General features: G+C 33.3%; 38 protein-coding genes (2 of these 38 cut by a window edge). 13 read left to right on the top strand and 25 right to left on the bottom strand.

Annotated features, from left to right (window positions below; translation table 11 throughout):
- On the bottom strand, positions 1 to 157 hold the 5' portion of the coding sequence (locus tag B6A10_RS06300; RefSeq protein WP_188220175.1) for a DUF4134 domain-containing protein. Its footprint begins 149 nt before the window's first position; only the first 157 of its 306 coding nucleotides appear in the window; the start codon lies at positions 155 to 157; the stop codon falls past the left edge of the window.
- Positions 158 to 440: 283 nt separating this feature from the next.
- Here B6A10_RS06300 and B6A10_RS06295 point away from each other — a divergent pair, with 283 nt between their 5' ends.
- From B6A10_RS06295 to B6A10_RS06280, 4 genes are all read left to right on the top strand, one after another.
- Positions 441 to 1538, top strand: a complete 1098-nt coding sequence (locus B6A10_RS06295; protein ID WP_188220174.1) for a Fic family protein — start codon at positions 441 to 443, stop codon at positions 1536 to 1538.
- A 527-nt stretch (positions 1539 to 2065) separates the two neighbouring features.
- Positions 2066 to 4744: a hypothetical protein gene (locus tag B6A10_RS06290; protein ID WP_188220173.1), complete on the top strand. Its 2679-nt coding sequence runs from the start codon at positions 2066 to 2068 to the stop codon at positions 4742 to 4744.
- A complete protein-coding gene (locus tag B6A10_RS06285; protein WP_188220172.1) occupies positions 4744 to 5784 on the top strand; it encodes a nucleoid-associated protein in 1041 nt (346 codons plus the stop codon). The genes B6A10_RS06290 and B6A10_RS06285 overlap by 1 nt, the downstream gene beginning before the upstream one ends.
- Positions 5785 to 5789: 5 nt before the next feature.
- Positions 5790 to 6590, top strand: coding sequence for a TIGR02391 family protein (locus B6A10_RS06280; protein ID WP_188220171.1), 801 nt, complete (start codon positions 5790 to 5792; stop codon positions 6588 to 6590).
- A 13-nt stretch (positions 6591 to 6603) separates the two neighbouring features.
- Here the strand turns inward: B6A10_RS06280 and B6A10_RS06275 are convergent, their stop codons facing one another.
- Genes B6A10_RS06275 through B6A10_RS06265 form a run of 3 tightly spaced genes read right to left on the bottom strand, consistent with a single transcriptional unit; the run spans position 6604 to position 8448 of the window.
- Entirely contained in the window at positions 6604 to 7236 is a 633-nt protein-coding gene (locus B6A10_RS06275; protein ID WP_188220170.1) for a conjugal transfer protein TraD, read from the bottom strand.
- A gap of 3 nt (positions 7237 to 7239) precedes the next feature.
- On the bottom strand, positions 7240 to 7677 hold the full coding sequence (locus B6A10_RS06270) for a DUF3408 domain-containing protein (protein WP_188220169.1): 438 nt from the start codon (positions 7675 to 7677) through the stop codon (positions 7240 to 7242).
- A gap of 3 nt (positions 7678 to 7680) precedes the next feature.
- Positions 7681 to 8448, bottom strand: a complete 768-nt coding sequence (locus tag B6A10_RS06265) for a ParA family protein (RefSeq protein WP_188220168.1) — start codon at positions 8446 to 8448, stop codon at positions 7681 to 7683.
- Positions 8449 to 9121: 673 nt separating this feature from the next.
- On the opposite strand from B6A10_RS06265, the gene mobA reads away from it, so the two are divergent.
- The 3 genes from mobA to mobC all read left to right on the top strand — a co-directional run bounded on the left by mobA (position 9122) and on the right by mobC (position 12990).
- Positions 9122 to 9565: a conjugal transfer protein MobA gene (mobA, locus tag B6A10_RS06260; protein ID WP_188220167.1), complete on the top strand. Its 444-nt coding sequence runs from the start codon at positions 9122 to 9124 to the stop codon at positions 9563 to 9565.
- Entirely contained in the window at positions 9562 to 10872 is a 1311-nt protein-coding gene (gene mobB / locus B6A10_RS06255) for a conjugal transfer protein MobB (RefSeq protein WP_188220166.1), read from the top strand. The genes mobA and mobB overlap by 4 nt, the downstream gene beginning before the upstream one ends.
- 117 nt (positions 10873 to 10989) lie before the next feature.
- Positions 10990 to 12990 carry a conjugal transfer protein MobC gene (mobC, locus tag B6A10_RS06250; protein WP_188220165.1) on the top strand — a complete coding sequence of 667 codons (2001 nt, stop codon included), beginning with the start codon at positions 10990 to 10992 and terminating at the stop codon, positions 12988 to 12990.
- 359 nt (positions 12991 to 13349) lie between these two features.
- Here mobC and B6A10_RS06245 read toward each other — a convergent pair whose 3' ends face one another.
- Together B6A10_RS06245 and B6A10_RS06240 are read right to left on the bottom strand one after the other, a co-directional pair.
- Positions 13350 to 18755, bottom strand: a complete 5406-nt coding sequence (locus tag B6A10_RS06245; RefSeq protein ID WP_188220164.1) for an N-6 DNA methylase — start codon at positions 18753 to 18755, stop codon at positions 13350 to 13352.
- On the bottom strand, positions 18742 to 19179 hold the full coding sequence (locus tag B6A10_RS06240) for a DUF1896 domain-containing protein (RefSeq protein WP_188220211.1): 438 nt from the start codon (positions 19177 to 19179) through the stop codon (positions 18742 to 18744). Before B6A10_RS06240 ends, B6A10_RS06245 begins: the two co-directional genes overlap by 14 nt.
- A 169-nt stretch (positions 19180 to 19348) precedes the next feature.
- On the opposite strand from B6A10_RS06240, the gene B6A10_RS06235 reads away from it, so the two are divergent.
- On the top strand, positions 19349 to 19525 hold the full coding sequence (locus B6A10_RS06235; RefSeq protein ID WP_188220163.1) for a histone H1: 177 nt from the start codon (positions 19349 to 19351) through the stop codon (positions 19523 to 19525).
- Positions 19526 to 19585: 60 nt separating this feature from the next.
- Here B6A10_RS06235 and B6A10_RS06230 read toward each other — a convergent pair whose 3' ends face one another.
- The 6 genes from B6A10_RS06230 to B6A10_RS06205 all read right to left on the bottom strand — a co-directional run bounded on the left by B6A10_RS06230 (position 19586) and on the right by B6A10_RS06205 (position 25409).
- A complete protein-coding gene (locus tag B6A10_RS06230; RefSeq protein ID WP_188220162.1) occupies positions 19586 to 21667 on the bottom strand; it encodes a type IA DNA topoisomerase in 2082 nt (693 codons plus the stop codon).
- 20 nt (positions 21668 to 21687) lie between these two features.
- Positions 21688 to 23112 (bottom strand): DUF3945 domain-containing protein, encoded by a 1425-nt coding sequence (locus tag B6A10_RS06225; RefSeq protein ID WP_188220161.1) that lies wholly within the window; start codon positions 23110 to 23112, stop codon positions 21688 to 21690.
- A 99-nt stretch (positions 23113 to 23211) separates the two neighbouring features.
- Positions 23212 to 23505 (bottom strand): helix-turn-helix domain-containing protein, encoded by a 294-nt coding sequence (locus B6A10_RS06220; protein ID WP_188220160.1) that lies wholly within the window; start codon positions 23503 to 23505, stop codon positions 23212 to 23214.
- A 354-nt stretch (positions 23506 to 23859) separates the two neighbouring features.
- Positions 23860 to 24600, bottom strand: coding sequence for a hypothetical protein (locus tag B6A10_RS06215; protein WP_188220159.1), 741 nt, complete (start codon positions 24598 to 24600; stop codon positions 23860 to 23862).
- On the bottom strand, positions 24590 to 24835 hold the full coding sequence (locus B6A10_RS06210) for a hypothetical protein (RefSeq protein ID WP_188220158.1): 246 nt from the start codon (positions 24833 to 24835) through the stop codon (positions 24590 to 24592). The genes B6A10_RS06215 and B6A10_RS06210 overlap by 11 nt, the downstream gene beginning before the upstream one ends.
- A gap of 331 nt (positions 24836 to 25166) precedes the next feature.
- A complete protein-coding gene (locus tag B6A10_RS06205; RefSeq protein WP_188220157.1) occupies positions 25167 to 25409 on the bottom strand; it encodes a hypothetical protein in 243 nt (80 codons plus the stop codon).
- Between the two features lie 556 nt (positions 25410 to 25965).
- Between B6A10_RS06205 and B6A10_RS06200 the strand changes: the two genes are divergently transcribed.
- Genes B6A10_RS06200 through B6A10_RS06190 form a run of 3 tightly spaced genes read left to right on the top strand, consistent with a single transcriptional unit; the run spans position 25966 to position 32933 of the window.
- Positions 25966 to 28968 (top strand): SusC/RagA family TonB-linked outer membrane protein, encoded by a 3003-nt coding sequence (locus B6A10_RS06200; protein WP_188220156.1) that lies wholly within the window; start codon positions 25966 to 25968, stop codon positions 28966 to 28968.
- A 16-nt stretch (positions 28969 to 28984) separates the two neighbouring features.
- Positions 28985 to 30367, top strand: coding sequence for a RagB/SusD family nutrient uptake outer membrane protein (locus tag B6A10_RS06195; protein WP_188220155.1), 1383 nt, complete (start codon positions 28985 to 28987; stop codon positions 30365 to 30367).
- Position 30368: 1 nt separating this feature from the next.
- Complete coding sequence (locus B6A10_RS06190; RefSeq protein WP_188220154.1) at positions 30369 to 32933, top strand: S9 family peptidase; 2565 nt, start codon at positions 30369 to 30371, stop codon at positions 32931 to 32933.
- An 87-nt stretch (positions 32934 to 33020) separates the two neighbouring features.
- Here the strand turns inward: B6A10_RS06190 and B6A10_RS06185 are convergent, their stop codons facing one another.
- The 3 genes from B6A10_RS06185 to B6A10_RS06175 all read right to left on the bottom strand — a co-directional run bounded on the left by B6A10_RS06185 (position 33021) and on the right by B6A10_RS06175 (position 35910).
- Entirely contained in the window at positions 33021 to 33275 is a 255-nt protein-coding gene (locus tag B6A10_RS06185; RefSeq protein WP_188220153.1) for a DUF6520 family protein, read from the bottom strand.
- Between the two features lie 82 nt (positions 33276 to 33357).
- Complete coding sequence (locus tag B6A10_RS06180; RefSeq protein WP_188220152.1) at positions 33358 to 34872, bottom strand: DoxX family protein; 1515 nt, start codon at positions 34870 to 34872, stop codon at positions 33358 to 33360.
- A gap of 123 nt (positions 34873 to 34995) precedes the next feature.
- Positions 34996 to 35910 (bottom strand): helix-turn-helix domain-containing protein, encoded by a 915-nt coding sequence (locus B6A10_RS06175; protein ID WP_188220151.1) that lies wholly within the window; start codon positions 35908 to 35910, stop codon positions 34996 to 34998.
- A gap of 342 nt (positions 35911 to 36252) precedes the next feature.
- Here B6A10_RS06175 and B6A10_RS06170 point away from each other — a divergent pair, with 342 nt between their 5' ends.
- Positions 36253 to 38676, top strand: a complete 2424-nt coding sequence (locus B6A10_RS06170; RefSeq protein WP_188220150.1) for a bifunctional aminotransferase class I/II-fold pyridoxal phosphate-dependent enzyme/GNAT family N-acetyltransferase — start codon at positions 36253 to 36255, stop codon at positions 38674 to 38676.
- 104 nt (positions 38677 to 38780) lie between these two features.
- Here B6A10_RS06170 and B6A10_RS06165 read toward each other — a convergent pair whose 3' ends face one another.
- The gene (locus B6A10_RS06165; RefSeq protein ID WP_188220149.1) at positions 38781 to 39164 is read right to left on the bottom strand and encodes a DUF7793 family protein; all 384 of its coding nucleotides are present in this window, start codon (positions 39162 to 39164) and stop codon (positions 38781 to 38783) included.
- 348 nt (positions 39165 to 39512) lie between these two features.
- On the opposite strand from B6A10_RS06165, the gene B6A10_RS06160 reads away from it, so the two are divergent.
- The gene (locus B6A10_RS06160) at positions 39513 to 40712 is read left to right on the top strand and encodes a hypothetical protein (RefSeq protein ID WP_188220148.1); all 1200 of its coding nucleotides are present in this window, start codon (positions 39513 to 39515) and stop codon (positions 40710 to 40712) included.
- Between the two features lie 466 nt (positions 40713 to 41178).
- Here B6A10_RS06160 and B6A10_RS06155 read toward each other — a convergent pair whose 3' ends face one another.
- The 9 genes from B6A10_RS06155 to B6A10_RS06115 all read right to left on the bottom strand — a co-directional run.
- Positions 41179 to 42306, bottom strand: coding sequence for a formylglycine-generating enzyme family protein (locus B6A10_RS06155; protein WP_188220147.1), 1128 nt, complete (start codon positions 42304 to 42306; stop codon positions 41179 to 41181).
- Between the two features lie 13 nt (positions 42307 to 42319).
- Positions 42320 to 44800, bottom strand: a complete 2481-nt coding sequence (locus tag B6A10_RS06150; RefSeq protein ID WP_188220146.1) for an outer membrane beta-barrel protein — start codon at positions 44798 to 44800, stop codon at positions 42320 to 42322.
- 140 nt (positions 44801 to 44940) lie between these two features.
- Positions 44941 to 45987, bottom strand: a complete 1047-nt coding sequence (locus tag B6A10_RS06145) for a GntR family transcriptional regulator (RefSeq protein WP_188220145.1) — start codon at positions 45985 to 45987, stop codon at positions 44941 to 44943.
- A 227-nt stretch (positions 45988 to 46214) separates the two neighbouring features.
- Positions 46215 to 49010, bottom strand: coding sequence for a sugar-binding domain-containing protein (locus B6A10_RS06140; protein ID WP_188220144.1), 2796 nt, complete (start codon positions 49008 to 49010; stop codon positions 46215 to 46217).
- 27 nt (positions 49011 to 49037) lie between these two features.
- Complete coding sequence (locus tag B6A10_RS06135) at positions 49038 to 50915, bottom strand: sulfatase family protein (protein ID WP_188220143.1); 1878 nt, start codon at positions 50913 to 50915, stop codon at positions 49038 to 49040.
- 11 nt (positions 50916 to 50926) lie between these two features.
- On the bottom strand, positions 50927 to 52408 hold the full coding sequence (locus B6A10_RS06130) for a sulfatase-like hydrolase/transferase (RefSeq protein ID WP_202986203.1): 1482 nt from the start codon (positions 52406 to 52408) through the stop codon (positions 50927 to 50929).
- A gap of 84 nt (positions 52409 to 52492) precedes the next feature.
- The gene (locus B6A10_RS06125; RefSeq protein WP_188220141.1) at positions 52493 to 55798 is read right to left on the bottom strand and encodes a DUF5107 domain-containing protein; all 3306 of its coding nucleotides are present in this window, start codon (positions 55796 to 55798) and stop codon (positions 52493 to 52495) included.
- Positions 55799 to 55897: 99 nt separating this feature from the next.
- Positions 55898 to 56623, bottom strand: coding sequence for an SGNH/GDSL hydrolase family protein (locus B6A10_RS06120; protein ID WP_202986202.1), 726 nt, complete (start codon positions 56621 to 56623; stop codon positions 55898 to 55900).
- A gap of 1 nt (position 56624) precedes the next feature.
- Positions 56625 to 57671, bottom strand: partial view of a sugar porter family MFS transporter gene (locus B6A10_RS06115; RefSeq protein WP_188220140.1) — the 3' portion only. The gene runs 360 nt beyond the window's last position; 1047 of the gene's 1407 nt are visible here — the last part of the coding sequence; its start codon lies off the right edge, out of view; the stop codon is at positions 56625 to 56627.

Raw genomic sequence — 57671 nt, 5'->3', positions numbered from 1 at the left:
CGATGGCATAGATAAGCTTTGTTGCGGGATCAAAATAAGAAGTGACCATTTGGGTAGCTTCGTTAATACCTGCCGAACCATTTCCCTGTGCGAATGCGCCAATTCCTGACAGCATAAACATAGCCGTCAGCAAAACTTTTTTTCTTTGTTTTTCCATGATTTCAAACATTTAATTGTTACTAATTCCTGACTATTTCAGGCTTACAAAACAAATATCTAATTGAATATCAAGCTGTATAAAAAGGTGGCAGTAAGGGGAATTGTTTGACCGTGGGTAGCCTTTTAAAAGAAGAAGAAGTAGATTATTTTACGGATTTAGAAACAAAAAACAAACGAGAGTAAATTTTACCCTTAACAACAAAACAAGAGTAAATTTTTACTATATTTACACTCGTTACAAAAACAGCAGTACTATTTGCCCCTATCAAATTTAAGTCACAATGAGTAATAAAGCTAACTACAATCCTGCAATCCCATACAATGATTTGCCTTTGTTGCCTCCTACTACGGAGATCGAAAACACTGTAATTCTAAAAAAAACAATTACGGCGAGTAGAGCATTATCAGAATTAAAAGGTGCTATTACCAATTTGCCTAATCCTACGTTATTTATAGACACCATAAACTTGCAAGAAGCACAAGCCAGTTCGGCTATAGAGAACATCATCACAACTCAGGATGAATTATTCAAAGCTTCTATAGCTGAAAAGAAAAACGAAAATCCAGCTACCAAAGAAGTAATGCATTATAAAGATGCCTTATGGTATGGAATTGAGCAAATTAACAAACGCCCAATATTAACCACAAATTTATTTGTGGCATTGGTACAAATAATAAAAGAAAATCAAGCAAGCATTAGAAATGCACCTGGAACACAATTAAAAAATCCGGTTACAAATACAGTAGTCTATACACCCCCTGAAGGAGAAAATATCATTCGTGAAAAACTGAAAAACCTGGAGGATTTTATTCACGCCGAAGACAATATAGATCCATTAATAAAAATGGCAATCATACATTACCAATTTGAAGCAATACATCCTTTTTTTGACGGAAACGGACGTACAGGAAGAATTATTCTGTTACTCTACCTCAAAATGACCGAATTATTAGATTGGCCAGCCTTATATTTAAGTAATTATATCATTCAACATAAAGACAAATACTACACCAACCTGCGAAAAGTAACCGAAGAAGGAAACTGGCAAGACTGGATTATGTATATGCTCGATATGGTAGAACAAACCGCATTAAAAGGAAGAATGCAAATAGCAGAAATAGAACAGCTAATGAATGAAATGGGTAAAAATATGCAACAGCAATTACCCAAAATATATTCAAAAGATTTAATGGGAGAATTATTCAGACTTCCTTACACCAAAAGAACCCAATTAGAAAAAGCAGGTTTAGGAAACCTAAAAACAGTAGGGAATTATTTAAAAGAATTGGAGAATCATGGCTTCTTAAAAAGCGAACAAGTGGGTAAAGAAAAATTATATCTGAATTTCAAATTATTAGAAGTTTTGAGAGTAAAATAATTCAACTTCTTAAAATATAACGAGTGAAAATGACTTGAAACAATACATCAAACAAGAATTGACAGCTATTAAAAATCTCCCACAAGCGAACGAATTTTAGCCATGCACATTCATCCGTTAATTAGAGAAGAAAGATTTCAAATGTTGATGGAGAAAATAGAACAAATAATAAATATAGAAACGAAAACTATTACTATTCGTTTAATGCTTTAAAAATATAAGAATTGATTTCAGCAGAATCGTTTCTCTAAGCAAGCGCACCAAAAGCTGACAGTATAGAAAACGTGCTGTTAGCTTTTTTTTTTGCATAATTTACATGAATTAACTTGTTTTAGAAATCCCTCTATTTACAGTTTTTCATAGCAAATTTATAATCAAAATTGTAATGTTATAAAAGTGGAAGTCATAGTTTTTTTTGTCTTTATACAACAATAAAGCAAAGAAATATATTACATTAGCTTTCTTTTTAAATTGCTAAGAAAAAGATAAATCAAATTCTCAATAAAAAGTAATACATAATTTAAAATATGGGAGGTAATGCTGGAATAAGAGGTTATCTAATACAAACAATTATTTGTGTATTAGATGCATTAGATTCAGATAATCAATGGACTAAAGTTACTTTAGAGCCATTGGATGAATCTGAAAAAGTTGATATCAAATGGACATATCCTGACAAAGTAAAAGTTTGTCAAGTAAAATCTTCACAAAATATAATCAGGCTCAACGATGCTAAAAAATGGAGTAATGATCTAATTACCAAATCTCCAAATATAGAAGAGTATGAATTAATTGTTGTTGGGCATCCAGAAGAAAAGCTTCTAAAAAGTGATTCGATTGGTGATGTGAAAATTTCAAAAGTACAATCTTTAGATACTGATAATCTTATTGATATAGCCTCAACAAAAATTGATGCTTATTATGAAAAACATGGTAGATCAAAGATGTCATTTAAAGTAAGAGAAATTCTAGTTAAAACCCTGACTATGCATTTTGGTACAAATTCAATTACAGGTAAAGAAGTCACAAGATATGATTTCGATAAACAACTATTAGATTGGATTTCTGCTATTGAAAGACAAATAGAGACTAATCCGTTTGCGGTATTGGCTAGTCCAGCTCCTAATGAAAGTAAAACTTTTAATTTTAGAATTGCTAAGAAAATTTTAGATTTGATAGGATGGACTAATTTCAATGAGGACGTTTCCTTAAAAATATACAATGATAAAACAGAAGAGGATGACGAATTTAAAGTTGATTTTTTTGGAGATTTTGAAAGTAAGTTAAAGTCAGATACAGATGATGCCATTTTAGTGACATCCATTCATGATCTAATCTATCCGTCATCATCAAAAAAAGAAATTCAGAATTATATATACAGTTCTGAAAAGATTTTTGATGATTTGCAAACACAGAAAAAGATCCCAATTAAAAGAAATTCTTCAACAGAATATCATAATATCCTTTTTTGGCTCACAACTGAAAATTCGGAAGTAAACCAAGATTTTATTCACCATGCAAAAGATAACTATAAGAAAGATTGGCTCAATGAAGAAATGTACTATTATCTTGTAGATAATAACAAAGCTATATTTCTAATAAGTTCGATTGTAACCGCAAAAAATTATCGAGATGATCTTACAGTAAAGTTTCTATATCCAATCACCGAAGCAAATCAAAGTCCTGGGCAAATAGGTAAAAGAGGTACAAAATTACCAGCTCAATATATTAACAGTTCCATACTTCCAATAATTAAGGAAAGTAGCAATAAGATTAGTATTCTTATTTTCTGCTCCGATTCTTTTTCGGAAGACACATTGAAGAAACTCATTTGGTTAACAATTAGACTTACAAGTGGATTGGGAAATGAGTATATTCTATATTTTCCAGATTATAATGAAATGGAAAACAAGAACATCGTAGCTGAAGCTATACGCTCGTTCGATGATGAAATTCTGGAGGAGAAGATTCAGGTAAAAAAATATGATAGAATAGATACAGAGGCATTAGATGGAGTGTTGTCCACATCAAATTCTCTGGCAAAAAATGAAACATTTGACGAGTTACAAACTCAAACTCAACTAAAATCAAAACACTTAAATGAAGCCTTCATAAACATTCTTCCGTATGGAGATATTATCAAGCCTTTTCTAAAAACTGATGCTATTACAGCCAATGATATGAAAATTTTCCTTGGAAAAAAGGGGATTTTTGTAAAAAGTGCTGATAGAAGCAAACTAATAGGCTTAATGTCAGTCCTTTTGTTTAGTCCTAAAGAATTGGAAGATTTTAAGACCCTTATAGATGTAAAAGATAGACCTGTTAATACAACGAATGAGATCTTTCAAATAAAACAAAACGAAAGTTTAGAAAGTATATTCAAACGAATACGTCCAAATTTTGATAATGTAACGGAAAATCTCAATACGAAATTACTGGATACTCCGATTTTTAAACCAAACCCTTCTAATCCAAATGAATATATACTTGATATACGTACAGAGAGAAAAGATCCAACTAGTCAGGTATCAGTTAATACATTATGGGGAAGAATTGAGATTATTTGCACAAAAGAAAATGATACTTTGGTAGTAAATCGAATAAATACCGTATCACGTGAAGACAAGGTTATAGCTAAGAGAGTAATGAAGAGTGTAGAAAGCGAATTCAAACAAGCTGATTTTATTAAAGATGACACTATCAAAATTATGTTCAAGAGTTTTACAAACAATATCGCTCGTGTCAATTTTTTACTAAGTTTTACAAATATCACATCCACAATATTTAAAGACCCAGAAATCAAATCTATCAAATTTAAGTTTGATGATGTTGAAGATATACCTGAAGCATTTAAAGATAAAAAAGATAAAGATTTGATTACTTATTTCTCAGGTAGAAATTTGTCTGGAATTAATGAAATTTCAGATGAAGATTTTAAGAAAGTTCTTTTATTGGAGGAAATTTATATTACTTATAAATATGACCATTATAATTTAAAAAACGGCTTTTACAGTGTAAAATATAACTTCTCGGATGCTCTTAAAAATAGACTTGAAAAAGACGGCGTTTTCAAATCTGAACCCAATTTGTATATGTCATCTCAAGTAAAAAAGCTGGCAAATATTGACCTTTTTAAGAGAGAACTTTCAAAAGAGATAGAAAGAATAAAATTGGAAAAACTTAGACAATTCAATATAATAGAATAATGATAGATTTTACAGGCGTTAAATTACAAAATATAGCTACTCATTTTGTTGGAAACAAATTGAGAGATGAAAAAATAAAAATTTCATCAGGTGAAGTAAACACCTTTGAGGATGATACGGAAAAGTATTTATTAAAATATTTTCTTTCTTCCTTTCAGGATAACGAGAAATTCAATTTCACTAATCCAACGGAACTGTCTTTAAATGCGGTTTACACATTAATAAGCAGAATATTTTCCAATACTGATTCCTTTCATGAGAATAGTGTTGAGCTATCAAAGCATTTATATGAAAGTTCTACTCATCCTAAAGTTAACGGAGGAGAGTTTTCAATTTGTTTATTTGAAAATATATTTTTGGATGGAATTGAAACAACTGCAATTGGGTTATTTAAAACAGAAATAAAAGACGTATTTCTAAAATTTAATCAAACAAAAGATAATTACACAATCAATTATGAGAGCGGAGTAAATATTGGGAAACTAGATAAAGGCTGCATCATATTCGACCTTCGGGCAGAAGATGGTTATATTGTTTGTATTGTTGATTCTAATAAATCAAATGATACACAATATTGGAAAGATGATTTTTTGAGTATTCGACCAACTGCTGATAATTACCATTTTACAAAAAATTTTCTATCTATTACAAAAGACTTCGTTACAAAACAACTTTCCGAAGAATTTGAAGTAAGTAAAGCAGATAAAATAGATTTATTAAATCGTTCTGTTGAGTATTTTAAAATCCATGATAGATTTGAAAAAGAAAGTTTCGTAGAAGAGGTTTTCGATAATCCTGAAATAATCAAATCATTCAGGAGTTTTGATGAACAATATAGAGAGGATAAGAATGTTGATATTTCAGACAACTTTCAAATATCTTCTCAAGCTGTAAAAAAACAATCTCGTGTTTTTAAAAGTGTATTAAAACTCGATCGAAATTTCGACATCTATATTCATGGAAATAAAAATCTTATTGAAAAAGGAATTGAGAAAGATGGAAGAAAGTATTATAAAATCTATTATGAAGAAGAAAAGTAGAAAATATGGCTAGTACTAAACGACCAATGTTTGAAGCGCACATATTAGAAGGGCTTTGTAGAACTATTGGAGACACCACAGATGGATTGACAGGTACGGAGATAGGCCAAATCCTATTGAATTCTAAGATTCCAGATATTGACGCTCAAAATACAAAATGGAAAAGACTATATTTTGCATTTGCTGATTGGCAAAATAAGAATCAATGCTCAAATAATATTCTAAGATTTGTTCAGGACGCTTTACAACCCGTTAGATACATTGGAAAAGAAGACATTTTTCATAATCGTAGGTTGGAGGTTAATAAACGTTTGTATTTTATAGGTACAGAGCTTACAGAACAAGGCAAATTCAGGTTAGTTGAAAAAGCTACAACAATCGCAGAAGCTGAACAGCGTGCAAGCCGTTTAAAACATAAGTTGGAAAACAGAAACGTTCATTCTGCTGTATTTGAATATTGTAAATCTGAATTATTGGTTGAAAATTACTTTCATTCAGTCTTTGAAGCTACCAAAAGTATTGCAGATCGCTTAAGAACTATGACCGGACTATACGCAGATGGTAATGCTTTAGCTGAAACTTCATTTTCTACTAGTAATCCATTGATTAAAATCAATCATCTAAAAACAGATACAGACAGAAGCGAACATTTAGGATTATGTAATCTAATTAAAGGTATTTTTGGCTTAATTAGAAACTCTACAGCACATGAACCTAAAATTAAGTTTGAAATCACTGAAGATGAAGCTCTTGATATTTTAAATACAATATCATTCATTCATAAAAAACTTGATAAAGCTATTTAATATTTTCGAAAGTTCACACAAACTCTCCAATATCAAAATCCTCGAAATCATTTTTCCGCAAAGTGGAAGAACCGATTTCTGTTTCAGAAGAAAGGCTACTGTCTAATAACTCGGCTATTTTACGGGAAGCACTTTCCATAGAATTTTCCAGTAGGTCAAATAATTCGGTTCCTTGTATTTTCTGAACTATAGCTATTGCTTTTTCCTTCTGAGAAGGCTCCAAATTTTCTTTTTGCAGCAGCATCCCCACGGAGCTTAGTTCTTCAAAGGTAACGCCTTGGGCAAAACCGTTATCACCATCGGATATTCCATAACTATTCCATTCTTCTGCCTCGTCCTCAAAATCAGGTATAATTCTGAAAACTTCGTCCAGCTCTTCCTGCGGAATTTGTCTATCGATATCTTGATCTTCAATTTCAATATCAAAATTATCCGTTTCCTGTTCCTGCTTTTTATTTTGACTTTCGTCAGCATTGTTTGGCACTGAAAGACTTCTTAGCGTTTTGGGTTGTCCCATAATATCGGGAAGCTTTGAATTTATTTTATCCTGCTTTGCCTTTCTCTCCATCCCTATTTTGATTACAATCTTGTCCTGCAAAAGCAGAGCAATTACAATCAGTAAACATATTACAATTACTATTTCCATGACTTATAAAATAGGTTTGTATTTATCATTAAAACTCTTGGTTATCTGCTCCCCAAATTCCTGAAAATGGTAGTTCAACAAATTATCTAAATAAGCATAAATAGTGATCTTATCCTCTCCTATTACCTGGACAATTCGGGATAGTTTTTCGTGAAAATCGGGTCGGATATACACCGTTTTTCCATCGCGGGCATTGGTATCCGATCTTTTAAAAAAAATACTTTCATAATCCGGTTCACTTGTCTTTTTGGCTCTGGTCTTTTCTTTAATTTCTGATTTCCGCGGAGACAATTCTTTAGGCTTAATATCCTCTTTTTGTAATTCTTCACTCAATTCTGATGGAAATTGTAAGCCTTCTTTTTTTATCCCATCAACCATCAGGTTCATCATCAACTCCTCATTAATTTCAGGAGTATTTTTTTTCTTACTATCTTTCTCCATAAACTATAATTGAATGATTTTTAAAAATTCGTTTACAAATAAATCTAACTGACAAGCTTTCATTAAACGTTCATCTGGAGGCATAACCGTAGAGCGAAATACAGTTTTGCTATTCTCTTCGCTTTCTTTACGAAAGCGAGTGCTATTCTTGATTTGGCTTTGCATCAGGCTTAATCCCAATTGCGCAATAAGCTGATTATAAATATCATATAAGGGAGTGCTTTCCCTGCCATCAACCTGATTCCAAAACAGATTAATGGTTTCTATGGAAGTTGCACCTTTTTTCATAATAACATCCTGTAAAAGCTGGGTAAAAACGAGCGTACTCTCCATTACCAAACGATCTGCTGTAATAGGTGTGAAAATGTGATGCATTCCTGCCAATGCTTTGAGTATTCCGGGAGTGTTCACCGTTCCTGGAAGATCAAAAAATATGACATCAATAGGTACTGAAGAGGAATTCAAAAATTTATGAGCCGCATCCAATACGTTTTCCGCTTTGTGCTGCATAATAGGATAGGCTTTTTTGTTAATGGTGGTAAATTGTTTGTACGCCAATTTTTTCAAATACTCGTTTTCCATTACCATAGCCAGATCACGAGATTTCATTTTCATCAAACTATGTTGTGGAAAATCGGCATCCAATACGGCAACGTTGTAGCCTAATCGATAATGCATTATACTGGCAATAAGTGTTGTAAATGTACTTTTTCCGACACCTCCTTTTTGAGAAGAAAAGGCGATAAATACTGTTTTGTGTTTTGTATCCATAATTTCAAATGATTTAATTATTTATATATCCAATTAATTACTTATGTATTTCCATAATTATCTATACACTTCTGCATATAGGTTTGCCACACTGTACCACATTATATATTTAAACAGGTACTTACCAAACTGTTTATCTACCCAAATATGTCTTTATAACCGTGTGTAAATAAGTGGGCATTTATCAACTTACTTATACAGTTATCTAAATTTTCACACCTGTACTTTTCTACATTTCTATTTGTGTAAGTACGTTATTACCTATATAGATAACTATGTCCTTATATCTACTTATAAGCACAAAGAAATGTAGATAAGTAAGTCCCTTTATTATCATGGTAGTAATTGGCATTTACTGGCAATTCTTGGCTACTCATCACACTATAATGATTCTATATTCAATCATTTACTTTGTATAAAACAGTAATCAGTTCAATCAATGGAAAGACTAAATCAATATTGGGATAACAACTGGAACGGCGTTAAGCCGTTTTTCCCTGCTTTATTAAATCCGTCCTGCCGACAGGCGGACGGATTATCTGTTCGCCAGAACAGAGCAAGTTGTGTTTTGAGGCACTCGAAATGAATTCCGTGCCTCAAAACAACTTGCCCTTGCAGGGGCTAAAAACATCCTCCGAAGTCGGTGTTTTGTAAAATTTAAAATGGATTAGTGATGAATGGACAAGAAAATGACAAACAGCATAAAGGTGGCAGGAATCCTAAAAAGAATCCCAGCATTCATCGTTATGTTTTTCGTTTGACAGATGAAGAAAATGCCAAATTTCTTTCCCTATATGAAGCTTCCGAAGCTGATAATAAAGCTCATTTTATCACTTCTGTTCTGTTTGAAAGGCAAATAAAAACCGTGAAAATTGATATGGCATCAATGGATTATTACATGCGATTAACCACATTATATGGTCAGTTTCGTGCTGTTGGTGTTAATTACAATCAGATTGTGAAGATATTGTACCGTAATTTTTCCGAAAAGAAAGCAGCAGCTTATCTGTTTAAATTGGAAAAACAAACAGCCGAATTAGCCAAATTATGCCGCGCCATAATACAATTAACCGAGGAATTTGAAGCAAAACATTTGATTAAAAATGAGAAAAAATGATAGCTAAAATTGGTCGAGGAGCAAATATTATTGGAGCACTTTCTTATAATCAACTCAAAGTTGACCAGAAAAACGGAGAAGTTTTAGCTACCCACAGAATAAGAGAAACAGTGAACGGAAATTATACCATTGCTCAATTCTATCACTCATTTGAGCCTTATCTGATTGTGAATAAACGAACGGAAAAACCCGTGTTACATATATCCCTCAACCCTGATCCAAGAGACAACGTAAGTGATGAAGATTTCAAACAAATAGCAAAAGATTATATGGAACGTATGGGGTATGGAAATCAGCCTTATGTAGTTTTCAAACATACCGATATTGAACGAACTCACATTCATATTGTATCGACCTGTGTAGATCGTAACGGTAAAAAAATAGCTGATAATTATGAAAAATTGCGTTCCATGGATGCCTGTCGTATATTGGAACAAGAATACAAACTAATAGCTGCAACTGAAAAAAATCGTAATCCGAAAGAAGAACTATTCAGACCGATTGACTACAAGGCAGCTAATGTAAAAAGCCAAATAGCCTCGGTAGTTAGGTATTTACCAAAATATTACCAATATCAAAGTCTAGGAACTTACAATGCTTTACTTTCCCTTTTTAATATTACCGCAGAGGAAGTAAAAGGCGAATTACATGGTCAACCTAAACAAGGATTGGTTTATTTCGCGTTGAATGAAAAAAGAGAAAAAGCTAGCAATCCATTCAAAGCATCTCTTTTTGGTAAACAGGCAGGACTGGATGTTTTACAAAAACATTTCGAGCTATCGAAAGAAAAAACGAAAACAGAAGCAACAAAAGACATTCTAAAAAAGACAATCGAAATTGCAATCCATACCACTTCCAATGAAACCGATTTTAAGAAACAATTGCTGGAGCAAGGCATCAATACAGTTGTTCGCAGAAATAACGAAGGACGTATTTACGGAATCACATTTATTGACCATGAATCCCGCAGTGTTTGGAACGGATCACAATTGGGTAAAAACCTTTCTGCTAATATTTTTAACGATTGTTGGAACGAAAAAACCACTCAAAAACGCCAAGATGGAATACATGACAATATAAAGATTACATCTCCCGAAAGCACTAACACTACAAAACCAGAAACTGAAAAACCACATACGCTTTTTGATTTTCTTAATAAAGATCAGTCAACCGAAACTCAATCTGATTTTGGTTTTATGGAAAGTCTTGGTAGTTTATTACCAGAAGCACAAGCAGAGGATTATGAAGAACAGCAATTTGCTAATAAAATGAAGAAAAAACGCAGAAGAAACGGTAATAAGAAATAGGATTCCAATTTAAATTTTATAGAGACAAATAATACCAATAAAAGCCATTTGAAGCTCGTTCGTTTTAAAGATTTTACTTAACTCCTAAATTCTACCACGCTTTTAATTATTCAAAAAATGCAAGGAGAAGACGATTTAAGAGGACTAGCCAAAATAATGGCTTTCATGCGTGCAGTAAGCATCTTGCTGGTATTGATGCACTTTTACTGGTTTTGCTATAGCTTTTTTTTAGAACGAGGTTGGTCACTACAAGTCATCAATAAGATACTCGGTAATTTCCAGCGAACAGCAAACCTATTCTCCCATACATTTCACACCAAGATCTTTTCTTTGGTCTTATTGGCATTAAGTTGTTTAGGAACAAAAGGAGTAAAAAACGAAAAATTTACCTGGACCAAAATCTACTTCGCCTTAATCATAGGTTTTATTTTTTTCTTTCTAAATACTCCCTTACTGCGATTGTCTGTAGAAATGGCAACTTCATTATATATACTGACTACTTTAATAGGTTACATTTCTTTAATGATGGCTGGAGTATGGATTAGCCGTTTGCTCCGTACAAATCTCATGGATGATGTTTTTAATAACGAGAACGAAAGTTTCATGCAGGAAACTAAATTGATGGAAAATGAATATTCTGTTAATCTTCCCACCAAGTTTTATTATAAAGGCAAATGGAATGAGGGATGGATCAACGTAGTAAATCCGTTCAGAGCATCCATAGTGTTGGGTACACCTGGTTCCGGTAAGAGTTATGCTATTATAAATAATTACATCAAGCAGCATATCGAAAAGGGATTTTCGATGTACATCTATGATTTCAAATTTGATGATCTTTCGACCATTGCTTACAATCATTTGTTGAAGCATACCGATAAATATACGGTTAAACCGAAATTCTATATTATCAATTTTGATGATCCACGCAGGAGTCATCGTTGTAATCCCATCAATCCGGATTTCATGACAGACATCTCCGATGCTTATGAATCAGCATATACCATTATGCTTAACCTCAACAGAAGTTGGATACAAAAGCAGGGTGATTTCTTTGTGGAATCTCCGATAATCCTGTTAGCGGCTATCATTTGGTTTCTAAAAATCTATGATAACGGAAAGTACTGTACATTTCCTCATGCCATTGAATTGCTCAACAAGAAATATATAGATGTTTTTACTATCCTTACTTCCTATCCAGATCTCGAAAACTACCTATCCCCTTTTATGGATGCCTGGCAAGGTGGCGCACAGGATCAATTGCAAGGACAAATAGCTTCGGCTAAAATTCCTTTGTCCAGAATGATTTCACCTCAACTTTATTGGGTAATGACCGGTGATGATTTTTCATTGGACATCAATAATCCGAACGAACCTAAAATACTTTGCGTTGGAAATAATCCGGATAGACAAAACATTTATTCAGCCGCACTAGGTTTATACAACTCCAGAATTATAAAACTAATCAATAAGAAAGGAAAATTAAAAAGTTCGGTTATTATTGATGAATTGCCAACCATTTATTTTAGAGGATTAGATAATCTGATAGCTACTGCTAGAAGTAATAAGGTGGCTGTTTGTTTGGGTTTTCAGGACTATTCCCAATTAACTCGTGATTATGGTGACAAAGAAAGTAAGGTTATCCAAAATACCGTGGGTAATATCTTTAGCGGTCAGGTTGTTGGAGAAACTGCCAAAAGCTTATCAGAACGCTTTGGAAAAGTATTACAGAAAAGACAAAGTATGACTATCAATAGAAACGATAAATCTACCTCTATATCTACACAACTAGACAGCTTAATCCCTGCTTCCAAAATTTCCACATTGACACAAGGAATGTTTGTGGGAGCTGTTTCAGACAATTTTGATGAACGTATTGAACAAAAGATATTTCATTCCGAAATTGTCGTCGATAATGAAAATGTAGCCGCAGAAACCAAAGCTTATAAAAAGATACCAGAGATTTTATCTTTCGTTGATGAAAATGGTGAAGATAAAATGAAAGCTCAGATTGAAGCCAATTATAGGCAGGTTAAACAGGATATCGTTCTGATTATCGAAAGTGAATTAGAGCGCATCAAAAATGATCCAGACTTACAGCATTTGGTGCAGAAGGAATAAAAGCCACTTCTATTATGAAATGGCTATATTTCTTGTAAACAGGATAAATTTCTCCATTTATACTTTAAAAATAATATTCAAGATTACTTTTTTCCTGAACTTTTAGAAGGCTTAAGAGAAGGCGTATTTCCTGGCGTACTTTTATTATCACGCTGACGTCGATCTGGTTTTCCTGTTGAATCTGCTATTCTTTTGGGTCCTGGTTTAAGTGCCATAATTTAAAGCATTAATTGGTTGATATCTCATCAAAGATAAATAATAAAATAAGAAAAAACATACTCATTCAATCTCTTTATTAAAATCTAACTCTTTCTATAATCCGTTTATAAAATTATTCAATATTCGATATTAAATCATAACTAAATTGCTCTTAATCTAATAGGAGTCACCACATTCTTAACAGCTACTTTATCACTATCTGATAGTCCAACCTCTTTTAGATTTTCAGAAGGAGCTATTGATAATTTTATTTTTCTCTCCATGGTAGCCAATTCATTCTTCAATTCTTGTAATTTATCTTCTTTAGACCAATTACTATTAACCACTTCTTGAAGTACTGGAAGATCTTTTTTGAGATTAGCTATTTTATTTTGTTCCTGCTCCACTAAACTCGGAATTTTCTTTAGTGCATTAATAAAATTCATTGCAGCAGTTTTAGGTTCAGATGCCATATATTCATTGTTATAAGTATATTTAATTCCTCCTTCGCCTTGAACAAAAAATCGATTATCTCTTTCAAGTATATCTATTTTTTTCTCTGAAAGTTCTGTTTTTACTAATAATGTAAAACCGTATAAACTTCCTATCTCTTCAAATTCACCACCCGTTCGGGCTTTCTCTGCATATTCGTTGAGTTTTGCCCCAACTTGTTTGACATCGGCATAAGCAGGCAGACCGTTTAGCTGAACGGGGTTTAATAAAGTTCCATCGGAACCTTTTTGCATTCTTTGTTGTAAATTATTCCAATCCACTATTATTCGATTCAAACGAGACTGGGTACTTTCCAAGGTTGTAGTAACATCTTCCAGTTTGTACTTAGAACTAAACTTGGAACGATTAAATGCCTGTCGTTCACTTTCCAGTCCAGCAATTTGTTTTTCAAGTTTTGCTTTGTCTAACAGATCTGTATTACCTGAAAGTATGGCAACATATTCAGAGAAGTTCATACCTGATTTTTCATCCATTCCTCCTTCATCTATAGTACGCTTTCCTAAATTATTGCTTTTTAACTGATCAATAAAAAGCTGTTTATTATACAATAGATTGAACTTATAACTATCTAATGATTTTTCAACAGCATAGATAATCACATCTACTTTATTATTAGCAAAATATTTAGCAATCTCATTTCCTTTTCGAATCGCCCTTCCATCACGCTGGGTAAGATCGCTCGGTCTCCAAGGAGTATCCAAATGATGAACTGCTACTGCTCTCTTTTGAGCATTCACACCTGTACCCAACATATCGGTAGAACCAAATAGCACTCTAATTTTTCCTTCATTCATTGCGCTAATCAATTCTTTACGCTGTTTATCGGTTTTTGCTTCCTGTATAAATCGTATTTCATGAGACGGAATATTATGGTTCTGAACTAACTTTCGTTTGATTTCTGCGTAAACATTCCATTCAGTAGGTTTATAGGTCCCTAGATCTGAAAAAACAAACTGAGTTCCTTTTTGACTGTTAAAGCGATTGTAATAACTTGCAATTGTTGCAGCGCAATGAGAAGCTTTATTGTCTGGATGATCTTCATATTTCTGGTTTACCATCCTCATATCCAATGACATCTTTCGGGCATAATCGGTAGCGATTAGCATTTTTGCTTTTTCTTCTCGGTCTGTTAATGGAGGTCTTCCCAGCAAAGTAGCATTACCTGATTTAGCAAAATCCATCAGATTTTTAATAAATACTTCTTGTTCCGGTGTGGGTGGAATATTATGAAGTATTTCATTCTTTTCAGGACGGTCAATACCAATGTCTTTTGCTGTTCTATAATCTGTAATTTCAGAATAAAATTGAGCTAATTCTGGTACTTTAATAAAGTATCGAAATCGCTCTTTTTGCACAATATTATTTGCAACTGAAAATTCATAATCAGTAGTCTTTCGAGTATATATAGCTGCCCAAGCATCAAAACAATTAATCCCTTGTTTTTCCAATGCCTGTGGGCGGAGAAATTTGAAGAGCAAGTAAAGCTCTGTCAACGAATTACTAATTGTAGTACCTGAAAGGAAAGTTGCCCCAAGGTCTTTACCAGTACGATCTTGTATCGTTCGTAAGGCAAAAAGCAAGTTTAGTGCCTTTTGACTTCCCTGCATATTACCCAATCCCGCAACTCGATCATGACGAGTATTGAACATTAAGTTTTTAAAACGGTGGCTTTCATCAACTAGTAAGTGATCAATACCCATCATCTTAAAATCAACAATATCATCCTTTCTATTTTCTATATCGTACTCTATTGTTTTAAGCTTGACTTCTAAATTTTGTTTACGAACTATAACTCCTTTGAGCATGGCTCGTGAAATATCTTTTCCTTGCGTTTCCAAAGCAGTTAGATTCTCTTCTACACTGTTTAACTCCATTTGTAAAATTTCTTTTTGCAACTCAGGAGATTGTGGTATCATACCAAATTGATCGTGTGTAAGTATAATACAATCCCAATCATTGTTCTTTATATCCCCGAAAATGCGTTGGCGTTTCTGTGCTGTAAAATCCTCTTTTCCTGGATACAATATCTTAGCATGAGGATAAGCAGTTCTATAGGTTTCCGCTATCTCGTGTACATTCGCTTTTAGCCCAATAATCATTGGTTTATGCACCATCGCTAATCGTTTCATTTCCTGAGCAGCTGTACACATGATAAGAGTTTTTCCTGCTCCTACCTCATGGTCGCAGATTGCTCCTCCATTGAGTTTTATCATCCATACTGCATCTTTCTGACTTGGATAAAGATCTTCAATCCCTAATGCTTTTCTATCTAGTCCCGGAAATTCCTGATGACTTCCATTATATTGGGGACGGACAAAACAATTGAAAGTGTTATTATACTGATCAGTCAACCTTTTTTTAAACTCATCGTTTTGGGCATGTAGCCAATCCGAAAAAGCAGTTCGAATTTCATCTATTTTAGTATTGGCTACCTGTATCGCTTCTATATCCCTCACCTTAACCTCCTTGTCGTCAATGATGATTCTTTTAGTAATGTCAGGTGTCGTATTTACAAGCGCATGCTTCAGCAAAGCAATACCATCATAGGTTCGACTTTCTGACTTTACGGAATACTTATCCCGTATATGAACATTTTTTTGCTCACAATTAATTGCAAAATCATCTGTGTTTTCTGTATAGAAAATGCGAACTTCAGTTTGAAACAGTTGGGAAGCAAAACAGGCATATATTTCTGTAGGAATCCAACGCTCGCCAAGATTGAAATCTAGTTCTTCAAATTCAATTCTTCTTGGTCTAGCTTCTTCCAAAGCGGTTAAACTTTCTTTAGCTACGTTGTCATCAGGATTATTTTTTAGATATTCGATGAGTTGATTTGATTTCTCCACCACATTCCCCGAAACCCATTTTTCTGATATTTCATACTCTCTTTCCAAAGGATTGTAAAAAATCTTCCCCCGAAGCGCTTCTTGAATATCATCGGATGCCATACCACTTAGCTTCGACATATAGTCGAAATTAACTTTTCCGTACTGATTCAAAGAAGCTGCCAACGCTTCATCTGGATTATCTGTAGCTAGTGAGCTAGTAGAAAAACTAACTGGATGTTGAAAAATATCTGCTTTGCGTACAACTCCTCCAATCACACGTTCCAAATAGGGAATTTCTTTACCCGCAGCATCTGTTTTAATAAGTTTGATATTATCTGCACTGTTCAAATTCCCATACCTTTTTACAAAGTCATCGTATTGTTTATTTAATATTTCTCTGTCTTTTGTTTGTTCCTCTTTTAACACGGCCTCATTATTATAAAGTCGATGGTAAACGTCCCTCAAATCAATATAGGCAGAAGCTCTCATTTTTTGTCCTGCTGAAAGCAAAAGTGGATGAAACATTGCTTTTCCTGACTTAATATCCACTTCTTTCAGATAGCCTATCAATTCATTATCTTTTACAAGACATTCCTCTCGATGAAAAACATGTATTTCTCCTGTATAAGGCGTAGGATTGGGTGATGTTTCCGTCTGAATTGGAGTTGTTATATTTCCTACTTCGCTACTCTGCTTATTCGTGTTTAGTTGAGAAAACAAATCTCCATCAATTTCACTTCGAATAATTGTTTGAGGTTGTTCCGAGACACTCGGTTTTTGATCTGTTAGTTGGGGTTTAATAGTATCAAACAAACTAGGTTGTTCTCTATAAATCCTTTGCTTTACTGTTTTTGTTTTATTATTGAATCTAGGCTTTGTTACATTTATTTTTGCTGGTATAGCAGTTTCAAACAAATCAAATAAATTCAATTGCTCTTGAAATCCATTTTCCTTTTTGAGTTGACGAGAAAGTTCTACTTCAGATTTTGGTATTTCGATAGCTTTCTTTTGAATAATTGGTTCATTAGCTAAAGGAATCTTTGGTTGTATTACTGTCTTTTCAGATAAAAACCCATTATAAAAATCGATATCGAGATGAATAGAAAAATCATCTTTCAATATTCTTTTAAGATCAGTAGCAATTCCTTCAACACCTCCTTCATGTTCAAATATTATTGTTGGTTTACCGTATGGGTCGGTTCCCGAATATGACTTTGTATGAACTACATAATCAGGATTAGTTAATAGGACATTATTAGAAACATTTTCAGAATTGATATTAGTTTCACAAAACTGCTTTTCTCTCAATGACAAACCATCTTTAGCAGTATGCTTTTGTAGCACAATCAAATCGCTGCCTACATCTGTACCTGCATGTTCTGTAAAAAGATTATTTGGCAATCGTATAGCAGAAACTAATTTGTGGTCTTTCATCAACGCTTCTCGTATAGCAGCATTACTAGGACTATTCAAGACCCCTTGTGAGGTAATAAAAGCTAGAATCCCACCTTCACGAAGCATATCGCCTCCTTTTAGAAAGAAATAATTATGAATACTTCGAGCAGCCTGAACTCTTGCCGAATCTTTGCTACGAGAATACGAAAGATCAAATATAGAAACATCCCCAAAAGGAATATTGCTTGTAACTAAATCATAGCTTTTCTGTTCTTTTTCAGGAATAGTTTCAAAACCTTCAATGCGAGTTTTAATGTTTGGATAAATATGTTGCAAAATTTTGCCTGTCAACAATTCCTTCTCATAAGCGCAAGTTTCGCTAATAGTTTCAAAAGTTTTATTAAAGACTTCAACAAAAGAACCTGAACCTGCAGATGGTTCTAGCATGCGGTTAATCACCAATCCATTTTCTTTCAGAGTATCCGAAAGTGCTGAAATAACCGCAGGAGGAGTATAAAAAGCCGTCAAAACTGAATTTCGCATACTATCAACATAGTGACGGTATTCTCTGTCATCTATAGCATTTTCTTTAAGTAATTGGTGTAATTCTTGAGTAAGAGAGAATAGATGGTGATCCGTTTTTCTCCAATGCTTACTATCTATAGCATTTTCGACAGGGTTAAGTACAAACTTTAGACCACCAAATCCGCTATATTGTTTCATTAGTAGTCTTTCCTCTTCTGTAGCTTGTCTATTCTCTTTTTCTAGTTTAAAAGCAATTTTGAGGACATCAATATTCGTTTGGAGATGTTGTCTTTTATTGAAGCCCATTTTCTTCTATCCAAATTGCAATGGTTCCCGTAAGTTCTGTGTAAAGAAGATTATAATCAGTACTATCAACGAATTCTTGACTTACCTTATATCGTTGGAAAACCGATTCACAAATAGCTAGCATCTTCAGAGCGAATGGGCGTAATTCCTCATCTGCCATAATAGTATCAAACTCATTTATTACTATTTTGAATACCGTATCGAATTTAGAGAAATGCAATCCTTCAAATAGAATATAATTAGCAATGGCATTACATTGAACAATTGAATTACCCGCATGAAAAGCTGCTTCATAAGCATTTGCAGCCCATTGTGAACGCTGCTCTATAAACTTGGTATTCCAAACTTTTTCTGGAAAACTCGCATTAAGTAATTCTATTAATCTTAAATTGAAATATGAAAGGTCTTTTGGTAGCATATCTATTTTATTTTATCAATGAATAAATATAGAATGCTGTTAATAGTATTCAGAATATCTGGTACTATTTGGCTTATAAAGGTTTAGATTGTCTATAAAGAAGAATATTCATTATTCTGTGTGAATTTCGATTGTAATTATTATTTTTACCTCTTTGCTAAATAAAAAATCTCTTATGAAAGAATTAATCGAAAAAATCGCTACAGAATTTGAAACATTCAAATCTGATGCTGAATTACAAACAGAAAAAGGAAATAAAGCTGCTGGAACCAGAGCCCGTAAATCTTCTCTAGAATTAGAAAAGCTTTTAAAAGAATTTAGAAAATCTTCTATTGAAGAGTCTAAAAAATAAGCATAAAAAATGCCCCAAATAGTGTCTAACTTTTTGGGGCATTTCTACAATGGGAGTTTTTTATTTACTTCTTTTCTTTTCAGGGAAAACAAAAGTAGTCTCCCCTTTCTCATTCATAGCTATAAAAGCATCGAATTTTTTCCCTGATTTACTGGTCATACCTTTTAGAAGGCTCGTTCTACCTTTAGTTATCAAAGTTTCCAAATCCATAAGATTTAATTGAATACCACATATATTTCGGAACTGTACCCAATTACAGCTTTCACCTGAACATTTTATCAATTTATCCCGAATTACTAATTTCTGATTTTTACATTTTGGACAAATTAGTTCCGGTTGTTTTTCGGCTTCAATAGGTAATGCAAGTATTTCTTGTGTGATAGTCATTGTAAAATCTTCCATTTCTTTTTGAAACTTCATGAAATCATCTTCATTATTTTCAATCTTTTGCAAGGCTAATTCCCATTCAGCTGTTAAAGCTACGTTGGCTATCTTTTTGTCTTTTATCAATTCGTAAACCTTTAATCCTTTTTCTGTAGGCACTAAAAATTTCTTATCTCGTTTGATATACTCTCTTTTAAAAAGTGTTTCGATAATAGCAGCCCTTGTTGCTGGAGTTCCAATGCCTATTTCTTTCAATACTTTTCGTTCTTGTTCATTTTGAATTTGATTGCCCGCATTTTCCATTGCTCCCAGTAAACTAGCCTCGGTATAAAGAACTGGTGGCTTGGTTTGTTTATCTAAAATTTTTGCTCCTTTTATTTTTAGCTCATCTCCTATCTTTAGTTCCGGTAAATTCTGAACTGGATTATTATCCTCATCGATAAAATCTCCCTTAATGAATCTCCAGCCAGGATCAATAATTTTACATCCTTTTAGTGAAAAATCATAATGTGCCACTTGCAAGACAACTTCCGTTATTTTTTTAAAACAAACAGAAGACACGGCCTCTAATAAACGATAGGCAATCATTTCATATATAGCCTTTTCCTTTGCTAATAAGGCTGAAGGTATCTTATCTGTTATCAATAAACCATGATGATCGGTTACTTTTAGGTCGTTAACGATACGTTTATTCAAACGCCCTCTTTTCATTTTAGGCACTATTTCTCTAAACTTATCCATTTCTTCTAATATTCCTATTAACTTAGGGATTTCTCCCCAAATATATTCAAGAATATATTTACTCCCGGTACGTGGATAGCTAATAAATTTCTTTTCATAAAGACTTTGGGCAATAGTAAGCGTCTCCTCAGCAGATAGATTCAACTTAATATTAGCCTCCTTCTGTAAAGCAGTAAGATCAAACAATAAGGGAGGTTGCTCGTTAACCATCTTTGTTTCGACAGATATAACCGTTGCTACACCATGTCGCTCGATAAATTTCAATGTGTCTTCAACCTTTTTCTTGTCATCCCATTTGATTAAAGAAAGACTTTTAAAATCAATAAATTCTTTACGATGCTCTAACTCAATTTGCCAAAATTGCTTAATCGTAAACGCTTTATTTTCTAAAAATCTTCTACAAATAAGTGCCAAAGTAGGAGTTTGAACCCTTCCTAGGGAATAAATACCACTTCCAGCAGCTACTGTCAAGGCTTGTGAGGCATTGATACCTACTAGCCAGTCTGCACGGCTTCTCTCTTGAGCAGCGAAATATAAACCATCAAACTCCTTTCCTGATTTCAGATTATCAAATCCTTTGAGAATCGCTTTTTCTGTCAATGAACTTATCCATAAACGCTGAAATGGTTTATCGCATTTTAAGTATTGATAAATATAACGGAATATCAATTCTCCTTCACGCCCGGCATCTGTAGCGACAATAATACTTTCGCAGTTTTTCACAAGCTGCTCAATGATTTTTAATTGTTTCAATGCTGCTGCATCTGGAACATAACCATTATCTCTCTTTATTTTACGCACAGTTAGTAAGAATGGATTAGGTAATATCGGTAAGCCATTTTTTTGAAACCCTATAATTCCATAATCTTCAGGCATAGCTAAAGTTACTAAATGTCCAAATGCCCAGGTTACCTGATAGCCATTCCCTATCAGGTAACCTTCTTTCTTCTCAGTAGCTCCCAACAGCAAGGCTATTTCCCTGGCCACACTTGGTTTTTCTGCAATTACTACTTTCATCGATTGAGCCTTTAGAATAGTTATATTTTTCGTCCTTTGGATTTAGCAGCTTTAGGCTTATCTTGCTGTTCTTGTTGTTGTTTTTTACTATCTGGAATATTCTGTTCTGTTTTCAAAGGCTCTTTGATCTTCTTAGTAGCCTCATTCGTTTTACCTTCAGAATTTACAGCAACCTGTGTCTTGCTTTCCTCTTTTGGTTGGGATTGACTTTTCATCTTATTCGGATTATCAAAAGAAAAATCTGTTTTTGCAGTTTCATTATTGAATGTGATATATCCTTGGTATTCTTTTCCTTTCTTATCAACCAAACCACTTACATATACTGTTTGCCCTTCTTTGAACTTTTGATATTGCTGCTCATCCAGTTCTTTTCCTCTAAATACGCGGGGTACTTCCTGTTGTTGACTTTGAAACTGTTTATTATTAGTTCTGTCAAAAAGAAATTCTACGTAACATTTATCAGCATTGAATTGAACTGAAGCACTGAAAGGTTCTCCTTTTTTAGAAATCATCCCTTCTAGGTACAAAGGTTTACCTTCCATCAAAGTCTGCTTTTGCTGTTCATCTAACTTCACTCCTTTTATCTCATCCGGAATTTTAATACGATCTGTACGAAGAGCAATCAATTCTTTAGTCAATCTGTCCACACTAATAATGGAAGGTATTATTTCTCCATTTTTAGGATTAGTTAAATCAACCACTCGTCCCATATTACCTGTCTTGAGTAAGTTTTCTTTGTCTTCTTTGGTGAACTCATGCCCAAAAAATGGAAAATGGAACTGTGGTTCTTTACGAATTCCATGAATTGCTACAACAACCTGTCCATCATCTCTAGTCTGCAAAGAAAGTCTGGCGTCCATTCGTGTGATAGAAGTACCTAAATCAAGACTAATAGGTACCAATTCATTCGTTTTATAACCTTTTAACAAGGGATCAAGTAGATTCATTTTTTCAAGACGTTCCTTACTTAATCCAAGATTAGACATAGCATTCCAATCGATTTGTTCTAATTTGAAGCGGTATTCGCTAATTTCCGTTGTTGACTGTGTAGTTTCCATAATATTCTTATTTTTTTGTTTATAATCATTTTTTATCTCGTGTTGGATAAATAGTTTTTCTGCTGATTTAGTAGGATTATCAACTTCCTTTTGCATTTTATTTGCTACATTAATTGCATCATCTGCAGCTACTCTAAAAAAATTAAAATGTGTAGGATTATTTAATTGCTGGAGAAAATTGGAGAAAAAATTAGAAAACAAATCTCCATGCTTATCAACACGCATAAACTGGCTTTCATTTTTCTTGTTTGCAGCCACTGTTTGCAGTTCACCATTCTTCTCTATTCCTTTAACTGCCTCTATTTTCTTTTTTTTCTTGTCGAAGACCAACAAAATATCAGAAAACTGATCTGTAGCTCTTGGAGTATCTATAACTTCCTCGCTCATCACAATACTATTTTTAATTTGCATATCCGAAAATAATAAGATGAAATAGCAGCTTATACTAAATGACTTTAAATGGCTTTTCTTGACAGATTTTGTCTGTCACTTTTTGAAAGGAGCATTAAAACTATCACGTATAAATTGATGAACGTCTGATAATTTATAATAAAGCTTCCCGCTAATAGTATAATAGGGTAATTTACCTGATGAACGGTAACGCTGAAGTGAACGGCTGCTAATTTTCAACATCTGAAGGAGATCCTGATTGTCTAATAATTCCTCTCCATCAATGTTATTCCGTTGCTTTTGAACATCATTGATGTGTTCATTAAGGATATCGAAGCGATCCATAATACGCTCCATCCAAGCTATAAATTCCATTCTGTCGATATTCATACGCTCCTGTTTTATAGTTACTTATTAGAAATACAAATCTCATTCAGTGTGTAACAAAAGAACAATTAGAATCTCCGCTGTACAAGTACAACTAAATAGTTGTACCCCTGTACCTCATAATGAATTTGAGAAAATATGTTGATTTTAGAGGAAAATAGATAATATTAAAAACAAGCCAAGGTACTACTTCCTTACGGAAAAAGTACCTCGGTCGTCGAGCGACAAGCTTGTTTAGCTTGTAATATGTAAAAAAAATTAATTAACTTTTAATTACCCTTGATTTGTTAATCAAGCGTAATAAATTACTAAAAATAAAATCAAATTTTAAATAACAGATTCCTTAAAGAAACTAATCTATCTTGTATAATAAGGCAAAACATATTTAAGAAACCAATTAGGTAATTTATTGGTTTTAATTTCCATGTTTCCTTTAAATAATTCAGCGATTAAAACCTGTTGTTTTCCTGAATTATCAAATAAATAAGCTCTATAACAATGAGGTAATACCAAATGGAGATTTTCCAATGTTCTATAATATCGATCTTCTATTTTATCCTCCGGAACGTCATGTCCTCCTTTTTCTACCCTATTATTTACCCTGGAAATATTTACCTCAGGACTATCTATACATACAAAATATAAATAGGCAGCATATCCTAAATCTACAACCTTTGAAATTTCGTCTATTTTCGAGGAATGACTCATTACGGTTTCAAAACTAAAAGACTTGTTTTGACTAATGAGTAAGTGCCTTAGAAAAGATGCTATAAATGCACCTTCATAGCTATGTGTTTCTTTTAAAGTATCTACGATAAAATTTTCTTTAACTGAAACATCAATTACATGACCACTTTCATTTGCTTTTTGGAAAAGGGACTTAGATGCTTCGGATGCTTTAAAAATTTCTAAATCTTCTTGAGTAGCTGTAAGACCAATTTCTTTTAAATCAATAAGTCCTGATACAGCCAATTTCTTTTCAATCTCGTCAGCATTTATAAAAAAACCTGTATCGTAATTTTTACTAAACTCACTAAATAAAGTACTTTTACCGGAACCATTGGGACCGGCAAAAACTCTTACTCTTTTATTTTGCATGAAGTATTAATCCTTTCTTAATTTCAAATGGAGCTACTACATCATCCTCTATTTGTTTTTTTGTAGTGATTACGCCTTCAGAAGTCTCTTCATATATCACTCCATCTTTGATATAGGTAACAGATATTCCTAATGCTCTGGAAGCTCTATTAGCTGTATCAGAAGCAATTTTTCCTGCTTTAACCAAGGCTTTTGTTTGCAAGATATCTTTTCTAAAAACTGCTTTTGTTTTCATAAAATATACTATAAATAGATTTTTTGTACTACAAATATACTTAAAATATAATGTTTCTTAGTACTAAAATACAAATTACCCGTCCAAACATTTTTAAATCAATCTAAGTGTTTAATTAAAAAATTATCTTTATCCAACATGAAAGTGAAATCTTCACTCCAATGATTCAATAATGCCACATAACTATTATATAGCTCTCGCAATATTCAGTTTTATTTTTACCAATTATAAAAATAATTCCTACATTACAACCATTAATTAACAACTAATATTCTAAAACAGAAAAAGATGCCCAAGCATCTTTTTAATAATAATTTGAATATATTTTAATTTACTCAATCTCTAAATCAAATTCGAAATCAAATAATTCTTTAGGTTCAATTTCTAATCCCTTTGCTAATGAAATAATAGTACCTAATGAAGCTCCATGTTCACCATTCAAAACTCTATAAACACCTTTCGGTTCAATCTTTCCAATAGAAGCAACAGTCATAACATCTTTGTCATACTTATCCATTAGCTTCTGCAAATTTTGACCAAAGGCTATATAATATTTCTTTCTAATCTCTTTCACAATGTGAAATTGAGATAATCACTACAAAAAAAATTGTCAAATTTGACAATTTTGTGATTTTTTTCATATATTTGACTTTAATAAAAAACCTTTAAAGAGGATTTTATTAATTTTGCGACTCTTCAAATTAAAAATATTGAAGCATTCGCTTTGATTCTCGTATCAGAAAACTGGTAATTTTATAGGAACGAGAAGATAAGTACGATGCTCACGTCTTATGGCGTGGGCTCACTTATTGTTCCCCGGTATACCAGTACCTCTGATACAGTAAGCTGAGTTCCATGCCATTTTAATTTTAAATAGCTTACTCACTTCAATCTAAGCATTGCTCCTCTAAAGGATCTCGCATAATCAATATAACAACAAAATGGGAAAGCACTGTTGGCACTAGGCTGTAACTAGTAAAAACAGTGCTCATCCCTCTTTTAATCCTTTAAATTATATGCCTATGTAACATTGCGATTCTGACATAAAAAAAAGCCCTCTACCCTGTCGCCAAACGTGTATAGAGGACTAAGCTAACAAAACTAACGTTTCATTAAACCAAAACAAAAGTATGAATAATTATTCAATCTTTAAGTCTTGGTCAGTCCTTGAACTGTCCAAACGCTACTATCTTTTTTTGCTGTGCTTCTGCTCAGCTACTTATGCCCAAAACCATTTAATTTCAGGGACTGTATCTGATAAATCTGGTATTTTACCCGGTGTTACCATTCAGGTCAAAAACAAAGCGGTTGCTATACTCACTGATTCAAAAGGGCATTATCTAATTGATGCCGCTCCCAACGATTTCTTAGTATTCTCCTTTATAGGTTATAAAACCATTGAAATCCCTGTACAAAGCAATACAACTATTAATGTGCTCTTACAGGAGGATGCCACTACACTAAAAGAGGTAATTATCAATGCTGGCTATTATTCTACCAAAGACAGTGAACGTACTGGTAGTATTGCCAAGGTTACTTCCAAAGATATCGACAAACTACCTGTCAGTAATCCTTTAGCAGCCATGCAAGGTCGTATGTCAGGCGTAAATATCACCCAATCCACTTCCATGCCGGGCGGGAATTTTAGTATCCAAATCCGTGGGATCAATTCCATTCGCTCAGAAGCTAATGAGCCGCTTTATATAGTCGATGGTGTTCCTTTTTCATCCCAATCTTTGGGTAGTAATGCTCTCGTAGGTGGAATTCTGCCCGCTAATTCCAGTCCGCTCAATAGTATTAACCCCACTGATATAGAAAGTATCGAAGTCCTTAAAGATGCGGATGCTACTGCCATATACGGTTCGCGTGGTGCTAATGGTGTGGTATTAATTACGACTAAAAAAGGTCGAACTTCTGAAACCAAATTCTCTATTCAATCGGCAGCTACCATTGGACAAGTAGCTCAAAAAATGAAGTTACTCAATACCTCCCAATACCTGGCCATGCGAAAAGAAGCCTTTGCCAACGATGGTATAACCACCTATCCAACCAATGCCTATGACCTCAACGGAACCTGGGATCAAAACCATTATACCGACTGGCAAAAAGTGCTTATTGGTGGAACGGCTCATATCAATACCCTGCAGGCTTCTGTTTCCGGAGGTGGAGCCAATACTCAATTTTTACTGAGTGGAAACTACCGCAAAGAAACTACTGTCTTTCCCGATGAGGCTAATTTTCAAAGAGGGGCTTTCCACAACACCCTTTCGCATCATTCTACAGATAATAAGTTCAATTTGTCCCTAACTACCAATTACATATCTGACAAAAGTACCCTGCCGGGACAAGATCTCACTGGCGCAGCCTATACACTTGCGCCAAATGCCCCTGCTCTTTATGATTCACAAGGTAATCTCAACTGGCAAAACGGAACTTTTAGTAATCCTTTGGCTTTTCTTAATGGTTCGTATTTAACACAGACCAACAACCTTATTGCCAATGCACAGCTCTCCTATAAAATCGGGACTGATTTTGAATTAAAAACAAGTTTGGGCTACAACAGCCTTAACCTCTCAGAAACCCGTACCCTCCCTTCTACAATCTACAATCCTTCATATAACATTGGCCCCGATTCCTCAACACTCTACCTAAACGATTCAAAGACCAATTCATGGATTGTAGAGCCGCAATTGAGTTGGAATAAAAGAACCACTAACTGGCAGTTTAATGTACTTCTGGGGACAACCTTCCAAAATCAGAAATCCCAACAATTGGTACAATCAGGAACAGGCTTTGCAGGAAACAACCTGATGAATAATCTGGGAGCGGCAACCTACAAGGAAGTAATCAATCATGATTTTACTACCTACAATTACACTGCTGTATTTGGACGTTTAAATACGATTTGGAAAGACAGATACATCCTTAACCTTACAGCTCGCCGTGATGGTTCGAGTCGTTTTGGACCAGGAAATCGCTTTGCCAATTTTGGAGCTGTAGGGGCTGCCTGGTTGTTTTCTAAAGAAGCAATATTTAATGACAGCTTACTGAGTTTTGGAAAACTTCGTGCCAGCTACGGAACTTCAGGAAATGATCAAATTGGAGATTATCAGTTTCTAGATACCTATAGCATAACGGGTGCACTATACAATGGTGTTGTAGGAATCAGCCCAACCCGCCTGTACAACCCTGATTTTGCATGGGAAACCAACAGAAAATTAGAAACAGCACTCGAATTAGGTTTCTTTAAAAACAGAATCAACCTAACTGCTGCCTACTATCGAAATCGCTCTTCCAATCAGTTGGTAGGAATTCCATTCCCGGGCACTACAGGCTTCACTACCTTAAATACCAATTTGAATGCCACGGTTCAGAATACCGGTTTTGAACTGGAGTTAAGCACACAGAACTTTAAAACAAAAGATTTTAATTGGACTACCAATTTTAACCTGAGTCGGGCTAAAAACAAATTAATTGCCTTTCCTGATTTAGAAAGCTCCACCTACAGCAATTCATTAGTAATCGGCCAACCCTTACAAATAAAAAAAGCCTATGAGTTCACAGGTATTGATCCTCAAACCGGAGCTTACACCTACAGAGATTTTAATAATGATGGTCTAATCACTGCTACTGACGACAGAAAAGTGGTAAAAGACTTAACGCCTGAATATTTCGGTGGGCTTTCTAATCAATTGAGCTATAAAAACTGGTCTATGGATATTCTTTTTCAGTTTGTCAAACAACAGGCCTACAATTACCTCCTTACTACTACCATGGCAGGAACCATGTCCAACCAGCCTGTTGATGTGCTGAACCATTTCCCTGATAATGGGACAACGGCCGAAATCCAGCAATATACTACAGGAGCAAATGCCACACTTACCCAGGCCTATTACAAATACTATGATAGTAATGCAGCTATTAGTGATGCTTCCTTCATACGTTTAAAATCAGCCAATATCAGCTATAGTATTCCTACTGCATGGGCCAAGTATTGCAAGGCTAAAATTTACCTTCAGGGGCAAAATTTGCTCACCTTTACCCACTACAAAGGAGCGGATCCTGAAAACCATTCGGCTTATTTCCTCCCGCCTTTACGACAATTTACACTCGGAGTGCAATTAAGCTTTTAACCTAATACTCAAAAAAATGAAAACGATAAATAAAATTAAAATAGCCATCCTAATTACAGGACTCCTGCTCAACTTTGCCTCCTGTGAATCCTTCATTGAGGTAGATCCTCCCAAATCACAACTAATTGGAGCCAATACCTATGAAGAAGTGGCTACGGCTACAGCCGTCTTGTCCAATATCTATGTACAAATAAGAGAAAATGGAATGCTCAGTGGAGTGAGCGCCGGAGGAACTAATCTTTTAGGAAACTATGCCGATGAACTTGATTTTTATGGCACCACCACATCACTGATGGAGTTTAACAATCATACCTTGATTGCTTCCAACACCATGTTATCTGGATTGTGGAATAATAGTTATAATCAAATCTACTCAGCCAATGCCCTGCTGGAAGGCGTAACAAAATCAGAAACAATCACCGGAGAGAACAGAAACCGTCTCCTTGGTGAAGCCTTATTCATCAGAGCCTATCTGCATTTCTATTTGACAAATACTTTTGGAGCGATTCCCTATATTACCACTACCGATTATAATGTAAATAAGAGTATTGGAAAACTAAGCCCAGACCAAATCTATCAACATATCATCACTGACCTTACCGAGGCTGAAAATCTAATTCCTGATACTTATCCTACTGCGGAAAGAGTACGCCCTAATAAAGCTACAGTAAAAGCTTTACTATCCAGAGTATATCTCTATGCTGAGAATTGGGAAAAAGCAGAAAGCTATGCCACGGCAGTTATTGAAAATCCTTTATATGTCTGGATAAATGATATTTCTACTGTATTCCTAAAAGACAGCCCTTCGATTATCTGGTCTTTACATCCCGGCATTGCAGGACTCAATTCCAAAGAAGCCAGAACTTTTATTTTTACTTCGGGACCTCCCACCCGTCCTGCTCTTTCTGTAAGCCTGATGAATAGCTTTGAAACCGCTGATCTTAGAAAAACAAATTGGACTAAAACCGTTACTAAATCAGGTGTTTCCTGGGCTTGTGCTTATAAATACAAGAAAAATACCAACACTGGTACATCGGTAGAATACTCTATACTATTTCGATTGGCAGAGCAATACCTGATAAGAGCGGAAGCCAGAGTATATAACGAAAATTTAACTGGGGCTCAGAATGATATTAACAAAATCCGTAATCGTGCCGGATTAGCCAATACCTCTGCCACCACCGCCGCTGCATTACTAGATGCCATCCTTAAGGAAAGGAAAATCGAATTATTCTTAGAACAAGGGCACAGATGGTATGATATCAAAAGAACCGGCAAAGCCGATGCAATACTGAGCAACTTGAAACCACAATGGAAAAGCACCCAGATTCTTTTGCCTTTACCCGAAAAAGAACTACTGCTAAACAAAAATCTATTACCCCAAAACACCGGATATTAAAATGAAAAAAATAAAATTATATACATACCTTCTCATAGGTTTCCTATTGCAATTGACAAATGCTTATGCTCAGGAAAAAAAATTGAAACTCACCCCGGAAGAATTTCAAAAATGGAGCATAATACAAAAAGAAGATATAGCTCCTGATGGTCAATGGATTAGTTACATGCTGGATTATGAATCAGAGAACGATACATTATTTATTCAAAATACAGAGAATCTCAAGAGATTGTCCTTTCCCAAAGCCACTAAAATGGAATTTAGTCCTGATGGAAAATGGTCTGTTGTAATGGAAAAACAAGCCTTCTATTTGGTTGATTTAAAAAACAATCAGCAACAAAAAATAGAAAATGTAATTACTACTGAATTTTCAGCCGATTCACGTTATCTCTATCTCTTACTAAAGGAAAAAAAATTGCAGATTCTAGATTTAAAGACAGCTTTAAGTAAGCAATTTTCAGGAATTAATTCTTTTTTACTTGCTTCAAATAATACGCTGGCTGTACTGGATTCCTCAGGTATATCTGTCATTATATCAAAAGATAATTATAGTCGAAAACAGATTTTCCAAAAAGAAAATGCCACAATTACAAACATGCTTTGGAACCATACAGCAACGGCATTAGCTTTTACAGAAAAACTTCCTGCTAATAATGTTGTTGATTCAAAATACAACTTGTATTATTACGATATAACGGAATCCCGTCTAAGTATTTTTGACCCAAATAATAAACCGGAATTAAACAACCTTTTTGTAATGAACCCGGGAGTACTAACCCGTATGCGGTTTGCAGCAGATGATCAAAAGTTATTCTTTTATATGGCACCTCCTAATGTAAAGGAGAGTGCCGCCAATCAACCGGAAATTTGGGATACTGCACTCCCTTTAGAATTTCCAACACAAAAATATATAGGAGATACTAAAAAAATCCCAAAACTACTGTCTTGGAATCCAAAATCGGATAAAATACAACTGATAGGAACTAACGAACGCCCCGATGTTAAATTAAGCATGAGTAGAAAACTGGCAATTACCTACAACAATATCCAATACGAACCACAATTCACAGCAGAAAAACCGGTAGATCTATATTTAATGGATTTAGAAAGCGGAAAAGAACAACTTTTTCTCAAAAAACAAGAATTAACCACTCCTCAACTTGCTACCTCTGCTGATGAAAGATACATAAGCTACTTTAGAGATGAAAACTGGTGGATTTTCGATACAAAAACCAATACCCACAAAAATCTTACTGCAGCATTAAGCGTTCCTTTTTACGATATTGATTTTGACCGTCCAGGTACTGCACCTCCATTTGATAATGCCTATTGGACCGATAATAATAAGTTACTGCTAACGGATCAATATGATATCTGGATGCTGTCTCCCGATGGTAGTGCGAATAGAATCACTAATGGTCGAGAAAACAAAATCTCCTACAGTATCCCGTTTTCAGAAATTCCATCATTCAAACCTTTTTCCTTGTCAAATTTTGGCAGACCTTCTTTGGTACTTTCAAAAGGTCTAATTTTTCAAAGCATAGGGAATAATAAAGAAAGTGGCTATAGTTTGTACATGCCTAATAAAAAATTAAAAACATTATTTTATAGTAACTCTGGCTGTAGTACTCTCAATAGAGCAACAATGGGAAATTCCTATATATTCAAAGAGCAAACTGTCAGCATTTCTCCAAGAATTAAATTTGCCAACTCCTATACGGTAGTCCCAAAAACACTGTTTCAATCCAATCCCCAATATGTTAAGTATGAAATACCTCAGGCTGAATTAATATCATTTAAAAATAAAAACAAAACAGATTTAAAGGGTATTCTCTATTATCCTGTAGGATACAATCCAAATAAAAAATACCCTATGATTGTTTACATCTATGAAAAACTATCAGCTGGCTACCATAAATTCTTACGTAATAACAACTTTGATGGAATAGGTTTTAATCCTATAAATTACAATCTGGATGGATATTTAGTTTTATTTCCGGATATTGAATATCAAATTGGTAACGCCGGAAAATCAGCCTTGGATTGTGTAGAATCAGCTATAGAGGCTGTATCAAAAAAAGGTATTGTAGACCTAAATAATATTGGAATTATTGGACATTCCTATGGTGGTTGTGAAGTGAATTATATTGTCACCCAGACACCGCGTTTTAAAGCAGCGGTATCAGGTGCGGGCATAAATGATTTGACTAGTTTTTATTTCTATTATCATTTGGATACAGATAGATCGAATATGTGGAGAATAGAAAATGATCAATATAGAATGGGAAAATCTTTTTTTGAAGACAAACAAGGCTATCTGAATAACTCCCCTGTTATGCATTCCGATAAAATTACTACCCCAATGCTGATATGGAGTGGTAAGGAGGATCACAATGTCCCTCTGGAGCAAAGTATGGAATTGTACATGTCGCTAAGACGACAAAACAAAAAAGCTTTGTTGTTATTATATCCCGAAGAACAACATATCATTACAAAACCCGAAAATCAATTAGACCTAAAACAGCGAACCAAACAATGGTTTGATCATTACTTAAAAGGAATTTAAACAAAATTTAATTAAATATAGTAATAGACAATAAAGCCAGATTGGAATTCCAATCTGGCTATATCTTTTTCTAAAAAACAATATTACTTATAGTTTTCTGTACAAATGATTTGGACAGGCAGTACCTGCAGCATTCAATTCATACAATTGAGTGCCGGAAGCATCGGTACAAAAGATACCATTATTAGGAGTTTGGCATACTACTTCTGTTTCTTCACAAGGCGATCCCGGAATATATCCGTTTACATCCATTACAGCACTTTTTTCTGGTTTTACATTAAATGCAAAAGCTCCAGCTACGGCAAAAACGATTGCCACTAAAGGAAAAAATTTCGTTTTCATAACTATTAAAATTAAAATGAATGATCTACTCTATTACAGGTTTTCAATCGTTCCCCTGATACTGCGCGGTATATTTTAAAAGCTATTGCTTTATATTGTCTATATTCTTTTCACTTTTGAATCGATAACTAAAAAGATGATTTCCTCTAATTCCTATCAATAAATTTTTCCAAACCTGAAAATCACTCATCTTTTTATTTTTTTGATCATCTACATAAAAACTGTACTGATAGCTTTGGCTTACCAGATCATAAACATCAATTATAGAAGCGGTTGTCCACATTTCTTCCGGCTCGTATTTACCCATCAAAGCCGCATTTACATAAAGATACCGTCCAAAACTACTGCTCGTTTTATTGACTATTTGAGGTGGTGCTGAGAACTTACTCATTTGATGGGATTTGATATAACTCACCTTTATTTTAGCCTTAGTTGTAGTATCAATCGTATGTCCGATATAATCTGAGTTTAAAAGAGAATCAGCGACAATAAACTCATTACGATAATAATAGGTATAAATCATCTTATCCAACTCATGATTATACAATAGCATACCATCAGTATCAAAAACACCATCAATCTGTTTGACCAGCAAATGACTATTAAGTTGCGTGACTATCTTGCCGCTATCGCTAATAGTTCCTAAGATGTTTTCTTTTGTTGTACTGCTTAATGCTCTGATAAGCATCCTGTCCTTAGTAACAGGAATCATGGCATTAAAATAGGCAGCTCCTTCCATCCAAATATGGGCTTTCCAATCCGAAGTTTTCCCTCTGAAAATTACCGGTACAGTACCATCACTCAGATAAAAATAAGGTGGTCTCACAATAACCCGAACCGTATGAAACTCAAAAGAATTTTTAGGCAGACTAATACGAAAAGATTCTTTCTTTTTAAAACTGCTGTCAATTACAGTCATAGCGAGCGGTGCTACTTCATTAGCCAGATAAATTTTTCCATTAGCTACTCCTGCTATATAATAACTGGGTTGCTGTAAATCAAATTCATGTACAAATGACAATGGATGATGGGGAAATCGTCTTATAAAATTATTTCGATGATGAATAATGTCTTCAGAAAGTAGAAAAAGACCACCCACTAAAGCAATACTACAAAGACTGATAAAGAAAAGAGCTGGTATAGCTATCTTTGGTATAGTTTTATCCTGTTCAGATTGTAACCTAAGCAATAATAGAATTCCAATAAAAGCAAGGAAAACAAATACGATATTAAATATCAGGTGAGTTCTCCAACTCATCTTTTCTAAAATCCCACCACAAGAACAGGGAATAAACGAACTGAAATTTAAAATAATGATGATATAGCTGGTAAACATCAGCATAAGAGCAAATGCTCCATACAAGCCTATTAGTTTAAATCTGGAAGATAATAACAGAAAAGAAATGAATAATTCCACAAAAGGCACTCCCCATGAAACCGATCCGGCAAAAGCACTCAATAATGGAGATTGTCCCAGTTGTACCTGAAAAATTTCAAAATCCAGTAATTTACTCACCGCTGCATAGACAAACAATACAACATAGAGTAAACAAATGATCTCTATAATAAGCTCTTTTATTTTGATTTTCAGCTTCATAGTTTTACATTTAAATTCAACAATGTAAATTTCTGAACTTCAAAATAATAACAATTGCTTTATCTGGAGTAATAGTTATCCAAAACGGATAAATTGAAAATAGAGAACTTAATGTACTGTATATTATACCAAATTTAATGGCTCCAAACCAATACGAATTAATTCATTAGGTGAAATTCCAAAACGCTTTTTAAAGGATTTAGAAAAATTGGGATAATTATTAAAACCATTCACCACTGAAATATTCTTAAGAGGAAGCACTGTATGTTCAATCATAAAATAAGCCCTTTTTAATCGTTCTTCATTATAAAATTGATAAATACTGGTCTTGAAAAAATAACGGAAACCAGATTTTAATTTATACTCATTGGTTCCAAATTGTCGTGATAAATCTTTTAAAGAAGGTAAGGGTTCCTCCAAATGCGCGATAATATAATCATACACTTTTTGAATAAGGATTGCATCTACCCTTCTGGTCTTAACGACAGAATTATCATCATTTTTTAATGCTAGTGAACTATAGGAATTTTGACGGACTATGGTATCGAAATTCAATAACAATTCCGAACTATTATAGAGTTTGCTAATACTACATGAAACCGTAACTATCAAACGTTCTTTGGTAATAAAATCTAAAACTATTGTTATCGGTTCTGTTTCCAATCTACTAACTGCTCTTTCTAAACTGATAAAAGAGGTTTTATTTAGAATAGCGGACAAAGACTGCTCTTGTAATTCTGAATCGGAGAACCCTAAACAAGAACCTATTTTTGAAGTAAAACTTTTAATACTTAAGCTTTGATCAAAGATAAAACTTATATGATTTACATTCTGATTACTTTGATGTGTATTGACAAAACCATCATGAAAAATCGATTCTCTCATTTCCTCCGCTACCATATTAATCAAAACCGCTAAGGTTTCCAATTCGTCATCTATAGCACTCAATGGGATATTACTATTAAAATTACCTCTAGCCATTTCAAACAACATCTGGTAAATCGGGACTATTCTTTCTTGTTTAAAAGCTTTTTTCATACAAATGAATTAATAATTCAACTACACTAGTGAGCTGAACTTTGTTTTAAATAATTTATTTGAGGGAAATATTAATCTACATTAAAACCTACACCATCATTTACTTTATTAGAAGCATTTTGATTCAAACTATAGATTTTATGCAATCATTTAACAAAAATAACAACATTTAAAAACTATTTACTTGTTAATTAAGGATTATTTGTTGTTATATAAATATTTAGTTGTCAATTCGGGAATTAAAGTTGTCAATTCGGGAGTATTAAACCTTAGCATAATATTCTCTCAATTTTTATAATGAATTTTAGTCAAATTTCTTTACTCATTATAAATCAAGAGATCATGGCTAAAATTAAACACAACAACTTTATCGACACAGTAGATGATGTTCTATCAGGAGCAAAAAATGAAGGAGTATTACACCTCTATGCTGAAGACAAATTCTTATCTGGCAGAACCATTCAAATCAAAGGAAAAAAGATGTTTCACTTTGGTACTACAGGCTATTTGGGATTGGAACAGGACAACAGATTAAAACAGGCTGCCATCAAAGCCATTGAGGATTTTGGCACACAATTTCCACTTTCTAAATCCTATATCTCCCATCCTTTGTATGCGGAACTCGAAGCCAAGATTGAAGAAATGTACGAGATACCTCCCATCATTACCAAAAACAGTACACTGGGACATTTAGCCGTAATTCCAACTTTAATCAGGGATGAAGATGCGGTAATTATGGATCATCAGGTACACTGGAGTGTTCAGAATGCCTGTCAATTACTCAAATTAAGGGGAATCCCGGTTGAAATGATTCGGCACAACCAACTCAATATGCTGGAAGAAAAAATCAAATACCTCAGTAGCAAATGCAATAAAATTTGGTATATGGCTGATGGAGTCTATTCGATGTACGGGGATTATGCTCCAATAGATGAATTGATACAACTGACCCAAAAATACAACCAACTCCACCTCTATTTTGATGATGTTCATGGTATGAGTTGGAAAGGCAAAAACGGAACAGGTTTCGTATTTGATACTATCAAAGAACTACCGGAAAATATTGTAGTGGTAGGCACTCTGAGTAAAACATTTGGTGCCAGCGGTGCAACGGTGTTTTGCTCTAATGAAAAACTCAGAAATAAAATCAAAAACTTCGGAGGTCCCTTAACATTTTCTGCTCAATTAGAGCCTGCTTCTGTAGGAGCTGCAATTGCTTCAGCCAATATCCATTTATCCTCAGAAATTAATTTGCTGCAAAATGATTTGGCAGACAAAATAGCTTACTTCAATCAATTATTATCAAACGGATCACTTCCTATTATATCCAAAAATGATTCTCCTGTTTTATTCTTAGGAATGGCAACACCTATAACTGCATACAATTTTGTTCATCGGCTTTTTAATGAAGGCTTTTTTCTTAATCTGGGTATTTATCCTGCTGTACCCATAAAAAATACAGGAATCCGTATCACACTATCAGCTCATAATCAGAAAGACGATATTAAAGCATTGGCTCAGGCGATGGAATATCATTTTCCTAAAGCCTTGGAGGATACCAATAACAGTCCCGGTAAAATCCATCAGGCTTTTGGTCTTCACAATAAAAATATTGTTGAGAGTAAATCACAAAATAATTCAGAACTCTTTGTTGAAGTAAAAAATTCTATCAAAACCATTGATCCTGTAGAATGGAACAATTTAATTGGAAAACAAAACATACTCGACTACGAGGGCTTGCTCTATTTAGAAAATACTTTTAGCAAGCATCCAGACCCAACCAATCAATTCGATTTTTATTACTATACAATCAGAGATAAAGATAAAACCATTATTTTAATGACCTTCTTTACTTTTGGTATTTGGAAAGATGATATGCTTTCAACTGAATCTGTTTCATCACAATTAGAAGAAATCCGAAAAAGTAATCCAATGTACCTGACTTCAAAAATTTTAAGCATGGGATGTTTATTTACCGAAGGGCAGCATTATTATGAAAACAAAGAACATCCTCTTGCTCAAAAAGCACTTCAATTACTCTTAGACCTTGTTGAAGAAAAATACAATACTTTAAATGCTGACCGATTAGTCCTGCGCGATTTTAAAGAGGACAACAACTGGAATAAAACCATCCAAAACCAAGGTTACTTTAAAATCAATATGCCTGAATCCTGTGTATTAGAAAATGAAACCTGGTATTCTAATGAGGAATTTTCCGAAAGATTATCAAGTCGTTCGAGAAAACATTTCAATAAAGAAATTCTCGCCTACGAAAACCTTTATCATGTAGCGATAAAACAACATCTAAGTCCGAAAGAATTAGAAAGAGCTTATGAATTGTATAGAAATGTACAGGCAAATAATCTGGCGATTAATACCTTTCCTTATACTATTGAAGTTTTCGAAAATATGAATTCATCTAACAATTGGGAATTTATTATAGTAACATTAAAAGAAAATAAAAATAACTCTTTTAACGGCATCATGTTTTGCTACAAAAACGCAAAAAACGTCTATGTACCCGAATTAATTGGAATGGATTATAAGTGGGCAAAGGAATATCATCTCTACAGACAGCTGTTGTTCCAAACTATAAAAAGAGCCAACCAACTGGGAATTCAAAAAATAGACTTTGGTCTGTCTGCTACTTTCGAAAAGAAGAAATTAGGAGCTACAATTGTCCCTAAAGTAGCCTATATTCAGGCAAGAGATAATTATGTCTTGGAATTACTCAACAACCTTCAAAATAATCATAAATTGAGATAATCAAAAGAAATGCTGTCTGAATCAAACGAGTTCAACTTGATAATTGTATTAAGTTGAACTCGTTTCATTTTAAGTTATACTTTCGATATTTTTTTAGTTCAAATTCAAACAAATTTCATTAAAAAATTCAAAGCATCAGCTTCTTTAGTAAAAACCTTAGTAGGTACCGTTGGTTTGTTAATTTGCATATAAAACATACCTATCATTTGCAAAACCTCTTCCTGCACTAAGAGTGCAACAGCTGTAGTTAAAATGGAACCGGTCTGAGCCAGATAATCCCTACCTGCTTTTTCGGTAGAAATTACTCCACGAACATCACATAAAACAGGAAATGAAAGTTCGTTTTGAAAATGGATTCTATCAGTAACTACCTGTTGGGCAACTTTCAAATCTAAGGTGGTATTTTCTTTGTATTCGAAACGGAGAATAGAGTCTGCTATCCAAAATCTTGCATATTCATTCTCATAAAAGTCATGAGCTGTAATCATCTTTTATGAATTTTAAATTATTCTTACAAAAATAGAAACATCTGATTATAAAACCTTTGTCTTTTCCGGATTATTTATTGTGTTTTTTACGTTTCTTATGTCAAATCGGGAATATGAGTTGTCAATTTGGGAGTTTTATAGATACAGATGAAAAAACTTTCATTTTTTATATTGAATTTTATAATCCATAGATAAATTCTCCCTAAGACAACTCAAAACCAACAACATACAGTAATAAATTCAATCAGAAATTAGAATTACAACTATTTGATATAAACCTTTCTGATAGTTTAAAACAGCATTGATTACCCCTTGAGTGAAAATAACTAACAAGTTTAAGTAGTGCTAATGGAAACAACTAAAACATATCCTTTGGAATGGTTAGATTCTTTGATTTCAATCACACTGAATCCGGGAAATAATCATGTTTGTACCATTACCGCTGATGAAATTAAAGACATCACAGAACAAATTTTAAAAGAAATACTTTATATCCAGACTCAATTGAACAAACAAATATTTCTTTTTACTAAAGAAAGTGAAATTAAACACTTAATTCAAAAATACCATTCCTCACTTATTATTCTACAGGATATAGTGGTTTGCAATCAAAATAAGGATGTTTTCAAAAGTCCGCATTTATCCAACATCATGAAAACTTTATTCAATTGTCTCGATGAATTATTGACCTACATAGAAAGTCGATTTTTTAGTTATTTGAATATCGATGAAAGAGTTCCCATTTCTTATCTGATTGTAACCAAAAATGAATTAAAACTAAAATTTGATTGCCTAAAATCACGATTAGAGAAAGCAGTCGATAATAAAAACATTACCGATATTATATTTGATGTTTTTAAATTTTCCAAAAACAATTCTTCATTAACCTACCGAGAAGTTTTGTACAGAAAGAAGTTAATTCAGGAATTGGAATTATTTTGTGAAAACCACCAAAAAGCAAACACTTTTTCAGCTATTGATGAACTGCTTGTATTTCTGAATTTTAACAACATTAAATACATGAACTATTTTAAGCGTTCCATCATTCAAAAAATTGATTTATTTGAAAATGAATCCGACCGATTGGACAAATTATTGTTCTTCTTAAAAGAATTCAATCAATTGTACACTAAGAAGAATATATGTTTCAATCACAAAAATCGAAATCTCAAAAAAGTAATCATTCATTGGTTCGAACAGGAAATCATATATCTTGAAAAAAAGATGGAACAGTCAATATATCCTTTTATTGAAAACGAAAAAAAGATTGACAACACTGCTGGAAAAAATATCGAAAACAAAATTACCTGTCTTTTATCTGCTGATCAAATTGCCTTATTTTTAAGAGCCGCAGATGAATCGAGAATTCTCAATGCAAAATCAATGAGTGCCGTTTTTAAAACTATCGTCCCACATCTCTCTACTCCTTTTAAAACGGAACTCTCCTATCAGTCTGTTCGAAGTAAATCCTATAATGCAGAAGATAAAGACAAGGAAATTGCCATTGAAACATTAGAAAAAATCATTCAAAAAATTAAAAGCTATTAAGTAGATTTATCTTTTAATAAAAGGTATTACTAAACTTTTTATTTTTTCAAACAAATTCAGCTCTCAGTAAAGGAAATAGTAGCTACTTATCAACAACTTACTCCTACCTTCACAATAGAATTTAATTACTTTTCTTATTTTACTCATGTCTGTTATTTTGTTTGCCATAATCTACTTTTTTTAAGCGAATTTATGATTCTAACAGAATGAAAAAGATAGTAGTTTTTAATAATTAATTTACCCAAAAATCAGGTGGTCAATTTGAACAGGAATGGGGTGGTCAATTTGACCGTTTTTTCCAATATAAGGATTGATAAAAATAGCTTTATCTAAATTATTTTTTTAATATTATTGGAGTACTTCCTTCTTGATTTTAAAATTAACTTCAAACTTTCTTTTAGCATCATAGTTTTTTTTATTACTATTTGTTGTCTACCTATTTCATTATTTAAGTATATCTTCAAAATCATCTGACACATCTAAATCCTATATGATTTGCAGTTGATTTGATTTCTCCATGTCCTCTTGAACCTACTAAGTATCGGGTACAATATTCATCCGTACATAAAAAAGAACCGCCTCTATGAACCTTTGTTAAAGCATTAGGCTCTCCCGAATAATTACTTCTTTCTGGTCCTTGTGGATTTCTGGCGACTTTTCCACTTGCTGATAATAGTTCATAATAATCTTCACTATACCAATCGTTAATTAACTCCCAAACATTTCCTGCCATATCATAAAGTCCATAACCATTAGGCTGGTATTGCGCTACTGGAGCCAATCCTACAAAACCATCTTCTGCTTTATCTCCCTTTTCAACAGGAAATTCTCCCTGATAAATATTCGCCTGAAATTTACCATTAGGTTTTAATACATTCCCCCAAGTATAGGAAGTACCTGTCTTTCCTCCTCTGGCTGCAAATTCCCATTCTGCTTCCGTAGGCAATCGTTTTCCTGCCCATTTAGCATAAGCTGCTGCATCTTCAAATGCAATTTGCACTACTGGATAGTTGTCTTTTCCTTTTAAATCGCTATCCGTCCCTAATGGATGTCTCCAATTTGCTCCTCCTACATACTGCCACCATGCCAAATAATTATTTAAGTCAACTTTACTTTTTGTTGGTGTAAATACAGCTGAGCCAGCTATCAAATCTGATAATGGCACTCCAGGTAATTCTTCGGGAAGTGGTTTTTTCTCTGCAACAGTAACATAGCCTGTAGCTTTTACAAATTCAGCAAATTCCTTATTCGTAACTTCTGTTTTATCCATCCAAAAACCATCAACATATACTCTGTGAATTGGTCGGGCATCATTGGTTACTCCTTTGATACTACAAAGACTTTCATCATCAAAATTACTTCCCATGGAAAACTCCCCTCCAGGTATCCAAACCATTCCTTCATGCTCTTCCTTGGGTTTATTATTTTTATTTTCTATTGTTAATTCAAACTTAGGTTCAGCATCTTGATTTTCATCCTCTTGATTTACTTCTTTTTTTGAAGTAGAAGAATTAGTCAAAAACCATAAAAAACCTATTAATGGTATAAGCATAATAAAAATGATTCTAAATAGTTTTTTCTCTTTATCTTTCATATTATTCATTTAATTAAAATTCTTTTTTCCCAAATTCACTATCTATAAATTTCGATTTGTTCTTTGTCTTTGTAAAAGTATATGATAAATTAAGAATCACCATATCTACTTCGTATACGTAGTTTGTAGTGGTATAAAAAGCATTAGGAGAATAGGTTGTAATTCTTTGCTCATTTGATTTTAACAATCCCATATCAATATTTTGCCATTGTAAAGTTGCAACAAGCTGATTATCGAAAAACGTTTTTCGAAGACTCAAATTTGGGGAATAAAAACGAGAATCCTCACCTTGCGCAGTTATTCGTTCAGACAAATAATTCAGTGTAAATTGCAATGAAGTTGTTTTAGAAAAATCATAAGTACTGTTTGCATTTATAGAGAATTGAGTTGCTTTTGAATCAACTATACGACCGTTAAAAAAACCATCTAGTTGCTGATTATATACGTTGCCGCCTATAAAATTATTCCATTTATCTGTTAATTTAAAATTTGCACCTAGCTCTAGACCTAATGCTCTACCTCTACCAACATTTGTATATATTCTATCCAAAATAGTATCGTTTAATACCCCTACATTATCGTATGACCTCGTATTGACACGATTAATTAGATTTTGAACGTTTCTGAAATAAACGTTAGCAAAAACCGAACCAGTTTCTTTAATTCTCTTATTGAATCCAACTTCAACTAAATCTGTAAACTCTGGTAATAAATTTTTATCTCCCTGCTCAAAAGTTTCTGAATGTTCTCTTTCCTTAAAAGGATTCATTTGATAAGTAGGTGCCCTATCAACACGTTTACTATAGCCTAATTTTAATTTTAAATCATTTTCCATAGTATATTGAACAGAAGCAGATGGAAATAACTTGACATAATCATAGGCTAGATTTTCGGCTTGTTGATCATAACCTTTTAAATAAAAATCACGCTTCATTGATTCTAATCGTAAACCAGCTGCATATTCCCATTTATTTGCGCTTCCATTTAATTGTGTATAAGCCGAATGAATTTTTCTATCCAAATTAACCACACTGGTAAATTCTGGAACAATTTCGAAATCACCGGTTGTAAGGTTTCTTCTTTCATAAATAAAATCCCCTTTATTCAAAAAACCTCTGTATTGATAACCTATTTCGATTTTACCAAAAGAAAAAGGTTTAAAAGCATAATCTAATTGTGCTCTTGTTCCATACACTGGATTATCATTAGTATTATACTCATCTTGGTATACTTGGCTTTTATCTAAACTTAAATTCAAATTGGTCGTTGGACCTCCCAATAAACTATATTCATACAAAAACGAAGAGGTTAATTTTGATTGATTTTTAAAAATATGGGTATAGTCAAAACTTCCTAATGCAAAATCACCATCGCGGGTTCGTAAATTTTCATTCAGATAATCAAAAGTACGAAGCTCGCTTCCATCAGTTAATGATGTGGTTGAATTGTTATATACAATATTAGCCGTTCTGTCATTTTTTCGTTTACCTCCATAAAAGGCTAAAGCAAAACTATTATTTTTATTTGGGGTAAAATCAACCGTAAGCCGACCGCTATAATCTAATAAATCAGTACTACGCTCCCCATCAGATGGAAATTGTGTTTTATAATTTTCAACATCATTAATCGTAAATACATCACCTTCTCTACGTCCGGTAATGTCACTACGAGAATAGCTTCCTCCCAATGCAATATCCCATTTATTCTTTTTTATAGAGTAAGTTCCATCAATTCCATACCGGTGTACTGGGGCTTGATTATTATAATCTTGGATAGAAGGAAAACCTCCTTTTATATTTAATTGGGCAAATTCTCCATTTAAAGATCCTTTTTTGGTAATAATGTTTAAAATACCTGCTTTACCATCAGGATCATACTTAGCTGAAGGTGCTGTAACAATTTCCACACGTTCAACTGCATTAGCGGGTAATTGTCCCAAGATTGTTGAAATATCTCCCTGAGTAGGTTTTCCATTTAATAACACTTTAAATCCTGTAGTACCTCTAACGCTTATTTCACCTTGACCATCCATAGCAATTGAAGGTAGGTTTCTTAAAACATCAGTAGCTGTTCCTCCTTTACTATTTTGGAAGGCCTTGGCATCATAAACTTGGCGGTCTATTTTGTTCGTTAATGCTTTTGTTCCGTTTTGGATGACAACATCATTTAATTGGTTCTCTGCCGATAGTAAAGAAATAACGCCTAAATCAATTGTTTTATCTCCTTTAATTACAATATCATTGAATATTTTTGTTTTAAATCCTATGAACGAAACTTCTAAATAATAATTCCCGTTTTTAATGTTTTTTAAATTAAATTTTCCAGAAACATCAGTAACCACTCCCGCAATTAATCCTTTATTTTTTGATGAGAACAAAGTAGCTGTTGCGTATTCTAGGGGATAATCTCCATCCACTACTTTAGCTGTTATTTGACTATTAACATTTGTAACCAGTAACAAACTGATTATTAAAAAAAAATTGCAAAATTTCATTGTTTAATTTATTTACTTTTCAAATTATCTATACAAATTTATAATTATATTAATTACTAAAATATTTACTAATTGAATATAAATTTAAATGATTAACTACTCAGAAAAACTAAGAATTTAAGTACAAAGGATATTAATCCTCAAAAAGAACTTCTTTCAATCAGAGTAAATGGATTTTTAATTTTGCCTTTTTCATTATTTATAATCATATCCGCAGCTATTTTTCCCATATTAGCAAAATCTGTTGATATGACAGAGAGGTTTAACAAACGTTTGAAAGGTGTTTCGTTGTAAGAAATAACCCCAACTTCCTTTCCTAACATCAAATTACAAGTATTTATTAAATCTATTAGCTTTACCAAATCATCATCAGATACCACAATAAATAAATCACCTTGATTGATAACGATATCCTCTTCTATTGTATTTAAAATTTTGAAATCAAATAATTGTTCATTACAAAACCTCATAAAACCATAACATATCTTATTAAGATATGGAAAAGTTTCCCCTTTTGTAATAACTAAATTTAGAGTACTGTATTTTTTAATTTTTTTTAATCCTAATACTAAAGCATTATAAATATCATTTTCAAAATCCTGATAAATTTCAATTATATTACCATCAATCTCTAAATCATTATTATCCATTATTATGAGTTTATCTCTTGGGATACTTTTAATTGCAGCAATCGACTTTTTCTTTAATGCTTTTTCTTCTGAATGAGCTATTTTAAAATGCGGCATTATAACATAATAATCATATCTATCTTTATTTTTTTCCATTAAAGATAAAAAGAGCGATTCATTACAATGATATACTTCAAAATCAGTATGAAATTTAGCTCCTATATTACGAGTAAATGCATCATATATTTTCAATTTATAAGGACTCAACTTATTTATCAAAAAAAGCACATTTATTTTTGAAATTAAATCAGTAGAATTAACGTACAGACCTTTCCCTTTCCTAGAAATTATTATTTTTTTTTCTTTTAAAACGTTATAGGCTTTTTCAATGGTATCTCTAGACACATTATACTCTTTACTAAAGACATTGATTGAAGGAACTTTTTCATCCATTTTGATGTTTCCTCTAAGGATATTGTAAATAAAACTATCTGCAATCTGCAAGTATAATGCTTTTCCGTTATCTTTAGAAAACTTTAAATCTTTGAGTAAATTCATAATGATAATTTAGATTTCTTATTAAGTTCTTTAAAAGAATAAAAAGTAATTAAAAACCATAGATACCAAATTATAAATTAGGGATTGACATCAATGATTAAATTAAGAACTATATTGATTTAACATTTTTATCTAAAAAAAATCACTCAAAAATACACTATCAAAACACAAAATCTGTCCTGTTCTGTATGGTTGATAAAAACAGTTCAATTATTTAATTTACAAAATCAATTATAAATATCTTTAGCTGAAAAATTCCCTTGTTTTTTATCTGCTTTTATTTTTTTTAAATCCTCTATTGAAATTGTTTTTGTAGGATTAAATGAAGTACCACTCATATACTGCAACAAACTATATCGCAATTGTCTTGCTACAGGTCTTTCTTCTAATTTAGAGGTCAAATCCATAGAAGAAAAAATTAGTTTCCCATTCCCAATTTTTGCTTCAAAAACGGTTGCTAAATGATGATTGGTCACAAAATTGTCAATAACACGAACGATAGGAGTAACATCTAATGAATCAGTGATAACAGATTTTGATTGAATACACAAATCCCACCATTGCCAATCAGTATGTGTATCAGTTGGAAAATTTTGTAAAGCTGGATGTTTTTTATCCACTAACAATCCCATAGTAGCGGGTTGATTAGGAAAATGAACGGGACTCCAAAATACAGGTACAAATCGACCGTCTATTCCTTTTAGTGTTTTATAATCAGGATTCAACAACACTTTTTTGCCTTGATTGAGAGCTACTGAAGCCTCTTCAATAGATGAGGTAACAACCACATCATTAGCAGTTGTAGCAACAACATTTGGATACACCCAAATAGACCAATTGTTTTTATATTTTGTTCCTTTTAGACTCACTGTTAATGTTAATCTTTTTGCAGTTGTTGTTGTTACCGGATATTCAATGGCACCTATATTTACATTATTTCCAATCGTCAAACTAACACCGTCCACATTCCCTTTTTTTACAACTGTACCTGCATCATCAGTTAGTGTCCAATAAATAGTTTGATTTTTTTTCTCTTCAAAAAAGTTAGCCACTTCTATTGAAGCTGTAAATTTTTCTCCAGATTTATAAACCGCTTTTTCAAAACGAACAAGAGGTACAAGCTCGCTATTGAATTGTCTAAACTCTTCCGCTGAAATGATTCCTTTTGATTCCCAAAATGCGTTTAATAAACCAACTAATGCGGTTCCTTGTCCAGGAAAATCTTGAAGTTGTAACAACTGAAAACCATCAAAACTCGGTGTTTTCAAAGCGCGTTCTATTTCCTCTTTATATAATAACGCTGCTAGTTTTCCCGAATTATACGTAAAATCTTTAGCTGAACCAATTAAGCCTTTCTTTTCTAATTCTCTCTTCACAGCAATAAAATTAAGAGGTTCTAAAACACCCTTGTATTTTGAAATTTCACTCATATCAGGGTAAACAGAATATTGTCCTATTTCATGTGATACCAAAGGGATTTTTACATGCTCACTTGTTGCTGTGTAATCAGCATTGAAATGAGGCGATTTATCATTAAAAATACCTTGTCCTCTAACCCAACCTTTGTCTGTCCATTGTGTAATAAAGAACTCATCCTGAGGTTCAGGACGTGTTCCCATAGGTTTTTGAAAAGAAAAAGAAGTAGTCGCATACATGTGTCGGTTGTCTTGTTTTTTTAAATCTTCAACCATGGTATTTAATACTGCTGCATCGCCTTCTAATTCATTTCCCATTGTCATAAAAAGGAAAGAAGGGTGATTTCCATAATCACGAATTATTTTATTAGCTTCTGCTTTTAAATACTGAGTTGTTTTATCCTCTTGACCAACTTTTAAACTCCACTGAGGCAGTTCTACTTGACAATAAATTCCGGCTTCATCTGCTGCTTCAAATGCTGCTTTTGGAGGACACCAAGAATGAAAACGCAAATGATTCAAACCATAAGCTTTTGCTTGAGAAATTAGCTTTGCCCACTCTTTTTTCTCCATTGGCGGATGTCCCGTTAATGGAAAAATCACACATTCTAAGTTACCTCGAAGAAAAATTCGTTTTCCATTTAATGTCAAATTTCCATTTTTATTACTGACTTCCTTATAGCCAAATCGAGCTTTAGAACTTCCTGTATTTGAAACAATTTCGACATCATAAAGAGCAGGATTAAACTCATTCCAAAATGCAAGGTTTTTTGGCCTATCAATTTCAATACTAATTGAGTTGTCGTTTTCTATTAAGGCCTGTATTTTTTCATTAAATATAACTTCACCTTTTACGTCTCTAATGATACAATTCACTTTGTTATCACTAAATTTAGATTGACTAAAAGTAATTTTTAACTTATTATCCTTTACATTAGGATAAATCTGTATATCGTTAGGCGTATTTTTATCTGAAACATTTATAGACAAATCACCTAGAATACCATTCCATTTTATTTGAGTATGATTCGTATAAGCATGTGCCATATCTTGATTTACAGGATCTGGGTATTTTGTTCCAGCTACATTTATCAATGGGAATTGGTTCGAGTTATCAATACAAACAGTCAATAAATGCTTTCCTGGAGTTAAATGCGTTGTTAAATCATACACATGATTCCCAATAAGACTATTAGCTTTACCTACAAGTTTACCGTCAATATATACAGCAGACTCCCAAATAATTCTTTCTAGATTCAATTTCACAACATTCCCTTTCCATGAGGCTGGAATTTCAATCTCTCTCTGATACCATGCTTTCCCTATATATTGATGCTTTCTAGCCAAGTTAGACATCACATAATTATTGATAGCTGGCTCTAAATTGTTTGGCTTTCCAATACCTGCATCATCCAAAGTTCCCGGTAAATTAATTTTGGTTCCCATAAACTTTTTAGCAGCCCAATTACTGCTCTCTCCAGTATTTGTAGAATCTAATTTGACCTGCCACTTTCCAGACAAATCTATTTGATCTATATTAATAGTTGAACAGGCACTTGTTAAGACCAGTACAAAGAATACAACTGCAGGTTGAAAAAATTTCATCATTTTTATGTTAGTTTAATACTGTTGATTTTATATTTCTTTTCTAATTTTTTGACTTTCCAAAAAATCATCACACGCACTCTTAATGTGATAATTAAGATTTGGTGTTTCTAACAATTTGGAAACAGTAGTCTCAAATGGTGTCCTATCTTTAAAATAAAGTGCGTAATTTATACTCATTAAAGACAGAGTCCAGTCTTCATTTTTGCAAAATTTGTTTAATATCTTTGCAGCATTTTTTTTATTAAACTTTTCATATAAAATAGCTGCGACAGTTATAGATACTGGGGGATAATCATCATGAAGCGCTTTATTCAAATCTTTTTTATAGGCTTGTAAAAGTGCTTTATCCTGTGACATTAAACCTATACTTGCCCAATAGCGAACGATTTTATCTTGATGTTTAAGATTTTTAATTTGTGCTTTTACAAATTCTTCTCCTTTTTTACCTGACAGGGATGCTACTTTATATATTTCATCAAAATTATAATTGGCATCGTCTAAACGATATTCGTAGGGTGTTTGTGTTTTTGAAATTTTCACTATTTCATATTCTGGCATGAACAAGATGTCTTTTGCTTTTATAAGCTCACTATCCATATAGTGCCTCATGTTTTCTAAAACAGATTTGTATTTTGGGTTCTCCGCTAAGTTCTTGGTTTCCCAAATATCATTTTCTATATCATACAACACCTCCAAAGGACGTTCATTAAAAATACGCGATTGCAATGCGTTAAGCTTATTATGTTTTAAGTCGTTACGCATATGCTTTGTGATATCAGCAATTTCTAAATAATTAATGTATCGTACTTCTGGAATGAATGGCATAAAATTCCTAGAATACACATATTTCCCGTCGGTTACACTTCTTACCAAATCTAATCCATTATCTACCCTATCAGTAGAAAGCAAACGATATTTCTTTTTGTTTTCCCTCGATTGACCTAAAAACGGTGTGCCTTTCATATAATCTGGTACTTTCCCACCCAATAAATTTATGATGGTTGGTCCCAAATCTTCAAAAGTTATTAACTCATCAGACACGCTAGCGGTTCCCCAAGGAGAAAGGTGCTTCCATTTTTCTGGAAACCAAATTATAAAAGGAACGCGATATCCTAAACCAATACCATTAGTCTTAGCTCTAGGAATACCTTCCCCGTGATCTGCATAAAAGAAAATAATGGTATTGTCTCGTAACTTATCCTCTTCAAGCTTTGTTAGTAATTTACCAATTTTATTATCAGTAAGTTTTATCGAATTATAGACTCTCGCAAATTGTTTTCGCATTTCGGGAGTGTCATTATAAAAAGGTGGCATTTCAAAAGCGTCATCTGCTATTCTGTCTTCTTTTGGAAGCTGATTCCAAACATATTTTTCATACTGCTCAAAAGTCCAAGACATAGTTCTTGATTGATGAGAATCATCAAAATTAAATACTGAAAAAAATGGTTGTTTTTCCCCTCGTCCGTCCCAACTCGCTTTTTTAGAACACTCATCCCAAGCTTCTTTTATAAAATCTTTTTCATTAGCAATATTATAGTCTGTTTTGGGATTATTAGAAGTATAATATCCTAGTTTTTTTAAATAATAGGGGAAACCTTTTATATAATTAGGTATTGGATATTGACTTCTTTGATGGCCAGTACCCATTGTGTAAGTTTTTGCCCCGGTAATAATAGTAGACCTACTTGCTGCACATACCGTTCCTGTTGAAAAAGCATTGGTAAAACGTATACCTTCTTTTGCGAGTTTATCAATAACAGGTGTACCAGCATCTTTATTGCCATAACAACCAATAAACTGAGGCGATGTATCTTCAATGGTTACCCATAGAATGTTAGGTCTGTCTTGTGCAGAAACTAAATTTAATGACAACAAAATGTAAAATAAACAGATATAACGCTTCATAAAATTGTACTTTATTTTTTTAAAATTTTAATCATTTCCTTTTCCATTTTTGCAACTATCTCAGGGAATTCTTTATAAACATTCAGGCTTTCAGATGGGTCATTATCTAAATTGAATAATTGCACTTCTTTTCTAAATCCAGGATCAACAAATTTATCACTGATCCATTTTGGCACTTGTTGGTCTTTTGGTTGTACATACTTCCAGTTACCCATTCTTAATCCAAATGTATAAGACTCTTCCAGTAAAAAATCACGTCCTTTTTCTGTTTTACCTAACCATGTATTAATAAGGTTTTTACTGTCGGGAGCCGCTCCTTTTACTGGTTTTTGATTTACTAAATCGGCTAATGAAGCATACAAATCAACTTGTGAAATTAACGCTGAACTTGTTCCTGGCTTTACCTTTTTTGGCCAATGCACTATAGTAGGCATGCGTGTACCTGCTTCATAAACGGAATATTTAGTCCCTCTATATGGTCCACCAGGCTTATGAGTTCCCAATAACTCTGTAGCATAATCTAAATAACCATCGTCTAATATAGGGCCGTTATCACTCGTAAATACGATTAAAGTATTATGGAGAAGATTTACTTTCTTTAATTGTTCTGTAATTTGACCTACGCACCAGTCCATTTGTGCAATGACATCTCCTCGAGGTCCCATCGTACTGCTTTCAACAAATTTTATATTAGCGACCCTTGGTTGATGTATATCATGTAGTGAAAAATATAAAAAGAATTTATCTTCTTTATTTTCTTCAATAAACGCATTTGCTTTTTTGGTAAGTACAAAAGGGAAATCCTCATCTACCCATAAAGCTTTTTTACCACCATCCATAAAACCTATACGGCTAATTCCATTGATAATAGCTCCTTGATGATAGGGGTCTGTATGCATTTTTAATAACTCAGGATGTTCTCTACCTATTGGGTAGCCATCAATTCTTGTTCCGTAACTAACCGTAATGGGATCCGATAAATCCAAGCCAACCACTTCTTGATTTTCTAAAAAAATACAAGGCGTTCTATCTCCTGTTGCTGGAATTAAAAAACTATAATCAAACCCCACTTCTTTTGGTCCAGGACTCACTCTTTTGTTCCAATCAATTTTTCCTCTGCCAAGTCCTAAATGCCATTTTCCTACAACACCCGTTGTATAACCCGCTTTTTGTAACAAAGCAGGAAGTGTTTCTTTGTTTGTATCAATGATTAAAGGGGCATCACCTTCTAATATAGCTGCATTATTTCTAAAAGCGTATTCACCTGTTAAAAGCGAATAGCGTGATGGAGTACAGGTTGAGGCACTACTATGAGCATCTGTAAAATTCAAACCATTCTTCGCTAAATAGTCAACATTTGGCGTTTTAACTCCAATCGCCCCATTGACACCTATATCTCCATAACCTAAATCATCGACATAAATGATAATTATATTGGGATCGCCTTTTTGAGCAATCCCAATATAATGAGCCGTAAGTGTTAGTATTAACAACAGAAAGTTTGCTATTTTATTTATCATTATCATCTGTTTTTAAGCTTTCTATCAAATTAATCCAAACAGCTTATTGTTCTTTGTTTAACTATTAATGAAACTTCCTTCAAAATTAGCATGGATATGTGCCGGTAAATGAAAACACATACTTGTAACCGAATTGAAAGTTCTAACAGCTTCCTCTTGTTTCCCCAATCCAAGTTGTCCCAATCCTATCAAATAATTACAATGTATTTGATTGATTACGTTCAAATCTTCTTCCCAAATTAATAAATCTGGAAGCGAAATCGCAAAATAATCAAGCTTGACCTCATCATTCATATGCGATTGACCGTAGTTCAATAGATTTTCAAAACGGGTATTGGCTTCTTCGGTTCTACCTAATTTTTGCAATGCTAATCCTTGATAAAATATCTTATCGGGTTGTTGATCATTGTAAAAAATAGCTGGGCTTGGATCGCTAAGACCTTCAGATGCTTTTTCAAAATAACCCTTTGCTATTTCTTCATTTCCTAAACCTTGATAAGCACAACCCAACCAATAATGGATGTCATTTTCTTGAGTACCATATAATTTACCTTCGCCTAAATTATGAGGGTAAACTTTTGCTTGCTCTAAGTAGTCAATGGCCTTTTGATAGTTTCCTTCACCAATATATTTTTTAGCTAATTCTACCTGAATAGTTAAATATTGGAAAGGCACTTTGCCTTCACCACCTTCCCAAGGGTGAAATTGACGTTGTTCTAATAACGATTTAGCTTTTTCAAAATCACCTTTTATGTTATACAATGCAATACGCTCCAAGTATAAATCATCTCTTTGAATCGTTAGGTCGATGTTTTTTTCTAAAAGTGTCAGACGTTCATCAGCAGAAACATTTATTTTTTTGTACAACTGGTCTAGTTCCATTAACAAACGTGCATCAGTTGCATCCAGTTCAAAAGCTTTTTCTAAATGCTTTCTTGCCAAGTCTTTTTGATTGGTTTTATTATAATACAGTAAAGCCAAATTACGATGTACAATTGCAAAAGAATCATCTAGTGCAACAGACATTTCCATACACTCTTGTGCTTCCTTATATTGTTTTGAGGCGTACCAAAAGTTTCCTAAATAGTAGAACGCTTTGGCATCTGTTGGATTGGCTTTGCAAGCTGCTTGCAGTGCTAATACTTCTTCAATTTTATTTGGAAAACAATACGTATCCGGCATTTTTGATGCTTTTTTGTAGCATTCCAGAGCTTGTGCTGCCTCTCCTTTTTGATCAAAATACCAACCCATAAAATAATTTACCATTGGATATACCTGAGATTTGCCGTCAGTATGCACTTTTAATATTGAAATTGCTTCCTCATATTGTCCAGCCATAGCATAATCTAAAGAAAATTCGATATAATTATGAGCGTAATCTCTAATTAATTCTTTGAAGCAATCTAAATCTTCTTGTTTATTAGATATTATAAAACGCTCATATAGAACACCAAAATTAAATTTATCAATAGCCAAAGATTCCTCAATAAGTTTATTAGCTTCTTCTAATTTTCCAAGTTTTCTAAGGATAATCACTTTTAAATGTCTTCCTTTATGATTATGCCAGTTCTTAATTAAAGCTCTGTCAATTAAATCTAAGGCTTTTGTTAAATCACCTCTTAGACAATCAATTTGTGCTAAGTTAAAATAACCTGCATCTTGCCATTGTGCATTCCAACAAGCTTTAAAAATACTAGCATAAGCTTCGTCTTTTTTACCTAAAAAACTCAATGCTAATCCTTTATTAAAATAAGGCTCGCCATCATAAGGGTTAGGATTATGTCTGGTAAGTGTGTCAATAGCTTTATCAAAATATTCCACTGCTGTTTCCAGTTGTGCTTTTCTTAAGTTTAACAATCCCATAGCATTATTGCATCTTACATCATCAGGTGCTCTACGCAATCCTTCTTCATAATAATCAATAGGACTAAAAGTAGCGTGCCTGTATTGTTCTAAGTGCAAACCTTGTAAATACAACGCTTCAACAGAATCAATAGCCTTTGGTTCTTTGGCTGCTTTTGCAGGCTCTGGAATTTCAGCATCTGCTTTTGTATCAGGTGCCCATGCAACCAATACATTTCCTGATTTATCCGTAACAGATACTTTTAAATCTTCAAATTCAGAGCCATTTAATTCAACCGACTTTTCAAAGCCGTGTTCTGGTGATAAATTGACAACTTCTTCCAATAGCACACCTTTTTTGCCTTTCAAAGAAACAATAGCGCTATTATATTCGGATGTAACATACACTTTCACCAAAGCTTTGCCGTCAATAATTTCTAAATTTACTAAAGCTTCCTTAGTTGCATTTTTCACCACGCCTACATTATAGTATGGCATGAAATATTGTTTAAAGCTTTTTTCTTCATAAGGATGCATCCAAGAAAAATCAGGTTGATTATCTGTATAAACACCACACATCAGCTCAATGTATGGCCCGTCTTCATCAGTTAAGTTTCTATCCCAAGCTTGTCCAAAATCTCCATTCCCCCAAGTCCATTGTTTTTTTCCAGGCGATACATTATGATCGGCAATATGAAGCAAACCTCCTTTAGAATCATTTTCATATCCACCAACAAAATCATATTCTGACGTAATAGCCATATAACTAGTAGGTACTGGAATATTTTTATAATTCGAAATATCCGTTCCTGGCGAGTAATCCACTTTATAGTACTCTCCCTTAGCTATTGGAAACTCAGATACATCACGTTTCCCATGATCGAAAACGGCATGTACATCGGGAGGAAACACTGATTGGTAATGATCGTTTACGGCCACCGCAGGATTTGCCCACCAAAGAAAAGTTTGTGGATGTGGTGTTCTGTTATACAATTGTGCTTTAATTTCTAAATAAGCTTTATCTGGATATAATGTAAATCCAGCCATTCCTTTGGTACGGAACATACGCTCTACTTCACTCACCCAAACAGTTACACTACCATCTTCGTTTTCTTCAATAGTGAAATCTGTTGGATCATAGGTACTTGGTCTGTGATGTTGTGGCCAGTTAAATTCAATTCCACCTGAAATCCAAGGTCCTGTCAAACCTACCAATGCTGGTTTTATAACTTGATTATAGTAAACAAAATGACGTTCTCTGATTTTGTCGTAAGCCATTTGGATTCTGCCTCCTAATGCTGGTAAAACCATAATTTTGATATAATCATTTTCGATAAAAATTGCATCCCATTCTTTATCTACTTTGGTATCACTCATGGTTTCAATTACAGGATGTGGATAAACAGCTCCACAACTTGCTTGATAAACACGTTTATCTAAAAAAACAGGATACTTTTCAGGTTTCCCAACTTCATAAGTAGGAATAATTACTTTCTCTTTCCAAGCTTTTACAGTCTTCATATTCATATTTTTAAATCTGTTTTCAACAACAGACAATTATTTTTCACTTACTATTTTTGTTTTCTTAAGAGCGCTCTTTATTAGATTATAATTTATAAATCAATATTTGAAATATTCATAAATTGAATTGGCAACAAATTGATGTCCTTTTTGATTAATGTGATTATTCTGTGCCATAAAGGCTGGTAGTGGTTGTGTTTTAGCTAAAGATTTGAAATACGAATAACTATCCACTAATCCCAGATTATATTTTTTAGCTAAAGATCTAATTTGCTGACTATGCTTTTCTAACGGAGCATCATCAGAGGTTATATCTTCTTTTAAATCGGGTGTTGGTGTCAGTAAAATGACTTTTGTACCATATTCTAAAGCCTCTTGGATCATTTGTTCCCAAGCAATCAAAGCACGTTCTAAGCCGATACTTCGATCATTAAGTGCATAATCTATAAAAAGTACATCTGGTTTATAAATTAATACCTCTTTTTTAAATCGTTTAGCACCTTGCTCCGACTGTTCCCCGCCAATTGAAGTTGTTATTATATTAACCACAGAATAAGGATAATTATCATTTAATAACTTCAATGTCAAAAAAGGATAGGCATTCAAACGGTCTGTTACACCATTAGTTAAATAACCAGTAGGTACTGAATGACCATGAAAAACTAAATTCTTAGTACTGTTTTTGGGCCATTTTACTTTTAACTCTTGTTTTAAAGAATCTAGATAGCTTTCAGGATTAGCAATTTGTTGGGCACTAGCATAACTAAAACCAATCAATAACAACAAATAACTAAACATTCTTACTTTTAATAAATTGAATACCATATTACTTTGTATTTATGTCAATTAACTCCCTCTCGATTTCTTCTAAGCTTTTACCTTTAGTTTCTGGTAATTTTCTTTTTATGAAAAGATAACCTAAGACACAGATGAAGCTGTATACCCAAAATGTCCCAGAAGCTCCTAATAAATCATTTAAAATTGGGAATGTAAAGGTGAGTATAAAAGAAGCAATCCATAATGAAAATGTAGCTATAGACATCGCTACACCACGCAATCTATTAGGAAATATTTCAGATAAAACAACCCAAGTGATGGGAGCCAATGACATGGCATAGATGCTAATTGCAATGATAACTAGGAGTAGGACAGGCCAACCTGTGAATTCAAAATAATACGCTCCTCCTAAAATCGAATATACAAGAGCCAATCCCATTGAACCAAATAGCATTAACTTTCTTCGACCCCAACTATCAACCGTACGCATGGCAACAAAAGTGAATATTAGATTAACACTTCCTGTAATTACGATATTAAATAACATATCACCTACATTATACCCAGCAGCTGTAAATATTTCTTCGGCATAATTAAAAATGATGTTAATTCCGCACCATTGTTGAAAAATGGCTAATACAATTCCAATAAAGAGTATGGGTTTAACTTTTGGACTTTTGAAATCTGAGTAACTAATTTTTTGATTAACATTTTCATTAAGTGTCAATTTGATGTTCTTCAATTCAGTTTCTGCATAAGCTTTTCCTCCAATTTTAGACAAAACTTTATAAGCCGCTTCATCATTATTAATTTTCATCAAAAACCTTGGACTCTTAGGTACAACAAACATCAAGAAAAAAAAGGCCAAAGCAGGCACTAATTCAGCCCAAAACATCCATCTCCACCCCATTTGTCCGTTCCAAGAGTTCAACATCATCTCAGCCGTGCTGGAAGCAGGAATTGTTTCTGCGATATAATAATTTGCTATTTGAGCTGCTAAAATTCCAATAACAATGGTAAGCTGATTGATGGCAACAAACTGACCTCTATATTTAGCGGGAGCAATTTCGGCAATATACATTGGTGATAATGTTGA

The sequence above is a fragment of the Flavobacterium pokkalii genome (genome assembly GCF_014596575.1).
Lineage (GTDB): Bacteria > Bacteroidota > Bacteroidia > Flavobacteriales > Flavobacteriaceae > Flavobacterium > Flavobacterium pokkalii.
The sequence above is the reverse complement of the archived record's forward strand: the minus strand, read 5'-3'. Positions and strand labels throughout refer to the sequence as shown.

Excerpts from the sequence above, each read along its gene's own strand:
- B6A10_RS06210 (WP_188220158.1), bottom strand. The coding sequence starts at position 24,835 with ATGAAAACAAAAGCAGTTTTTAGAAAAGATATCTTGCAAACAAAAGCC.
- B6A10_RS06165 (WP_188220149.1), bottom strand. The coding sequence starts at position 39,164 with ATGATTACAGCTCATGACTTTTATGAGAATGAATATGCAAGATTTTGG.
- B6A10_RS06190 (WP_188220154.1), top strand. The coding sequence starts at position 30,369 with ATGAAAAAAATAAAATTATATACATACCTTCTCATAGGTTTCCTATTG.
- B6A10_RS06155 (WP_188220147.1), bottom strand. The coding sequence starts at position 42,306 with ATGAAAGATAAAGAGAAAAAACTATTTAGAATCATTTTTATTATGCTT.
- mobA (WP_188220167.1), top strand. The coding sequence starts at position 9,122 with ATGAATGGACAAGAAAATGACAAACAGCATAAAGGTGGCAGGAATCCT.
- B6A10_RS06285 (WP_188220172.1), top strand. The coding sequence starts at position 4,744 with ATGATAGATTTTACAGGCGTTAAATTACAAAATATAGCTACTCATTTT.
- B6A10_RS06235 (WP_188220163.1), top strand. The coding sequence starts at position 19,349 with ATGAAAGAATTAATCGAAAAAATCGCTACAGAATTTGAAACATTCAAA.
- B6A10_RS06145 (WP_188220145.1), bottom strand. The coding sequence starts at position 45,987 with ATGAATTTACTCAAAGATTTAAAGTTTTCTAAAGATAACGGAAAAGCA.
- B6A10_RS06125 (WP_188220141.1), bottom strand. The coding sequence starts at position 55,798 with ATGAAGACTGTAAAAGCTTGGAAAGAGAAAGTAATTATTCCTACTTAT.
- B6A10_RS06265 (WP_188220168.1), bottom strand. The coding sequence starts at position 8,448 with ATGGATACAAAACACAAAACAGTATTTATCGCCTTTTCTTCTCAAAAA.
- B6A10_RS06230 (WP_188220162.1), bottom strand. The coding sequence starts at position 21,667 with ATGAAAGTAGTAATTGCAGAAAAACCAAGTGTGGCCAGGGAAATAGCC.
- B6A10_RS06150 (WP_188220146.1), bottom strand. The coding sequence starts at position 44,800 with ATGAAATTTTGCAATTTTTTTTTAATAATCAGTTTGTTACTGGTTACA.
- B6A10_RS06225 (WP_188220161.1), bottom strand. The coding sequence starts at position 23,112 with ATGAGCGAGGAAGTTATAGATACTCCAAGAGCTACAGATCAGTTTTCT.
- B6A10_RS06140 (WP_188220144.1), bottom strand. The coding sequence starts at position 49,010 with ATGATGAAATTTTTTCAACCTGCAGTTGTATTCTTTGTACTGGTCTTA.
- mobC (WP_188220165.1), top strand. The coding sequence starts at position 10,990 with ATGCAAGGAGAAGACGATTTAAGAGGACTAGCCAAAATAATGGCTTTC.
- B6A10_RS06180 (WP_188220152.1), bottom strand. The coding sequence starts at position 34,872 with ATGAAGCTGAAAATCAAAATAAAAGAGCTTATTATAGAGATCATTTGT.
- B6A10_RS06245 (WP_188220164.1), bottom strand. The coding sequence starts at position 18,755 with ATGGGCTTCAATAAAAGACAACATCTCCAAACGAATATTGATGTCCTC.
- B6A10_RS06295 (WP_188220174.1), top strand. The coding sequence starts at position 441 with ATGAGTAATAAAGCTAACTACAATCCTGCAATCCCATACAATGATTTG.
- B6A10_RS06175 (WP_188220151.1), bottom strand. The coding sequence starts at position 35,910 with ATGAAAAAAGCTTTTAAACAAGAAAGAATAGTCCCGATTTACCAGATG.
- B6A10_RS06275 (WP_188220170.1), bottom strand. The coding sequence starts at position 7,236 with ATGGAAATAGTAATTGTAATATGTTTACTGATTGTAATTGCTCTGCTT.
- B6A10_RS06195 (WP_188220155.1), top strand. The coding sequence starts at position 28,985 with ATGAAAACGATAAATAAAATTAAAATAGCCATCCTAATTACAGGACTC.
- B6A10_RS06170 (WP_188220150.1), top strand. The coding sequence starts at position 36,253 with ATGGCTAAAATTAAACACAACAACTTTATCGACACAGTAGATGATGTT.
- B6A10_RS06215 (WP_188220159.1), bottom strand. The coding sequence starts at position 24,600 with ATGCAAAATAAAAGAGTAAGAGTTTTTGCCGGTCCCAATGGTTCCGGT.
- B6A10_RS06270 (WP_188220169.1), bottom strand. The coding sequence starts at position 7,677 with ATGGAGAAAGATAGTAAGAAAAAAAATACTCCTGAAATTAATGAGGAG.
- B6A10_RS06160 (WP_188220148.1), top strand. The coding sequence starts at position 39,513 with ATGGAAACAACTAAAACATATCCTTTGGAATGGTTAGATTCTTTGATT.
- B6A10_RS06220 (WP_188220160.1), bottom strand. The coding sequence starts at position 23,505 with ATGAATATCGACAGAATGGAATTTATAGCTTGGATGGAGCGTATTATG.
- B6A10_RS06135 (WP_188220143.1), bottom strand. The coding sequence starts at position 50,915 with ATGAAGCGTTATATCTGTTTATTTTACATTTTGTTGTCATTAAATTTA.
- B6A10_RS06185 (WP_188220153.1), bottom strand. The coding sequence starts at position 33,275 with ATGAAAACGAAATTTTTTCCTTTAGTGGCAATCGTTTTTGCCGTAGCT.
- B6A10_RS06120 (WP_202986202.1), bottom strand. The coding sequence starts at position 56,623 with ATGGTATTCAATTTATTAAAAGTAAGAATGTTTAGTTATTTGTTGTTA.
- B6A10_RS06200 (WP_188220156.1), top strand. The coding sequence starts at position 25,966 with ATGAATAATTATTCAATCTTTAAGTCTTGGTCAGTCCTTGAACTGTCC.
- mobB (WP_188220166.1), top strand. The coding sequence starts at position 9,562 with ATGATAGCTAAAATTGGTCGAGGAGCAAATATTATTGGAGCACTTTCT.
- B6A10_RS06290 (WP_188220173.1), top strand. The coding sequence starts at position 2,066 with ATGGGAGGTAATGCTGGAATAAGAGGTTATCTAATACAAACAATTATT.
- B6A10_RS06280 (WP_188220171.1), top strand. The coding sequence starts at position 5,790 with ATGGCTAGTACTAAACGACCAATGTTTGAAGCGCACATATTAGAAGGG.